The 57,671-nt window shown below is 70.6% G+C and carries 45 protein-coding genes and 6 pseudogenes (1 of these 51 running past the window's edge); 35 read left to right on the forward strand and 16 right to left on the reverse strand.

Features of this window, described 5'->3' with window-relative positions:
* Positions 1 to 145, reverse strand: a pseudogene (locus CTZ28_RS31235) (xylose isomerase); the annotation flags it as partial.
* 279 nt (positions 146 to 424) lie between these two features.
* Here CTZ28_RS31235 and yicI point away from each other — a divergent pair.
* From yicI to CTZ28_RS31275, 8 genes are all read left to right on the forward strand, one after another.
* Complete coding sequence (yicI, locus tag CTZ28_RS31240) at positions 425 to 2,695, forward strand: alpha-xylosidase (protein WP_121893082.1); 2,271 nt, start codon at positions 425 to 427, stop codon at positions 2,693 to 2,695.
* 60 nt (positions 2,696 to 2,755) lie between these two features.
* Entirely contained in the window at positions 2,756 to 3,613 is an 858-nt protein-coding gene (locus CTZ28_RS31245; protein WP_121893083.1) for a DMT family transporter, read from the forward strand.
* 196 nt (positions 3,614 to 3,809) lie between these two features.
* Positions 3,810 to 4,550: a DUF1684 domain-containing protein gene (locus CTZ28_RS31250; RefSeq protein WP_121893084.1), complete on the forward strand. Its 741-nt coding sequence runs from the start codon at positions 3,810 to 3,812 to the stop codon at positions 4,548 to 4,550.
* 44 nt (positions 4,551 to 4,594) lie between these two features.
* On the forward strand, positions 4,595 to 6,115 hold the full coding sequence (locus tag CTZ28_RS31255; RefSeq protein WP_121893085.1) for an ABC transporter substrate-binding protein: 1,521 nt from the start codon (positions 4,595 to 4,597) through the stop codon (positions 6,113 to 6,115).
* Entirely contained in the window at positions 6,115 to 7,080 is a 966-nt protein-coding gene (locus CTZ28_RS31260) for an ABC transporter permease (protein ID WP_121893086.1), read from the forward strand. Before CTZ28_RS31255 ends, CTZ28_RS31260 begins: the two co-directional genes overlap by 1 nt.
* Positions 7,077 to 7,955 carry an ABC transporter permease gene (locus CTZ28_RS31265; protein ID WP_121893087.1) on the forward strand — a complete coding sequence of 293 codons (879 nt, stop codon included), beginning with the start codon at positions 7,077 to 7,079 and terminating at the stop codon, positions 7,953 to 7,955. The genes CTZ28_RS31260 and CTZ28_RS31265 overlap by 4 nt, the downstream gene beginning before the upstream one ends.
* Complete coding sequence (locus tag CTZ28_RS31270) at positions 7,952 to 8,752, forward strand: ATP-binding cassette domain-containing protein (RefSeq protein WP_121893088.1); 801 nt, start codon at positions 7,952 to 7,954, stop codon at positions 8,750 to 8,752. Before CTZ28_RS31265 ends, CTZ28_RS31270 begins: the two co-directional genes overlap by 4 nt.
* Positions 8,749 to 9,513, forward strand: coding sequence for an ABC transporter ATP-binding protein (locus CTZ28_RS31275; protein ID WP_121893089.1), 765 nt, complete (start codon positions 8,749 to 8,751; stop codon positions 9,511 to 9,513). The genes CTZ28_RS31270 and CTZ28_RS31275 overlap by 4 nt, the downstream gene beginning before the upstream one ends.
* Positions 9,514 to 9,560: 47 nt before the next feature.
* On the opposite strand, the gene CTZ28_RS31280 is transcribed toward CTZ28_RS31275, so the two are convergent.
* The 4 genes from CTZ28_RS31280 to CTZ28_RS31295 all read right to left on the reverse strand — a co-directional run bounded on the left by CTZ28_RS31280 (position 9,561) and on the right by CTZ28_RS31295 (position 14,304).
* On the reverse strand, positions 9,561 to 10,772 hold the full coding sequence (locus tag CTZ28_RS31280; protein WP_121893090.1) for a PucR-like N-terminal domain-containing protein: 1,212 nt from the start codon (positions 10,770 to 10,772) through the stop codon (positions 9,561 to 9,563).
* A 221-nt stretch (positions 10,773 to 10,993) separates the two neighbouring features.
* On the reverse strand, positions 10,994 to 11,941 hold the full coding sequence (locus tag CTZ28_RS31285) for a hypothetical protein (RefSeq protein WP_121893091.1): 948 nt from the start codon (positions 11,939 to 11,941) through the stop codon (positions 10,994 to 10,996).
* A 41-nt stretch (positions 11,942 to 11,982) separates the two neighbouring features.
* Complete coding sequence (locus CTZ28_RS31290; protein ID WP_121893092.1) at positions 11,983 to 13,548, reverse strand: DUF6801 domain-containing protein; 1,566 nt, start codon at positions 13,546 to 13,548, stop codon at positions 11,983 to 11,985.
* A gap of 129 nt (positions 13,549 to 13,677) precedes the next feature.
* Positions 13,678 to 14,304 (reverse strand): hypothetical protein, encoded by a 627-nt coding sequence (locus CTZ28_RS31295; RefSeq protein ID WP_121893093.1) that lies wholly within the window; start codon positions 14,302 to 14,304, stop codon positions 13,678 to 13,680.
* A 532-nt stretch (positions 14,305 to 14,836) separates the two neighbouring features.
* Between CTZ28_RS31295 and CTZ28_RS31300 the strand changes: the two genes are divergently transcribed.
* The 14 genes from CTZ28_RS31300 (at position 14,837) to CTZ28_RS31365 (ending at position 28,269) form a co-directional block, all read left to right on the forward strand.
* The gene (locus CTZ28_RS31300; protein WP_121893094.1) at positions 14,837 to 15,841 is read left to right on the forward strand and encodes an ABC transporter ATP-binding protein; all 1,005 of its coding nucleotides are present in this window, start codon (positions 14,837 to 14,839) and stop codon (positions 15,839 to 15,841) included.
* On the forward strand, positions 15,838 to 16,602 hold the full coding sequence (locus CTZ28_RS31305; protein WP_121893095.1) for an MlaE family ABC transporter permease: 765 nt from the start codon (positions 15,838 to 15,840) through the stop codon (positions 16,600 to 16,602). Before CTZ28_RS31300 ends, CTZ28_RS31305 begins: the two co-directional genes overlap by 4 nt.
* Positions 16,603 to 16,607: 5 nt before the next feature.
* Positions 16,608 to 17,414, forward strand: a complete 807-nt coding sequence (locus tag CTZ28_RS31310) for an MlaE family ABC transporter permease (RefSeq protein ID WP_121893096.1) — start codon at positions 16,608 to 16,610, stop codon at positions 17,412 to 17,414.
* A 1-nt stretch (position 17,415) separates the two neighbouring features.
* Positions 17,416 to 18,672 carry an MCE family protein gene (locus tag CTZ28_RS31315; protein ID WP_121893097.1) on the forward strand — a complete coding sequence of 419 codons (1,257 nt, stop codon included), beginning with the start codon at positions 17,416 to 17,418 and terminating at the stop codon, positions 18,670 to 18,672.
* A complete protein-coding gene (locus tag CTZ28_RS31320; RefSeq protein ID WP_121893098.1) occupies positions 18,669 to 19,727 on the forward strand; it encodes an MCE family protein in 1,059 nt (352 codons plus the stop codon). Before CTZ28_RS31315 ends, CTZ28_RS31320 begins: the two co-directional genes overlap by 4 nt.
* Positions 19,724 to 20,848 (forward strand): MCE family protein, encoded by a 1,125-nt coding sequence (locus CTZ28_RS31325; protein WP_121893180.1) that lies wholly within the window; start codon positions 19,724 to 19,726, stop codon positions 20,846 to 20,848. The genes CTZ28_RS31320 and CTZ28_RS31325 overlap by 4 nt, the downstream gene beginning before the upstream one ends.
* The gene (locus CTZ28_RS31330; RefSeq protein WP_121893099.1) at positions 20,845 to 21,882 is read left to right on the forward strand and encodes an MCE family protein; all 1,038 of its coding nucleotides are present in this window, start codon (positions 20,845 to 20,847) and stop codon (positions 21,880 to 21,882) included. The genes CTZ28_RS31325 and CTZ28_RS31330 overlap by 4 nt, the downstream gene beginning before the upstream one ends.
* A 71-nt stretch (positions 21,883 to 21,953) precedes the next feature.
* A complete protein-coding gene (locus tag CTZ28_RS31335; protein ID WP_121893100.1) occupies positions 21,954 to 23,150 on the forward strand; it encodes an MCE family protein in 1,197 nt (398 codons plus the stop codon).
* Positions 23,147 to 24,421: an MCE family protein gene (locus tag CTZ28_RS31340; RefSeq protein WP_121893101.1), complete on the forward strand. Its 1,275-nt coding sequence runs from the start codon at positions 23,147 to 23,149 to the stop codon at positions 24,419 to 24,421. Before CTZ28_RS31335 ends, CTZ28_RS31340 begins: the two co-directional genes overlap by 4 nt.
* Complete coding sequence (locus CTZ28_RS31345; RefSeq protein ID WP_121893102.1) at positions 24,418 to 24,936, forward strand: hypothetical protein; 519 nt, start codon at positions 24,418 to 24,420, stop codon at positions 24,934 to 24,936. The genes CTZ28_RS31340 and CTZ28_RS31345 overlap by 4 nt, the downstream gene beginning before the upstream one ends.
* Entirely contained in the window at positions 24,933 to 25,601 is a 669-nt protein-coding gene (locus tag CTZ28_RS31350) for a hypothetical protein (RefSeq protein ID WP_183154678.1), read from the forward strand. Before CTZ28_RS31345 ends, CTZ28_RS31350 begins: the two co-directional genes overlap by 4 nt.
* A gap of 26 nt (positions 25,602 to 25,627) precedes the next feature.
* On the forward strand, positions 25,628 to 26,170 hold the full coding sequence (locus CTZ28_RS31355; protein WP_121893103.1) for a nuclear transport factor 2 family protein: 543 nt from the start codon (positions 25,628 to 25,630) through the stop codon (positions 26,168 to 26,170).
* A 49-nt stretch (positions 26,171 to 26,219) separates the two neighbouring features.
* On the forward strand, positions 26,220 to 27,053 hold the full coding sequence (locus CTZ28_RS31360) for a hypothetical protein (RefSeq protein WP_121893104.1): 834 nt from the start codon (positions 26,220 to 26,222) through the stop codon (positions 27,051 to 27,053).
* Between the two features lie 43 nt (positions 27,054 to 27,096).
* Positions 27,097 to 28,269, forward strand: a complete 1,173-nt coding sequence (locus CTZ28_RS31365; protein WP_121893105.1) for a lytic transglycosylase domain-containing protein — start codon at positions 27,097 to 27,099, stop codon at positions 28,267 to 28,269.
* A 17-nt stretch (positions 28,270 to 28,286) separates the two neighbouring features.
* Here CTZ28_RS31365 and CTZ28_RS31370 read toward each other — a convergent pair whose 3' ends face one another.
* Entirely contained in the window at positions 28,287 to 28,637 is a 351-nt protein-coding gene (locus CTZ28_RS31370; protein WP_147481221.1) for a hypothetical protein, read from the reverse strand.
* Between the two features lie 95 nt (positions 28,638 to 28,732).
* Here CTZ28_RS31370 and CTZ28_RS48775 point away from each other — a divergent pair.
* Positions 28,733 to 28,932, forward strand: a pseudogene (locus CTZ28_RS48775) (alpha/beta fold hydrolase); the annotation flags it as partial.
* 346 nt (positions 28,933 to 29,278) lie between these two features.
* Here the strand turns inward: CTZ28_RS48775 and CTZ28_RS31380 are convergent.
* Positions 29,279 to 30,463: an MFS transporter gene (locus CTZ28_RS31380; protein WP_147481222.1), complete on the reverse strand. Its 1,185-nt coding sequence runs from the start codon at positions 30,461 to 30,463 to the stop codon at positions 29,279 to 29,281.
* Between the two features lie 57 nt (positions 30,464 to 30,520).
* Between CTZ28_RS31380 and CTZ28_RS31385 the strand changes: the two genes are divergently transcribed.
* Positions 30,521 to 30,874 (forward strand): MerR family transcriptional regulator, encoded by a 354-nt coding sequence (locus tag CTZ28_RS31385; protein ID WP_121893108.1) that lies wholly within the window; start codon positions 30,521 to 30,523, stop codon positions 30,872 to 30,874.
* A gap of 263 nt (positions 30,875 to 31,137) precedes the next feature.
* On the opposite strand, the pseudogene CTZ28_RS31390 reads toward CTZ28_RS31385, so the two are convergent.
* From CTZ28_RS31390 to CTZ28_RS31405, 3 genes and pseudogenes are all read right to left on the reverse strand, one after another.
* Positions 31,138 to 31,841 (reverse strand): annotated as a pseudogene (locus tag CTZ28_RS31390) (ADP-ribosylglycohydrolase family protein).
* Between the two features lie 35 nt (positions 31,842 to 31,876).
* Positions 31,877 to 33,544, reverse strand: a complete 1,668-nt coding sequence (locus CTZ28_RS31395) for an adenosine deaminase family protein (protein WP_259471903.1) — start codon at positions 33,542 to 33,544, stop codon at positions 31,877 to 31,879.
* A gap of 411 nt (positions 33,545 to 33,955) precedes the next feature.
* Positions 33,956 to 34,387, reverse strand: coding sequence for a MarR family winged helix-turn-helix transcriptional regulator (locus CTZ28_RS31405; RefSeq protein WP_121893110.1), 432 nt, complete (start codon positions 34,385 to 34,387; stop codon positions 33,956 to 33,958).
* Positions 34,388 to 34,527: 140 nt separating this feature from the next.
* Here CTZ28_RS31405 and CTZ28_RS31410 point away from each other — a divergent pair, with 140 nt between their 5' ends.
* The 3 genes from CTZ28_RS31410 (at position 34,528) to CTZ28_RS31420 (ending at position 38,633) form a co-directional block, all read left to right on the forward strand.
* On the forward strand, positions 34,528 to 35,934 hold the full coding sequence (locus CTZ28_RS31410) for a DHA2 family efflux MFS transporter permease subunit (protein ID WP_121893182.1): 1,407 nt from the start codon (positions 34,528 to 34,530) through the stop codon (positions 35,932 to 35,934).
* A 126-nt stretch (positions 35,935 to 36,060) separates the two neighbouring features.
* Positions 36,061 to 38,076, forward strand: coding sequence for a laminin G domain-containing metallophosphoesterase family protein (locus CTZ28_RS31415; RefSeq protein ID WP_121893111.1), 2,016 nt, complete (start codon positions 36,061 to 36,063; stop codon positions 38,074 to 38,076).
* A 125-nt stretch (positions 38,077 to 38,201) separates the two neighbouring features.
* Complete coding sequence (locus CTZ28_RS31420; RefSeq protein ID WP_121893112.1) at positions 38,202 to 38,633, forward strand: MarR family transcriptional regulator; 432 nt, start codon at positions 38,202 to 38,204, stop codon at positions 38,631 to 38,633.
* A 162-nt stretch (positions 38,634 to 38,795) separates the two neighbouring features.
* Here CTZ28_RS31420 and CTZ28_RS31425 read toward each other — a convergent pair.
* The 3 genes and pseudogenes from CTZ28_RS31425 to CTZ28_RS31435 all read right to left on the reverse strand — a co-directional run.
* Positions 38,796 to 39,023: pseudogene (locus CTZ28_RS31425) on the reverse strand (ankyrin repeat domain-containing protein); the annotation flags it as partial.
* A gap of 130 nt (positions 39,024 to 39,153) precedes the next feature.
* Entirely contained in the window at positions 39,154 to 40,047 is an 894-nt protein-coding gene (locus CTZ28_RS31430) for a Vgb family protein (RefSeq protein WP_121893114.1), read from the reverse strand.
* A 218-nt stretch (positions 40,048 to 40,265) separates the two neighbouring features.
* Positions 40,266 to 40,808, reverse strand: coding sequence for a DapH/DapD/GlmU-related protein (locus CTZ28_RS31435; RefSeq protein WP_121893115.1), 543 nt, complete (start codon positions 40,806 to 40,808; stop codon positions 40,266 to 40,268).
* Between the two features lie 104 nt (positions 40,809 to 40,912).
* Between CTZ28_RS31435 and CTZ28_RS50005 the strand changes: the two are divergent.
* A pseudogene (locus CTZ28_RS50005) lies at positions 40,913 to 41,542 on the forward strand (transposase); the annotation flags it as partial.
* Positions 41,543 to 41,584: 42 nt separating this feature from the next.
* Here the strand turns inward: CTZ28_RS50005 and CTZ28_RS47310 are convergent.
* Positions 41,585 to 41,791, reverse strand: a complete 207-nt coding sequence (locus CTZ28_RS47310; RefSeq protein ID WP_183154679.1) for a hypothetical protein — start codon at positions 41,789 to 41,791, stop codon at positions 41,585 to 41,587.
* Between the two features lie 1,120 nt (positions 41,792 to 42,911).
* Between CTZ28_RS47310 and CTZ28_RS31450 the strand changes: the two genes are divergently transcribed.
* Together CTZ28_RS31450 and CTZ28_RS31455 are read left to right on the forward strand one after the other, a co-directional pair.
* Complete coding sequence (locus CTZ28_RS31450; RefSeq protein WP_121893116.1) at positions 42,912 to 48,143, forward strand: caspase family protein; 5,232 nt, start codon at positions 42,912 to 42,914, stop codon at positions 48,141 to 48,143.
* Positions 48,140 to 49,009, forward strand: coding sequence for a hypothetical protein (locus CTZ28_RS31455; protein WP_121893117.1), 870 nt, complete (start codon positions 48,140 to 48,142; stop codon positions 49,007 to 49,009). Before CTZ28_RS31450 ends, CTZ28_RS31455 begins: the two co-directional genes overlap by 4 nt.
* A 492-nt stretch (positions 49,010 to 49,501) precedes the next feature.
* Here CTZ28_RS31455 and CTZ28_RS31460 read toward each other — a convergent pair whose 3' ends face one another.
* Complete coding sequence (locus CTZ28_RS31460; RefSeq protein ID WP_121893118.1) at positions 49,502 to 50,140, reverse strand: hypothetical protein; 639 nt, start codon at positions 50,138 to 50,140, stop codon at positions 49,502 to 49,504.
* Positions 50,141 to 50,332: 192 nt separating this feature from the next.
* Between CTZ28_RS31460 and CTZ28_RS48785 the strand changes: the two genes are divergently transcribed.
* Entirely contained in the window at positions 50,333 to 50,503 is a 171-nt protein-coding gene (locus tag CTZ28_RS48785) for a hypothetical protein (protein WP_259471905.1), read from the forward strand.
* A 155-nt stretch (positions 50,504 to 50,658) separates the two neighbouring features.
* Here CTZ28_RS48785 and CTZ28_RS31470 read toward each other — a convergent pair whose 3' ends face one another.
* Positions 50,659 to 51,189 carry a hypothetical protein gene (locus CTZ28_RS31470; protein ID WP_259471906.1) on the reverse strand — a complete coding sequence of 177 codons (531 nt, stop codon included), beginning with the start codon at positions 51,187 to 51,189 and terminating at the stop codon, positions 50,659 to 50,661.
* A 169-nt stretch (positions 51,190 to 51,358) separates the two neighbouring features.
* On the opposite strand from CTZ28_RS31470, the pseudogene CTZ28_RS31475 reads away from it, so the two are divergent.
* From CTZ28_RS31475 to CTZ28_RS31490, 4 genes and pseudogenes are all read left to right on the forward strand, one after another.
* Positions 51,359 to 52,309: pseudogene (locus CTZ28_RS31475) on the forward strand (IS701 family transposase); the annotation flags it as partial.
* A gap of 256 nt (positions 52,310 to 52,565) precedes the next feature.
* Positions 52,566 to 53,330 (forward strand): class I SAM-dependent methyltransferase, encoded by a 765-nt coding sequence (locus CTZ28_RS31480; protein ID WP_121893119.1) that lies wholly within the window; start codon positions 52,566 to 52,568, stop codon positions 53,328 to 53,330.
* Between the two features lie 708 nt (positions 53,331 to 54,038).
* Positions 54,039 to 57,044, forward strand: coding sequence for a glycosyl hydrolase (locus CTZ28_RS31485; protein WP_121893120.1), 3,006 nt, complete (start codon positions 54,039 to 54,041; stop codon positions 57,042 to 57,044).
* Positions 57,045 to 57,382: 338 nt separating this feature from the next.
* Positions 57,383 to 57,671 carry the beginning of a glycoside hydrolase family 127 protein gene (locus CTZ28_RS31490; protein ID WP_121893121.1) on the forward strand. The gene runs 2,288 nt beyond the window's last position, so the window shows 289 of its 2,577 coding nt (coding positions 1-289); its start codon is at positions 57,383 to 57,385; its stop codon lies off the right edge, out of view.

Consider the following 57,671-nt stretch of genomic DNA (forward strand, 5'->3'; position numbering starts at 1 on the left):
CGAGTTCCGCCAGGCGCCGGACCGACTCGGCCGGGTCCAGGGCCCGGCGGGTGGCGTCCCCGAACGGGTCCCTGCCCTGCCAGCCGACGGTCCACAGGCCGAACGTGAACCGGTCCTCAGGGGTGGGGTTGAAGCGCTTCGACATCTGCGGCCCTTGCAGTCGTGCGATCCGGCAGCGGCGCCGGACGGGTTTGTTTGATGTGATGACTAATACGTCAAGTCGGTGTCACCGCGCTAGCCCCCGGTGGCCCGTATCTCTTCATGGCTCGATGTGAAGGGATCTACTGTCTCTGTAATCATGCCTGTTCAGCGGGTTGCCAACAAGGTTCAGGGCTCGTCGGCTGCATTTGTTTTGTGTACGATCAAATCCTGTGTGACGCTCCCGCATACCATCCGAAGGTCGCTGCTCCCCCCGAGGAAGATCATGAAGTTCACCGATGGCTTCTGGCGCATTCGCGAAGGCGTACAGATCTCGTACGCCACCGAAGTGCGCGACGTACGCGCCGAAGCGAAGCGCTTCACCACCTATGCGGCGGTGAAGAAGGTGACGCGGCGGGGGGACACGCTGAACGCGCCTCTCATCACGGCCGAGTGCTTCTCGCCCGCCGAGGGCGTGATCGGCGTCCGCATCACCCATCACTCCGGCACCCGGCGGCCGGGCCCCGACTTCGCCCTCGCCGGCGCGGCGGACGGCGTCGGTGCCGTGCGCCGGGACGGCACCGTCACGGAACTGGCCAGCGGCCCGCTGACTCTGCGCCTGGACAGCTCCGGCCCCTGGACGCTGGCCTTCCATGACGCCGACGGCCGCGAACTGACCCGCGCGAACGCCAAGAGCACCGCGTTCGCCACCACCGCCGAGGGCGCCCACCACATGATCGGGCGGCTCGCGCTCGGGGTCGGCGAGCAGGTCTACGGCCTCGGTGAGCGCTTCACCCCGTTCGTCAAGAACGGCCAGGTCGTCGACGTCTGGCAGGCGGACGGCGGCACCAGCAGCGAGCAGGCGTACAAGAACGTCCCCTTCTACCTCTCCTCACGCGGCTACGGCGTCTTCGTCAACCACCCCGGGAAGGTCTCCTTCGAGGTGGGCTCCGAGGCGGTCGGGCAGGTTCAGTTCAGCGTCGCGGACCAGACGCTGGAGTACTACGTCGTCGCCGGGCCCACCCCCAAGGACGTCCTCGCCCGCTACACGGCCCTCACCGGCCGCCCCGCGCTCCCGCCGGCCTGGTCCTTCGGCCTCTGGCTCACCACCTCGTTCACCACGTCCTACGACGAGGGGACGGTCATGTCGTTCGTCGACGGCATGGCCGAGCGCGGCATCCCGCTGTCCGTGTTCCACTTCGACTGCTTCTGGATGCGCGAGTACCAGTGGTGCGACTTCGCCTGGGACCCGGACGTCTTCCCCGATCCGGCGGGGATGCTCGCCCGGCTGAAGGCCAAGGGCCTGCGGATCAGCCTCTGGATCAACCCCTACATCGCCCAGAAGTCCCCGCTCTTCGACGAGGCCGCCCGGCTCGGGCACCTGGTGCACCGGCCGGACGGCGACGTGTGGCAGTGGGACCTGTGGCAGGCCGGCATGGGGCTGGTCGACTTCACGAGCCCCGACGCCCGCGCCTGGTTCCAGTCGAAGCTCAAGCCGCTGCTCGACCAGGGCGTCGACTCCTTCAAGACGGACTTCGGCGAGCGCATCCCGACCGATGTGGTCTGGCACGACGGCTCCGACCCGGAGCGGATGCACAACTACTACACACATCTGTACAACCGGACCGTGTTCGAACTCCTCGAGAAGGAGCGCGGGCAGGGCGAGGCCGTGCTGTTCGCCCGGTCCGCGACCGCGGGCGGCCAGCAGTACCCCGTGCACTGGGGCGGCGACTGCTGGTCCTCCTTCGAGGCCATGGCCGAGTCCCTCAGGGGCGGCCTGTCGCTGTCCCTGAGCGGGTTCGGCTTCTGGAGCCATGACATCGGCGGCTTCGAGGGCACGCCCGACCCGGCCGTGTTCAAGCGCTGGCTGGCCTTCGGACTGCTGTCCTCGCACAGCCGGCTGCACGGCTCGTCGTCGTACCGGGTGCCGTGGGAGTTCGGCGACGAGGCGGTGGAGGTCGCCCGCCGGTTCACCCGGCTCAAGCACCGCCTCATGCCCTACCTGTACGGGGCGGCCGTGACGGCCCACCGCACCGGCGTCCCGATGATGCGCCCCATGGTCCTCGAATTCCCGCACGACCCGGCGTGCCGCCCGCTGGACCGCCAGTATCTGCTCGGCGCCGACCTGCTGGTCGCGCCGGTGTTCGCCGAGGACGGCGAGGTGGAGGTCTACCTGCCCGAGGGCACCTGGACGCACCTGCTCACCGGCGAGCGGGTCACCGGCCCGGTGTGGCGCACCGAACGCCACGGCTACGACAGCCTGCCCCTGTACGTCCGTGAAGGCGCCGTCCTGCCGCTGGCCGGCGACGACAGCCGTCCGGACGGCGACTGGCTGGCGGAGCCGACCCTGCTCGTCCACCCCTCGGCCGCGCCCGCGTACACCCGGACGGTCACCGTGCCCGGTCTGACCGGCGCGCCGGCGGCCGTGTTCCGGCTCCGGCGCGAGGGCGACCTGCTGCGGGTCACCGCGGAAGGCACCGACGCGCGGTTCACGGTGCGTGTCGCGGGCGGAGCGAGCGCCACGGGGGCGGGCGAGGTGACCGTACCCCTGGCCTGACCCCCGGATCGGGGCGGGTCCCTGTCGAGATCGGGCGGGACGGCGAGGCATGGTGGAGATGTGATCGCGCTCGCCGTCGTCTGTGCCGTCGCGGGGGCCGCCAGCAATGCCGTGGGGACGGCTTTCCAGCGCAAGGCCGCCTCCACGGTGTCCCGGGGCGGCGGCCTCGGCCTGATGATCGCCCTCGTGCGGCGGCCCGCCTGGTCGATCGGCATCGCCGGGGTGGTGGGCGCCGCGGTCTTCCAGGCCCTGGCCCTGGTCAACGGGCCGATGGCGCTGGTCCAGCCGCTGTTCGTGCTGGAACTGCCGTTCGCCCTGCTGGTCGTCGCACCGCTGATGCACCGCAGGCTGCCCGCCGCCGGCTGGCGGGCCGTCGCCGGGCTGGTCGGCGGGCTCGCCCTGGTCCTGGCCGCGGCGGCGCCCTCGGGCACCCGCAACGAGGCGGCCATGGTGCGCTGGCTGCCGGTGCTGGCCCTGACCCTGGGCGCGATGGTCCTCGCCGTCCTCCTGGCCCGTCCGGCGCGCTCCTCCCTGTTCCGCGCGGCGGCCCTGGCCACGGCCGCCGCGATCGGCAACGCCCTGACGGCCGCGCTGATGAAGTCGGCCACGGGCGTGCTCGCCGACTCGGGGTTCACCGCCTTCCTGCGCACCTGGCAGACCTACGGCTTCGCGCTGGCCGGCGTCGGCGCGCTGCTGCTGCTGGAGAACTCCCTCCAGGCCGGCGCGCTGGTCGCCTCGCAGCCCGCGCTGACCCTCGGCGACGCGACGGTGAGCCTGCTGCTGGGCGTGGCGCTGTTCGGCGAGCATGTCCGCACCGGCTGGTGGCTGCTGCCGGAGCTGGCGGGCGTCCTGCTGATCCTGTGGGGCGTCCTGCGGCTGACCCGGGTGGTGCCGCACCTGATCGACCCGCACCGCTGAGACTCGACGGTGCCGCCCCTGCCCGGGCGGCGGCCCGGCGCCGGGCGGGCGCCGCCCGGTGAGCGCGCCGGTCGTCTCACCATGCGTCGGTGGCATTTGACATTAGATCCTCTTATGGCAGATAAAGAGCATGCTTTGGTCACTCAGTCGCGCAGCCCGATGTCCGCGGTGTGAGGCCGCCGTCCCTGCTACGCGAATGAGTCCGACCGTGTCCCGTGCCCTCACCGACCAGCCCGCCACCGATGCCGTCGCGCGCTGGCACGCCTGGCGCGCCGAGCGCCTGCGGGCCCTCACCGCGCCGACCGGGAACCTCGCGCTCGTCGAGACCCGCTGGCTCCCGGCCGGCGAGCGTCCGGACACGGAGCGGGCCGGCGCCGGCCGGCCGGACACCGTGACCGTCACCACACTCCGGCGGACCGACCTCGTCACCGGCGAGCCCGAGCATGGCCTGCGCCTCTGGGACGCCGACTCGCCGGCCATCCGCCGCTTCGACCGGGTCGACACCTTCCCGTACGACCCCGCCTGGGTGCTGCACGCCACCTACACGCCCGTGCCCGGGGCCCGCCGGGTGCCCTTCGAACACATCCGGGACAACGGCGGCACCCGTGACCTCGTCGTCCCCGGTGACATCACGCTCACCGTCGACGGCCGCGACCACACCCTCAGCGCCTTCGACGACGACGGCACCCTGCTGCTCGTCTTCGGCGACCCCACCAACGGGGACACGACCTACGGCGCCGGCCGATTCCTCTTCGTGCAGCGCACCGCGGACGAGGACCGCGTCCTGCTCGACTTCAACCGTGCCTTCGTGCCGCCCTGCGGGTTCTCCGATCAGTACAACTGTCCGATGCCGCCCCGGCAGAACCGCTTCCACCTGCCCGTCGAGGCCGGTGAGAAGCGCCCCGTCTTCCGCGGCGGCGTCCCCGCGCAGCACTGATCCCGCAGCCCCCTCCGCACCGCAGCACGAAAGCGCACATCACCGTGAACATCAAGAAGACCTCCCTGTACGCCACCGCCTCCGCGGCCGCCCTCGCCCTCACCCTGACCGCGTGCTCCGGCTCCGGCTCCGGCGGCAGCGCCTCCGGCGGCTCGTGGGACAAGAACGCCACCGTCAACATCGGCTCGCTCTACGAGCCGCAGAACCTCGACAACACCGCGGGCGGCGGCCAGGGCGTCACCGAGGCCCTCAACGGCAACGTCTACGAAGGGCTGTTCAAGCTCACCGACGACGGCAAGGTGGACAAGCTCCTCGCCACGGACCACAAGGTCAGCGCCGACGGGCTCACCTACACCTTCACCCTGCGCGACGGCGTCAAGTTCCACAGCGGCAAGCAGCTGACCAGCGACGACGTCAAGTACAGCCTGGAGAAGGTGATCGCGGACGACTCCCAGTCCGCCCGCAAGAGCAACCTCGAGGTCATCAAGGACATCGCCACCCCCGACGCGCACACCGTCAAGGTCACGCTGTCGCAGCGGTCGATCTCCTTCGTCTACAACCTCTCCTACGTCTGGATCATCAACTCCCAGGCGCAGAACCTGAAGACGACCGAGGACGGCACCGGCCCCTACCGGCTGGACAAGTGGACCCGGGGCTCCGCCCTGAGCCTGAACCGGTTCGCCGGCTACTGGGGCGACGCCGCCCGCAACCAGAAGGCCGTCTTCCACTACTACAAGGACGCCACGGCGCTCAACAACGCCCTGCTGACCAACGCCGTCGACGTGGTCACCAGCGAGCAGTCCCCGGACTCCCTCGACCAGTTCAAGAACAACCAGAACTACAAGGTCAACGACGGCAACTCCACCACCAAGCTGCTGCTCGCCTTCAACGACAAGGCCAAGCCCTTCACCGACGTCAGGGTCCGCCAGGCGGTCTCCGCGGCCATCGACGACAAGAAGCTCCTGGAGTCGGTCTGGGGCGGCTACGGCAAGCTCATCGGCTCGATGGTGCCGCCCACCGACCCCTGGTACGAGGACCTCACCGAGGTCAACGCCCATGACCCGGCCCGCGCCAAGAAGCTGCTCGCCGAGGCCGGCTACGCCAAGGGCTTCGACTTCACTCTCGACACCCCGAACTACGACCCGCACCCGACCGCCGCGACCTTCATCAAGTCCGAACTCGCCAAGGTCGGCATCACGGTCACGATCAACACGATCACGCCGGACGAGTGGTACACGAAGGTCTACAAGAACCACGACTTCACGGCCACGCTCCAGGAACACGTCAACGACCGCGACCTCGTCTGGTACGGCAACCCCGACTTCTACTGGGGCTACGACAACAAGCAGGTCACGCAGTGGGTGCGGCAGGCCGAGGAGGCCGGGAGCGCCGCCGAGCAGACCGAACTGCTGAAGAAGGTCAACCGCAAGACCGCCGAGGACGCGGCCAGCGACTGGCTGTACCTGTACCCGCAGATCGTCGTCGCCGACAGCAAGCTGTCCGGCTACCCGCTCAACGGCCTCAACTCGCAGTTCTACGCCTACGACATCAAGAAGAAGGGCTGATGGCGCGCTACCTCCTGCGCCGGCTGGTCTTCCTCGTGGTGTCGCTGGCCCTGGCGAGCGTGGTGCTGTTCGTGCTGCTGCGCCTGCTGCCCGGTGATCCGGCCAACGCGCTCACCTCGGTGGGCGCGAGCCCCGAGCAGATCGCCGCGGCCCGGCACGCCATCGGCTCCGACAAGCCGCTGCCCGAGCAGTTCACCCACTGGCTCGGGCAGTTGGCGAGCGGCGACCTCGGCACCTCCTTCGTCAGCTCGCTGCCCGTCGGACCCGAGGTCTCCGCCCGGCTCGACGTCACCGTGCCGCTGACCCTCGCGGCCTTCGTCCTGGCCGTCCTCATCGCCGTACCCGCCGGGTTCGTCGCCGCCCACAAGCGGCACACCTGGTACGGCGCCCTGCTCAGCGGCGTCTCCCAACTCGGCATCGCCATCCCGGTGTTCTGGCTCGGCATGATCTTCATCGCCGTGTTCGCGCTGAACGCGGGCTGGCTGCCCGCCGGCGGCTTCCCGCAGGACGGCTGGTCCGCCCCCGCGGACGCGATCCGCTCGCTGGTGCTGCCGGTCGTCACCATCGCGCTGGTGATGAGCGCGTCCCTGATCCGGTACGTCCGCTCCGCCACCCTCGACGTGCTGGGCAGCGACTATCTGCGCACCGCCCGCGCCCTGGGCTCCTCCTTCGGAGGGGCCATGTGGCGGCACGGACTGCGCAACGCCTCCGTACCGGTGATCTCCGTGCTCGGCATCGAACTCGCCTCGACCCTGCTGGGCGCGGTCGTCGTGGAGTCCGTGTACGCGCTGCCCGGCCTGGGCTCGATGCTCGCCACCGGCATCGCCCAGCACGACTACCCGGTCATCCAGGGCGTGCTGTTCGTCTCCACCCTCGCCGTGCTGCTCATCGGCTTCGCCGCCGACCTGGTCCAGCGGATCATCGACCCGCGGCTGCGCGGCCGACTGTCGGGAGGTGCCCGATGACCGGGACCGACGCGCTCGAACCGGCGCGGCCCAAGAACGCGGCACGCGCCGGGCGGCGGGTCCGCGGCACCGCCACGCTCGTCGTCGGCTGCGTCCTGGCGGGCGCCATCGCCCTGCTCGCCCTGGTCTCGTTGTTCTGGCTGCCGTTCCCGGCCGACGACACCTCCGGCGGGCGGCTCACCGGTCCCGGCGAGGGACATCTGCTCGGCACCGACAAGCTCGGCCGTGACCTGTTCACCCAGGTGATGACCGGCTCCCGGATCGCCGTCGAGGCGGGCCTGGGCTCCGTGCTCATCGCCGCCGTGATCGGCGTCACCCTCGGCGTGCTCGCCGCGTTCGCGCAGGGCTGGCTCGACGACACGCTCTCCGCGTTCCTCGACATCCTGATCGCGTTCCCGACCCTGCTGCTCGCGATGCTCATCGTGGCCGCACGCTCGGCGACCCTCGGCTCCGCGGTCCTCGCGATCGGACTGGCGCAGAGCGCCGTCGTCGCCCGGTTGGCGCGCATCCTCGTCAAGCGGGTCCTGGCGCAGGACTACATCACCGCCGCCCGCACCTCCGGCACGTCCTGGCCGCGCACCGTGCTCGGCCATGTCCTGCCCAACATCTGGCCCACCCTCGTCGTCAACCTGGCCCTGCAGTTCGGGCTCGCCGTGCTCGCCGAGGCCGGACTGTCGTACCTGGGACTCGGCGCGCCGCCGCCCAACGCCTCATGGGGCCGGATGCTCCAGGAGGCGCAGGCCACCTTCACCACCGCCCCCGCCGGCGCCCTGGCCCCCGGCATCCTGCTCGTCCTGCTCGTGATCGGCGTCAACCTCATCGCCGACGGGCTGCGCGACACCCTCGACCCGGCGACCCGCCGGAGGCGCACATGACCCTCCTCGACGTCCGTGGCCTGACCGTCCGCACCGGCGACGGCCGGACACTGGTCGACGACCTGTCCTTCAGCGTGGCGAGCGGCGAACGGCTGGGCCTCATCGGCGAGTCCGGCTCCGGCAAGTCGCTCACGACGCTCGCGGTGCTCGGCCTGCTGCCCGACGGCATGTCCGCCACCGGCAGCGTGGAACTGGCCGGCACCCAGATCGTCGGCGCGCGCGAGAAGCAGCTGACCGCCGTGCGCGGCCGGGACGCCGCCGTCGTCTTCCAGGAGCCGCTGACCGCGCTCGACCCGCTGATGCGGGTGGGCCGCCAGGTCGCCGAACCCCTGGGCAGGCGCACCGGTCTGAAGGGCGCCGCCCTGCGGGAGGCCGTGGGCGAGGCATTGGCACAGGTGCGCCTGCCCGAGCCGGAGCGCATCGCGCGCGCCTACCCGCACGAGATCTCCGGCGGCCAGCGGCAGCGCGTCGCCCTCGCGCTGGCCCTGGCCTGCGCGCCCCGGCTGCTGATCGCCGACGAGCCGACCACCGCCCTGGACGTGTCCGTGCAGGCGGAGATGCTGGACCTGATCGACGCCCTGGTCCGGGAACGGGAGATGGCGGTGCTCTTCGTCAGCCACGACCTCGCCGTCGTCGCCCGGGTGACCGACCGCGCCCTGGTGCTGAAGGACGGCCGGGCCGTCGAGGAGGGCACGGTCCACGACCTCGTCCGCGCCCCGCGCGCGCCCTACACCAGGGACCTCGTGGCCAGCGCCCGGACACTGGAGTCCGCCCTGGACCTGAGGAGCCCGCGGTGACGCCCGTACTGGAACTGAAGGACGTGGCACTGCGCCACCGGGGGAGCGCCGCCAACACCGTGGAGGACGTCTCCCTCGCCGTCGAGGCCGGGCACAGCCTCGCCCTGGTGGGCGAGTCCGGGGCGGGCAAGACGACCCTGCTGCGGCTGCTGCTCGGCCTGTCCCGGCCGACCGCCGGCGCCGTACGCTTCGACGGCGCCGAGCTGTCCCCGGGCGACCGGGCGCAGATGCGCCGCTTCAGGCGCAGTGTGCAGTGCGTCTTCCAGGACCCCTACTCCTCCCTGGACCCGCGCCGGCGTGTCGCCGCCGTCGTGGCCGAGCCGCTGCGCTCCCTGGGCATCGACACCCGGGCCGGTGCGGCGCCGAAGGTGGCCGCGGCCCTGGAACGCGTGGGCCTGCCGGCCGACGCGGCGGACCGCTATCCGCACGAGTTCTCCGGCGGACAGCGCCAGCGCATCGCCATCGCCCGGGCCACGGTGTGCGGGCCGCGCGTGCTGCTCGCCGACGAACCCGTCAGCGCGCTCGACGTCACCACCCGGGTCAAGGTCGTCGACCTGCTCGCCGAGTTGCAGCGGGAACAGGGCCTGACGCTGGTGATGGTCTCCCACGATCTGTCGGTCGTCGCCTCCCTGTGCGAGCGCACCGCCGTACTGGAACGCGGCCGCATCGTCGAACAGGGCGACACCGCCCAGGTGCTGGGCGAGCCGGCGCATCCGTACACCCGCAGGCTGATCGAGAGCGTGCCCCGCCTGCCGGTCTGACCGGGACCCGCGGTCGCCGGCCACCCGCCGCAAGGCCCGTCCGCGGTTCACTCGGTGTGGTCGCCGTCCCGCAGATGCAGCGAACGCAGCGCCGCCTCCAGAGCGAAGCGGTGCTCGGGGTCGGTGAGGCGGTCGCCGAGATGGGCGTCGAGGTTCCGCAGGCGGTAGCGCACCGTCTGGGCGTGCACGCCCAGCATCTCGCCGACCTGCTCCGCGGGCGCCCGGGTGGAGATGTGCACGCGCAGGGTCTCCATGAGCCGGCTGCGCCTGCTGCTCGGCAGCCCGTCGAGCGGCGCCAGTTCGCGGGCCGCCAGATGGGACACGAGCGGCGGGTCCGACAACAGCCACAGCGTCACCAGATGGTCCTCGCAGCGGGTCAGCGGCGCGTCGGCCACGACCCCCTCGTCGATCAGCTGGAGCACGCGGCGCGCCCAGCGGATGGAGTCGGCGGCCTGGGCGAGCGGCACCGTCAGGCCCGCGACGGCGCGCGTACCCGCCAGCGCCGTGTCCAGCATCGCGAGCCGGTCCGGGGTCAGGGCCCCTGGGACGAGCAGATGGGGCTGCGGAATGTCCAGGTCCGCCAGGACGTCACCGGCCAGTCCCGCCTCCAGATGGTCGGGCGCGGGCGAACGCAGCGCGACGAGCGTGACCTCCGCGGGCAGCGGCCAGGCGGCGGCCTCGCACAGCCCGGACACGGTCGCCTGGGGCAGCGGCGGCGCGGCGAGGATCAGATGCAGCAACTGTCTTCGTACCGCCGAGACCTCGGACGAGGCCCGCGACTGCACCTCCACATAGCCCTCGCGGGAGAGCGCCTCCAACTCCTCGACATAGGCGAACAGGGCGTCGGCGAAGGCGAGGATGACGGTGGGCGACAGGCTGTACTGACGGCCCACGGCCTTGGCGCGGCGCAGGGCGATGCGCGCGCCCAGCCGGTAGGCCCCCTGGAGGGTGTCCAGCTCCCGGCCCTCATAGGCCTCCACGCGCCCGAACTTGCGTAACAGTTCGTCGCGCAGCGCCGAGTTCTTGTCCGGTTCCGCGACGCGGTCCACGAAGGCGGCCAGGGCCTCCTCGACACCCTGCCGGATGGCGTCGGCGTTGGGGCCGTTGAGCAGCCGGCCGTAGACGGGATAGGCGCGGGTGACCTCGATGCGTATTTCCTTCATGAGACCGGGCAACTCCGGTCGCATGAAGGCCGCGAACTCCCTGGGCAGGGGTTCGAGCGGTTCTCCGACCTGCGGCGACCGTACGGTTGAAGGCATGACTGGTCGTCCCTCGCTCTCCGGCGCGCCCGATGGGGGGAGACCGGCCGGGTGCCCCCTGCTGGGCCGAGGGGGACGCCCGGCCGGTCGTCAGGTGCCTGCCTGTCTGGGCTGCTGAAGCTAAATCATGTTTCACGCGCCGTACACAGGTCGTGCACGGTTTCCTGCAGCGAGACGGGATCGGACTGCCGGGACGGCTGATAATCGCCTTTGTACGGCGCTCACTTGACGGCGGAGTTCCAGTTCCGCGCGAGGATCTTGCCGGCGTCGGGGGCGACGGTGCCGGGTGCCGTCAGACCGGTGAGATAGGTCCGGGTGTCGTTGAGGGTGAGGCTGTTCCTCCCGGCGGCGGACGGCAGCCCGGTCTTGAGATTGACCGCCGCGTCGATCAGGCCGACGCCGAGCCCGCAGCCGGCGGCGCCGGGCACCGCGAAGTCGCTGTCGTTCTGGGCCGCCCCGGTGAGGCTGATCCGGCTCATCTCGCCGTCGTCGGCGAGGGTGCCGTCGCCCTTGAAGAACGACAGCCCGAACTCGGGATAGGTGAGGTTCTTCGGCCGCAGCACGATCGGGTCGGTCCTCGTGCCGATGTAGCAGTTGGCCCCGAGGAACGGGTTCTCCAGGTGGATGCGGACCGGCAGGGCGACGATCGGCAGGCCGGTGACGACGCCCGCGCTCTGGTCGAAGTCGGAGGGCGTGCCGACGGACTCCACGGTCGCCGTGATCTTGTTGAGCGTGCTGTTGGTGAGCTGCTCGCAGATGGCCGTGATCGCGGGGATGCCGCTCGGGCACATCAGGCCCAGCAGCCCGCCGGGCACGGACGCGGAGTCCGCGATGATCGCGCCGGCGGGCGGGGCCACGACGGTGCTGGTGCCGTCGGAGTTCTGCACGATCCCCAGCTGGAGGTCGGTCCGGCCCGTCACCACGGTGGTGTTGCCCAGCGTGATGGAGCCGTTCGGCGAGCTGGAGACCACGCACTGCGGCGTCCTGGCCAGGCCGTCCGCGCCGAGCATCAGCGGCGCGTCCACCGGGCAGCGGGTGAACGGCGCCCATTCGCCGCTCAGTTGGGCCGTGGCGGCGGTCGCCGTGCCCATCGAGGCGAAGGCGCCGAGCGCGGTGCCGAGCGCGGTGACGGTGGTGGCGAGTCTGGCACGGAGCGGGAACCGGTTCATGAGGTGGCCTTCCGTGAGGGGTCCTGGCGGAGGGGAGGGACTCAGCGTTCGGGAACGGGAATCCTGAGGGGCTGCAGATCCGTGGTGCACTCGTCCGGGTTCGGCACATCGGCGGCCACGTAGCAGGTCTGGCCCTGCGTCTGTTTGACGTAGTTGCCGGGGCCGGAGACCGAGGCGGTCAGCAGGCGGTCGAGGTTCTCGCCACCGGCCCCGCAGCCGGTGAAGGCGGGGATGCTCACCTCGCCGGTCAACGGGCCGCCGGACAGCAGCAGATAGCCGGTGGCCGGCTCGCCCGTGACCTGCTCTCCCCGGCCGTGCAGCACCAGATGGTCGCCGGGGTGGTGCGCGGGATCCGGTTCGGGGGAGGCGAGGGGCTTCTCGGTCCGGCAGCTCGGCCCCACGTCCAGCGGCGTCCCGTTGACCGTGAGCGAGGTGACCCGGAGCACCAGCGGCACCCGGACATAGGTGTCCGTGCTGGTGAACACGTAGTCGGTGGCGCCGAGCGAGTCGATCGTCAGCGGGCCGGTCTGCTCCAGCACCATGGTGGCCGTGGTCGGGGTGAAGCCGAACGTCAGGAACGTGGCCTCGAACGGCGGCGACCAGGTGCGGCCCCCGTTGTACAGGTCGCCCGTGGACCGCTGTGTGATGGTGCCGCCGCTGAAGTCCGGGTAGAACTCGAACTCCGGTTCACCCTGCTCGATCAGGGTGCAGGTCAGCGGGATCAGTGCGGCGCCCTTCAGCTTCCGGACGTTCGCGTATCCGGTGATGTACGCGTTGAGCGACATCGGGCCCGCCGGGTACCGGGCGTCGTACCGGCACGGCGGCGCGTCGGGCCGTGCCGCCGTCCCGCCCGGTGCGTCCCCGCCGACCCTGGGGGCCCGCTCCCGCTGCCGGTCCGCCGGTTCGCCGCCGTCCTGCCGTTCCGGCGCGTCGGAGGGCGAGGGCGACGCGGACGGCGAGCCGTCCGTCCCGCCCGGGTCCGGGCCGACCGGCACGGCGGCCAGCAGGCCGTGGTCCGCCGCGTCCTCGGCGAGCGCGCAGGTGACGGTGCGCGCGGCGGGATCGGCGGCGCTGCCGTCCGCCGTGTCCAGCGCCAGGTCCACGGCCAGGTCCGCGGCGGAGAGCGTCAGTTCGCCGGCGCTCCGGCCGGTCACCGTCGGCACGTCGCCCGTCGCGGTGAGCGTCAGCGGCCCGGACGGCGCAAGGGCCACCGGCTGCGCGGTGCCGCGCCAGGTCGCCTCGGCGGTGGCGTCGTGCTGCGCGACGGCCACGGTGAGACGGGTCCCGGCCCGCACCTCCGCCGCTCCGGTCGCGGCGAGGTCGGCCACCGCCTCCGCCGGGAACGTGACGGTCGTGGTGACGTCGGCGGGCCGGATCGGCTCGCCCGCCGCCACCCGGTCGGGAAAGGCCGCCGAGATCCGCACCGTCGCGGGCCGCTGCCCGGACGGGAACGCGCAGACATAGGGGAGTTCGGTGTCGACCTCCCGGGTGCCCGCGGCGCCGGCCGCGGCCGGGACCGTGGCGGCCAGCACGGCGAACGCGGCGATCGTCGCGCCGCGCGCGCGGGCACGGGACGGCCGCCGGACGGCGGTGCGGGAACCTCTCATCGGCTGCTCCGCTCGGATCGTTCGGTGGTCCGGGGACGGCGGTGGCGGCCGGCGGGCGCCGGCCGAGTGCGAACAGCCCGCGGGCGCCCGGCCGGAGCACCGGCCGGGCGGGCGCGAGCGGGACGTGCCTTACGGGTTGGAGCCGACGATGGTCGGAATGGTGCTGGTGCCGCTCACCTTGACGGCGTAATTGCCCTTGAAGGTGGGCTTCGTGGACGTCGTGACCACGGTGCCGCAGCCGCTCGCCGAGGCGACGGCCAGATCACCGGAGACGCTGTTGACCGCGAGGATCCCGGTGGAGTTGGTGTACGTGGCGCTCGCCTTGCCCGTCACCGTGAACACACAGGCGCCCGCGGTCACCTTGGCGTTGACGTTGCCGACGTAGCCCGTGGTGACGCCCGCGGCGTAGTCCTCGCCGACGACCGTCCAGGGCGGGGTCGCCACGGTCGTGACATTGCCCAGGACGCTGGTGCACGGCGCGGCGCTGCTGCCGAAGGTGACGGCGTCGATGGAGGCGACGGTCGCCGGGTTGCCGGTGGCGCTCTGCATGGTGCCCGACGCGGCCGATGTCGTGCACGTCATCGGGATGTTCGCGGTCAGCACGATGTTGCCGCTGTTGGCCGCCGTGTAGGCGGCCGGTGACGGGGTCACGGTCCACACCGTGGAGGGCACCGCGGAGGCGGGGGCGACGGCGATGCCGAACGCGGCCGCGGCCGCGCCCAGGACGACGGCGGTCCTTCTGCTGGGTTTCTTCATGGCTCTGGGACTCTCCTTGTGGATTGACCGGCAGAGGTGGGCCGCCACGGAACGGACGGAGAACGGGAACGGGCGGCCCGCGGCTTTGAGAACATCGACCGCGGGCACCGACGTTACGGGCCGGAAACTTGGCCGAACAATGCCATCGCCCATGATTCTTTGAGGAACGGAATTATCTGTCCGCCCGGTGAGCACTCCATGTCGCCGCTTAGTCAGCGGATGCTAAGGACGCCGCCGCGGTACGCCCGTGCGGGGCCGCCTCCCTGATACTCACCGAATGACAAGAACGGGGCGCATTTTTGTCGCCGCGCTGACAGATTCCGGGCGGTCGGCCGGAAACTCGCACAAAACTCGGAACCCGCTCTTGCCCGCCGAGGTTACCCGGTCGTAACGTGCCGGTACCGCGCCGCTCTCCAGGTGGGTGGCGCCATGCCGGCCGACGGCGCGGTGGACGGTGTCGTACGGAACCGGTCTTTGTCTGCGCGGTGACAAAGACCGGGGGAGCCACGGAACCGTTCCTGGCGGAGGTGATATGGGAATCGAAGTGGTCGTCGAGGGCCTGACCAAGTCCTTCGGCAGACAGAACATCTGGCAGGATGTCACCCTCACCCTGCCGGCCGGAGAAGTCAGTGTCATGCTCGGCCCGTCCGGCACCGGAAAGACCGTCTTCCTGAAGTCGCTCATCGGTCTGCTCAAACCGGAAGAAGGCCGTGTCCTCATCAATGGGGTGGACATGGTGAACAGCCCGGAGCGCGACATATTCGAGACCCGGAAACTCTTCGGGCTCATGTTCCAGGACGGCGCCCTTTTCGGCTCGATGTCCCTCTTCGACAACATCGCCTTTCCGCTGCGTGAACACACCCGCAAGAAAGAGTCCGAGATCCGCCGCATCGTCATGGAGCGGATCGAGGTCGTCGGCCTGCTCGGCGCCGAGGGCAAGCTGCCCGGCGAGATCAGCGGCGGCATGCGCAAACGGGCCGGCCTCGCCCGCGCCCTCGTGCTCGACCCGCAGATCATCCTGTGCGACGAACCCGACTCCGGACTCGACCCCGTACGCACCGCCTACATATCCCAGCTGCTGATCGACCTGAACGCGCAGCTCGACGCGACGATGCTGATCGTCACCCACAACCTCGACATCGCCGCCACGGTCCCCGACAACATGGGCATGCTCTTCCTGCGCCGACTGGTCACCTTCGGCCCCCGCGAGGTGCTGCTCACCAGCGAGGAACCCGCCGTCGCCCAGTTCCTCGGCGGCCGGCGCGAGGGCCCCATCGGGATGTCCGAGGAGAAGGACGCCGCCGCCCTCGCCGCGGAGGCCACCGGCACCCGCACGGCACGGCCGGCCGGGCCCCGGGAGATCGTCCCGCAACTGGAACCGTCCCCCGGACTCCCGCCCCGCCGCGCCGTCACCCGCCGCCGGGAGCGGGTCCTCGGCCTGCTCGACCGGCTGCCGCCCGCCGCCCGCGCGGCCATCGAGCGCACCTACGCCACCGGCGGCGCCGCGCCCGCCCCCGCCGCCGGGAGCGGCGCATGATCCTCGGCGCGCTGCGGCAGACCGGACGGCTCTTCGCGCTCGCCGTGGAGGTCGGCCGGGCGATCTTCAAACGGCCTTTCCAGTTCCGGGAGTTCATCGAGCAGTTCTGGTTCATCGCGAGCGTCACCATCCTGCCCGGCGCTCTGGTCTCCATCCCCTTCGGCGCCGTGATCGCCCTTCAGGTCGGCTCGCTCACCCAGCAGTTGGGCGCCCAGTCGTTCACCGGCGGGGCCAGCGTGCTCGCCGTGGTGCAGCAGGCGAGCCCGCTCATCGTCGCCCTGCTGATCGCCGGTGCCGGCGGCTCCGCCATCTGCGCCGACCTCGGCTCCCGCGCGATCCGTGAGGAACTGGACGCGATGCGGGTCATGGGCGTCTCCCCGGTGCAGCGCCTGGTCGTGCCCCGGGTGCTGGCCGCGATGGGAGTGGCCGTCCTGCTCAACGGCCTGGTCTCGGTGGTCGGCATCCTCGGTGGCTACTTCTTCAACGTCTTCCTGCAGGACGGCACCCCCGGCGCCTACCTGTCCAGCTTCTCCGCCCTCGCCCAGCTGCCCGACCTCTACATCAGCGAACTCAAGGCCCTCGTCTTCGGGTTCATCGCGGGCATCGTGGCCGCGTACCGCGGGCTGAACCCGCGCGGCGGCCCGAAGGGCGTCGGCGACGCCGTCAACCAGTCCGTCGTCATCACCTTCCTCCTGCTGTTCTTCGTCAACATGGTGATGACCGGCGGCTACCTCCAACTCGTCCCGCCGAAGGGAGGCTGAGGCCGGTGGCCGCCCCGCTCGGCTGGCTCGACCGCTCCGGTGACCAACTGCTCTTCTACGTCCGCTCCCTGCTCTGGGCCCCGCGCACCCTGCGCCGCTATCTCAAGGAGGTGCAGCGGCTGCTCGCCGAGGTCGTCTTCGGCTCCGGCGGCCTCGGCGTGATCGGCGGCACCATCGGCGTGATGATCGCGATGACCCTGTTCACCGGGACCGTCGTGGGACTCCAGGGCTACGCGGCCCTGGACCAGATCGGCACCGCCGCGTTCACCGGGTTCGTCTCCGCGTACTTCAACACCCGTGAGATCGCCCCGCTCGTCGCCGGACTCGCCCTGTCCGCGACCGTCGGTGCCGGCTTCACCGCCCAGCTCGGGGCCATGCGCATCAACGAGGAGGTCGACGCGCTGGAGGGCATGGGCATCCGCTCCCTGCCCTATCTGGTCACCACCCGCATCATCGCCGGGGTCGTCGCGATCGTCCCGCTGTACGCGGTCGGGCTGCTCTCCTCCTACCTGGCGTCCCGCTCCGTCACCGTGCTGTTCAACGGCCAGTCCCGCGGCACCTACGACCACTACTTCAACCTGTTCCTGTCACCCACGGACGTCCTGCTCTCCGTACTGAAGGTGCTCATCTTCAGCGTGATGGTGATCGTCGCCCACTGCTACTACGGCTACCGGGCCTCCGGCGGCCCGGCCGGCGTCGGCGTCGCCGTGGGCCGCTCGGTGCGCAACGCCATCGTGCTGATCAGCCTCACCGACTTCTTCCTGTCGCTCGCCCTGTGGGGCGCCACCACGACCGTGAAGGTGGCGGGGTGAGATGAGCGGCCCACGGGGTCAGACGCTGCGCCGCCGGCTCGCCGGAGTGGTGTTCCTGGTGGTACCCGTCCTGCTGATCTGGCTGGCCGTCGCCGTCTACGACAAGAGGTTCACCGACTCCGACCCGGTGATCGTGGAGACCGGCAGCGTCGGCAACGAGATGCACCTGGGCGCCGAGGTCAAGCTGCGCGGCGTCGTCGTCGGCGAGGTCCGCGCCATCGAGTCCACCGGTGCCGGCGCCCGGCTCACCCTCGCCCTGCGGCCCGGCGCCCGCGCCCACATCCCCTCCGACGCCCGCGCGCAGATGCTCCCGACGACCCTGTTCGGCGAGCGGTTCGTGGCCCTCGTCCCGCCCGCGCACCCCTCCGGCCGGCCGCTCGCCGCCGGAGCCGTCATCCCGCAGGACCGCTCCGCGAACGCCGTCGAGCTGCAGCGGGTCCTCGACGACGTGCTGCCGATGCTCACCGCCGTCCAGCCGCAGAAGCTCTCCGCCACCCTGTCCGCCGTCTCCCGGGCCCTGGAGGGCCGCGGTGACCGACTCGGCACGACCCTCAGCCGACTCGACTCGCATCTGCGCAGGTTCAACCCCGAACTGCCCACCCTCAACCGCGACCTGAAAGAACTCGTGAAGGTCAGCAACGTCTACGCCGACGCCGCCCCCGACATCATCACGGCCCTCACCGACTTCACCACCACCACCAGCGGCACCCTGGCCGAGAAGTCCGGCGACCTGGCCGCCACCCTCGGCGCCACCACCGGCGCGGCGGAGGACCTGACCGCCTTCCTGCGCCGCAACAAGGACACCGTCATCCGGCTCAGCGCCGAGTCCCGGCCCACCCTGGAACTGCTCGCCGAGTACTCCTCGTCCTTCCCGTGCACCCTGCGCACCCTCGCCGACTTCGTCCCGGAGATGGACAGGGCGCTCGGCAAGGGCACCGGCCGGCCCGGCCTGCGGGTCGACCTCACCACCGTGCCGTCCCGCGGCGCCTACGTCCCCGGCCGGGACACCCCCGCCTACGACGCAGGCGGCGGCCCCCGCTGCTACCCCGTGCCCTACCTCGGCGTGCCCACGAAACCGGCCGCGCAGGTGTCCGCCGCGGCCGACCAGGACCTCGGGCTCGCCAACTCCCCGCAGGAGAACGCCCTCGTCAACGAGTTGCTCGCGCCCGCCACCGGCACACAGCCGGCCGACCTGCCGGACTGGAGCAGCCTGCTCGCCGGACCGGCCCTGCGCGGCACGGAGGTGACCCTGCGATGACCGAGCCGCATCCCGCGCACACCCGGCGCCGCCCGCTGACCGGCCCCGTGCTGAAGTCCCTCGTCTTCCTGGTGGTGACCGCGCTGGCCACGACCGTGCTCGGGCTGAGCGTCGCCAACACCGGCGTGGGCTCCGGCACCCGCTCCTACAAGGCACTGTTCACCGATGTCACCGGGCTCGTCGACGGCGACAGCGTGCGCATCTCCGGGGTGCAGGTCGGCGAGGTCACCGGCGTACGCGTCGTCGACCGGCGCAGCGCGCAGGTCAGCTTCACCGTCCGCGACGACCGCACCCTGCCCCGCTCGACGACCGCCGCCGTCAAATACCTCAACATGGTGGGACAGCGCTACGTCGCCCTCGACCGCGGCAGCGGGGACCTCACCGGCACCCTGGAGGGCGGCGACACGATCCCGCTCGACCACACCGCGCCCGCCCTGGATCTGACCCTGCTCTTCAACGGCTTCAAGCCGCTGTTCGAAGGGCTGTCGCCGAAGGACGTCAACGAACTCGCCGGGTCCATCGTGCAGGTCCTGCAGGGCGAGGGCGGCACCGTCGACAGCCTCATCCGGCACATCGGCTCGCTCAGCCGGACGGTCGCCGCGAAGGACGACGTCATCGGCGCGGTCGTGAAGAACCTCAACACGGTCCTGACCACCCTCAACGACCGCGAAGCCGCGTTCGACGACCTCGTCGACACCCTGCGCCGGCTCGTCACCGGCTTCGACGACGACCGCAAACCCCTGGGGCGGGCCGTCGCCGCCATGGGCGACCTGACCACGGTGACCGCGGACCTCCTCCAGGACGGGCGCGCACCCCTGAAACAGGACATCCGCGAACTCGGCCGGCTCTCCGCGAACCTCGGCGCCGCCGCCCCCCGGATCGAGAACTTCCTGGCGACGACGCCCGCCAAGATGACCGCCCTGGCCCGGCTGTCGTCCTACGGATCGTGGTTCAACCTCTACCTCTGCGAGGCACGCGTGAGCGGAGTGACCACCTCCGACGGCTCCCGGGCCCCCACCGGGATCGCCGTGACCGAACCGAGGTGCGGCGCATGAGCCCGCTGACCCGGGCCCGCCGCCGCGCGGGCCACGGCACCACCGACGCCGCCGCGGACAGCACCCCCCGCACCGGCCGCCGCCGCGGGCCATGGCCGAAGCCCGTCCAGGACCGCAACCCGGTCACCGTCGCCCTCGCCGGCCTGCTTCTGCTGGCCCTGCTCACCGTCTTCGCGTACAACGCCGACCGGCTGCCGCTGATCGGCGGCGGCACCGCCTACAGCGCCGACTTCAGCGAGTCGGCCGGCCTCGACGAGGGCGACGAGGTGCGCATCGCCGGCGTCAAGGTCGGCCGTGTCACCGCGGTCTCCCTCGACGGCCCCAAGGTGAAGGTCGGCTTCGAGGTCGACGACGCCTGGATCGGCGACCGGACCACCGCCGCCATCGCCATCAAGACGCTGCTCGGTGAGAAGTACCTGGCCCTGGACCCGCTGGGCGGCGCGCGCCAGGACCCCGGCCGGCGCATCCCGCTGGCCCGCACCACCGCGCCGTACGACGTCACCCAGGCGTTCCAGGATCTCAGCGGCACCGTCGACGCCATCGACACCGGGCAGCTCGCCAAGAGCTTCGAGACGATCTCCGAGACCTTCCAGGACTCACCGCCCCATGTCCGCAAGGCCGCCACCGGCCTGTCCGCGCTGTCCAGGTCCGTCTCCGGGCGGGACACGGAACTCTCCGAACTCCTCAAGGGCAGCGCCCGGTTCAGCAAGACCCTCAAGGACAAGAAGTCCAGCTTCGAGACCCTCATCGAGGACGGCGGTTCCCTGCTCGGTGAGTTGCAGGACCGCCGCACCGCGATCCGCGCCCTGCTCAAGGGCAGCAGGGCACTGTCCACGGAGCTGAGCGGCCTCGTCGCCGACAACGACAGACAACTCGGCCCCACCTTGGAGGCGCTCGGCCGGGTCACCACGATCCTGGAGAAGAACCGCACCCAGCTCGACCGCACGCTGGCGCTCGTCGGCCCCTACTACCGGCTCGTCGGCAACACCCTCGGCAACGGCCGCTGGTTCGACAGCTATCTGTGCGGCGTGGTGCCCCGGGACTACCTGCCCGACCCGTCCCTGGCCGAGCCGTGCAGGCCGCCGAAGCAGTCGGCGCAGGCCCAGGGGAGCGCGCGATGACCGGACGCAGCAGACTCCTCGCGGCCGCGCTCGCCCTGGTCGTGGTCGCCGCCGGACTGGCCGTCGCCCGGGCCCTCGACCCCACCGGCACCCGGCTGACCGCCTACTTCGACCGCGCCGTCGGCATCTACTCCGGATCCGACCTGCGCATCCTGGGGGTGCGGGTCGGCGAAGTGGCGTCGGTACGGCCGCAGGGCACCCGGGTGCGGGTGGAGCTGAACCTCGACGAGGGCGTACGGGTCCCCGAGGGCGCCCGAGCCGTGATCGTGGCGCCGAGCGTGGTCGCCGACCGCTATGTGCAGCTCACCCCCGCCTACCGCCACGGGCCGGCCCTGGCCGACGGCGCCGTACTGCCCGCGTCCCGCAACCGCACCCCCGTCGAGATCGACCAGCTCTACGCCTCCCTCACCGATCTCAGCAAGGCGCTCGGCCCCGACGGAGCCAACGCATCGGGCGCCCTGTCCGACCTGCTGACGACCGGCGCGGCCAACCTCGACGGCAACGGCGCGGCGATCGGCGACACCATCGAGCAGTTCGGCAAGGCGGCCAAGACCCTCAACGGCAGCAGCGACGACCTGTTCGCCACGCTCGGCCGGCTCCAGTCCTTCACCAGCATGCTCAAGGAGAAGGACACCGATGTGCGCACCGCCCAGGAACGCCTGGACACGGTCGTCGGCTTCTTCGCCGACAACAAGGACGACCTCGCCGGCGCGCTCGACGAACTCGGCAAGGCCCTCGGACAGGTCAAGCGGTTCATCGAGGACAACCGCGGCGAGCTGAAGAAGAACGTCGACCGGCTGGTGCCGGTCACCCGCACCCTCGTCGCACAACGGGCCTCCCTGGCCGAGGCACTGGACGTGGCGCCGCTGGCCGCCGACAACCTGGTGTCGGCCTACGACACCGACACCCGCACCCTCGACGGCCGCGCGAACCTCAACGAGATCAGCATGGGCGGACCACTGCTGCCGCTCCCGGCGACGGGCGGCGCGGTGTCCTCGGTGTCCTCGGGGGCCTCGGGGGAGGGAGCGCGGTGAGGCACGGCATACGACGACGCAACGCGGCCGGTGGGACGGTCCGGCGGGGTGCACTCGCCGGCGGGACGGCCGTGGCAGCCGGCGCGGGCGGACTGCTCGCCCTGGCCCTGGGCTTCACGCTGGCGGTCGGCGCGTTCACCGTCCCGCTGCCGCGCTTCGACGGGATCGAGAGCCTGCCGCTGCCCGGCGGCGCCGACCTCGGCTCCCACCCCTACACCGTCACCGCCGAACTCGACGACGTACTCAGCCTCGTCCCGCAGGCCGCGGTCAAGGTCAACGACGTCGCCGTCGGCAGGGTCACCGCCATCGACCTCGACCATGACGGCTGGGCCGCCCGCGTCACCATGAAGATCAACGGCGATGTGCGGCTGCCCGCCGACGCCGGCGCCCGGCTGGAACAGTCCAGTCTGCTCGGCGAGAAGTACCTCCAACTCGTCGCGCCCGACGCCCCGGACACCGCCGGCCGGCTCGGCGACGGCAGCGTCATCCCGCTGTCCCGCACCGGCCGCACCACCGAGGTCGAGGAGGTGTTCGGCGCGCTGTCCCTGCTGCTCAACGGCGGCGGCGTCAACCAGCTCAGGACCATCACCAGGGAACTCGACGCCGCCCTCGGCGGACGCGAGCCCGAGGTCCGCTCGATGCTCCGACGGGTCGACACGCTGGTGACCGACCTCGACGGACATCGCGGCGACATCACCGACGCCCTCGACGCCGTCAACCGGCTCGCCGCCACCCTCGCCGGCCGCAAGGACGACGTACGGACGGTCCTCTCCGACCTGTCGCCCGGCCTGAAGACCCTGGACGAACAGCGCGGCTCGCTGCTGACCATGCTGCGCTCCCTGGACACGCTGTCCGGTGTCGCCGTCTCCACCGTCCACGCGAGCAAGGACGACATGGTCGCCGATCTCAAAGCCCTCGCACCCAGCCTGCGGGCCCTCGCGGACGCGGGTACCGACCTGCCCGACTCGCTCCAGGTGCTGCTCACCTACCCGTTCACCGACGAGGTGCTGCGGGGCGTCAAGGGCGACTACCTCAACGTGTATCTGAGCATGGTCGCCGCCCCCGGAACACAGATCGTCCCGCCGCTGGTGCCGCAGCCCACGCCCTCCGCCTCCGCCTCCGTGCAGGGCGCACCCCGCACGGCCCGCGGGAACAGCACCGCCAAGGGGTCCGGCGGGGCCGCCCCCGCCACCCGGGTCCCGGCATCGGCACCACTGCCGCTGCCCTCCGTCACCACGCCCGCCCAGGACGGAGGCGCCACGCCGTGATCACCCTCGCCGTACGCCTGAAGAACCTCGCCTTCCTGGTCGTCGCCGTCCTCGTGCTCGGCTTCGTCGGCATCCGCTACGCCGACCTCGGCCGCTTCATCGGCGTCGCCGACCACTACACCGTGGACGTCCATCTCCCGCGCACCGGCGGCCTGTTCACCCACTCCGACGTCACCTACCGCGGGGTGTCGGTGGGCCGGGTCGGCCCGATCGGGCTCACCGCGGACGGGGTCGTCGCGGAACTCCGCATCAAGAAGTCCGCGCCGCGCATCCCCGCCGACACCCGCGCCGTGGTGGCCGGTCTTTCCGCGGTCGGCGAGCAGTACATCGACCTGCGGCCCGCGAGCGACGGCGGGCCCTATCTCGCCGACGGCGCCCGGCTCGAACAGGCCGACACCGAGGTGCCCGCGCCCGTCACCGACGTCCTCGCCGGCGTCGACGCCCTCGCCCGGTCCGTACCGCTGGACGATCTGCGCACGGTCGTCGACGAGTTCGGCACGGCGTTCGAGGGCCGCGGCGACGACCTCCAGGTGCTCCTGGACAACGGCAGTGCCTTCGTCGAGGCCGCCGACCGCGCCCTGCCGTCCACCAGGCGGCTCCTCCACGACGGCGAGACCGTGCTGCGCACCCAGGCCGAAGAGGCACGGGCCGTCCGCGACTTCGCCACCGGGGCCGAGCAACTCGCCCGCGCCCTCAAGGGATCCGACACCGACCTGCGCCGCCTGCTCACCGTCGCCCCCGATGCCGCCGGCCAGGTGAGCGGTGTCCTGCGGGACCTCGACCCCAGCCTGGGCGTGGTCCTCGCCAATCTGCTGACCACCTCCGAGGTCGCCGTCACCCGGCAGCGCGGCATCGAGGAACTGCTCGTGACGTACCCGGCGGCCGTGGCCGCCGGCGCCACCGCCGTCGACGGAGGAAAAGTGAACTTCGGCATGGCCGTCACCTTCTTCAAACCCCTGCCCTGCACCGCCGGTTACGGTGGCACCCGCTACCGCGACGGACTCGACCTGGGCACCGCGCCCCCGCTCAACACCGGCGCCGCGTGCACCGCACCGGCCGCGAGCGGCAGCAACGTACGCGGCTCGGCGAACGCGCCCCGCGGCGGCCCGGTGCCCGACCCGGTGAAGCCGCCCTCCCTGCCCTCGGGCAGCGCCGTACCGACCGCGGGCGCCGTGCCGCTGCCGGGTGCGCTCGCCCTGCCGGACCTGGGCGACGGCGCCCCGACGGACCTCGCGGCCCTCCTCGCTCCGACCGCGGACGCCGCCCGATGAGGCCCGCCCGGATCATCGCCGCCGCGGGGCTCGCCCTGGCGCTGGGGTTCTGCGGCACCGGCGCGTGGACGTACGCGCAGGCCCGCGGCGACGACGGGCTCGCCTATGGCCGGGAGCGCGACGCGGCGCTCGCCGACGGCCGCCGGGCCCTCGCCGTGCTCAACACGCTCGACGCCTCCTCCCGTGAGCGGGCGCGGGCGGGCATCCGGGCCTGGCGCGCGGCGTCGACCGGTCCGCTCCGGGACGAACTGGGCCGCACCGAGCCCCGCACCGGCGCGTCGGCGCGCGGCACGGTCACCGAGGCCGCCGTCACCGCCCTGGACCCGCGGGCCGGCACGGCCAAGCTCATCGCGGCCGTACGGGTGGAGGTCACGCAGGCCGGGTCGAAGACGCCCACCACGGACCGCAAGCGCCTGGAAGCGGTGCTCGCCCGTACGGCTCCGGGGGAGTGGAAGGTGCAGGCACTGAGCGCGGTACCGGTCGCGCGGACGGCGGGGGAGGGGGACGACCGATGACCTGGCTGCTGCGCGACGAGAGCACGCGGAAGCCCGCCGCGGTGGCGGACGGGACGCCAGGGCCGGAGCCCGGGACCGCGCCCGCGGACGACACGGCGGTGGACGCGGTGGACGTTTCCGAGGCGGAGTCGGACGGGGACCAGGCACCCTCCCGGGGCCGCTTGAGCGTCCGGCTGCGACGCATCGCGGTCGCCGTGCTCGCCGTGGCCCTCGTCCTCGCCGGGTGCGGGTTCTTCTACGGCGCCCACCAGGTGCGGTCCACCGCGTCGGCGCGGAACCGTGCGCTGACCGACACCGAGGCCACCACCCGCGTCGCGGGAGACGTCGGGAACGCCCTCGCCCGCGTCTTCTCGTACACCCCGGACGGCCTCGACGCCGCCGAGCGCTCCGCACGCTCCGTCCTCGACGGCCGGGCCGCCCGCCAGTACGCCGAACTCCTCGGCCGGATCCGCGCCGAGCTCACCGAGCAGCGCGTCACCCTGAGCACCCAGGCCGTACGCGTCGGAGTGCTCGAACTCGACGGCGACAGCGCCCGGTTGCTGGTCTTCCTCGACCAGGTCGCGCGCAGAGACCGGGCCGCGGCCACCTCGGCGGCGGCCCAACTCACCGTCACCGCACGGTGGGAGCACGACCGGTGGCGGATCGTCGACATCAGGACCCGCTGAACGTGCGCGGGAGACGGGAGCACCTCATGAAGCGCGTGGCCCGCGCCCTCGCCGCAGCCCGGTCGCTGCCGGCCCTGGCCCTGGCACTCGCCCTGATCGCGGGCGGGTTCGCGGTGTGGACGGGCTGGGACTGGTACGCCGCGGCGCACGACGACTCGGCCGAGTACGCCGCGCAGCGCGACGTGGCACTAGCCGCCGGTGAACAGGCCGTGCAGAACCTGAACACGCTCGACCACCGTGACGTGGAGCGCGGCCTCGACCTCTGGGAGTCCGCCACGACCGGCGATCTCCACGACCAACTCGCGTCCGGGCGCGAGGAGTTCGCCGCGCAGGTGCAGACGGCGAAGACGGTCACCACGGCCCGGGTGCTGTCCGGCGCCGTCACCGAACTCGACGACCGCGCCGGCCGGGCCCGGGTCCTCGTCGCCCTGCGCGTGACCGTGAAGGCGTCCGACGGGCAGCGCACCGACAAGGACAGCCGCATGCTCGGCGAACTCACCCGGACCGGCGGCCGATGGAAGCTCAGCGCCCTGGGCCAGGCACCCGTGGGCGGCACGTCAGCCGGCTGACCCGGACCCGCGCCGCGGGAGCCGGCCGCACGAGAGGACGACCCATCCGATGTCGACGACCCGTCACCACATCAACCGCCAGCGCCGGCGCCAGGCCCGCGAGACCCGGCCCGCGGCGCCCGGGTCCGGGTCCGGTTCCGCAGGTCCGGGCGGTCCCGTTGCTCCCGGCGGTCCGGCCGTCGAGGCCGCATCCGCCGAGGCCACGCCCGGCCGCTCCCGCTCGGGGTCTGCGACGGACGGGGCTGGTGGGGCGGACCGGGCGTCCTTGGCGTCCCAGGTGTCCCAGGTGTCCCGGGCGGACGCGACGGGCGGCCGGAAGCGGATCCGCCGTCCGTCCCGTGCCGTCGGCCTGTCCCTGCTGTGCCTGCTGACCCTCGTCCTCGGCGGCTTCGCCGGCTGGGCGCACGCCCGCGCCGAGACCCTCCGCGACGACCCGGCGTCGAGCAACACCGCGCTGACCGACCCCGCCCGCACCAGTGAGATCAAGGGGCAGACGGCGAAGGCGGTCGCCGCGCTGTTCTCGTACGACCACGCCGATCCCGCCGCCTTCGAGAAGGCCACGAAGGACCTCCTCACCGGGAAGGCCGTCGCCCAGCACGAGGCCCTGCTCGCCGACGTCCGGGCCCGCGCCGACCAGCAGAAGGCGGTGATCACCACCACCGTCACCGACAGCGCGGTCGAACGCATCGACGGCGACCGGGCCCGCGTCCTGGTCTACGCCGACCAGAGCAGCGTCAGCACCGCCGGGGACAACAGCGCGGCGGACGCAGCGGACAAGCGGGCCGCGGACGGCGGCACCTACGCCGGAGCCATGCTCGCGGTCGACGTGGTACGCCGCGACGGGCGCTGGCTCGTCTCCGGCATCGACACCTTCGGCCGCTGAGGTTCCGGCGCCACCGACACCCATCGACAAGGGAGCGACCGCCATGCCCGCACGCCGCGTACGCCGCCCGCAGCCCCGGACCCTGCGGGGCCTGCGCGCCACCGCCGTCGCCGTCGCTGCCGTGGCGGTCCTCACCGCCTCACAGGCGCCCGGTCTCGTGCCGAGCGCCGACGGCGGCCCCGGCCGGCGGGCCGCCGACGACAGCCCGCCCCCGCCGGCCACCGGCACCCCCTACGCCGATCTCGCCCCGCCCGACGACGGCTCGTACCACACCGAACTGCCACCCCTGACACGTACTCAGATCCCGCGCAGTGCCGGGGAGATCATCAGGATCGGAGGGGAGTCCGGCATCCCGGCGACCGTGCTGCGCGCCTATCGCGCGGCCGAGGCGGCCGTCGGCCGTACGGACCCGGGCTGCCGGCTTCCCTGGGAACTGCTCGCCGCGATCGGCAAGGTGGAGTCGGGCCATGCGCGCGGCGGCGCCGTCGACCGTGAGGGTACGACCCTCGGCCGGATCACCGGCCCGGCGCTGGACGGACGGGGCTTCGCCCTGATCCGGGACACCGACGGCGGCGTCCACGACGGCGACCCGGTGTACGACCGGGCGGTCGGGCCGATGCAGTTCCTGCCCTCGACCTGGGCCCGGTGGGGCGTGGACGGCAACGGTGACGGCCGCGCCGACCCCGACAACGTCTTCGACGCGGCCCTGGCGGCCGGCCACTACCTGTGCGCGGGGGACCGGGACCTGGGCCGGGCCGCTGACCTGGACCGGGCGATCCTCAGCTACAACTATTCGCGCACCTATCTGAACCTGGTCCGGCAGTGGCTGGACTTCTACCGGCGGGGCGTGCACAGCGTGCCCGACGGCCAGGGCGTCGTCCCACGGTCCCCGGGCGCCGGCAGCGACACCCGGGCGACCGAGCCCGTGGCCGACGAGGACGGCGGGATCATCATCGGCCCCGACCCCAGCAGCCCCGCCCCCTCCCCTTCGCACACGCCGTCCCCCTCCGCGACGGCCACGACCGAGGCGCCGCCCACGCCCGACCCGTCCGAAGAGCCCTCGACCACACCGGACCCCACCGACTCCGCGTCGCCGTCCCCGGACCCCGGCGACCCGCCCCCCGAGCCGACCTGCCCCACCCCGACCCCGACCCCGACCGCCCCCGACACCACGGAGAACACCCCGACCTGCCCCCCGACCCCATCGCCGACGTGAGCCCACGGCCCGGCGGCTCACCCGGGAAGCGAGCCGTGCAACGCCGCGCCCACGGCAGCGAAGACGGGCCCCGCCCACGTCGGCCGGACGCGCACGCACCGCGTCAGGACGTGGGTCAGCGCCATGGCCGCCATGGCGGGCCACAGGACGCCGAAGGCCGCGGCACCGATGGAAAAGCGCCCCACGGCGACGGCACCGACCGCATATCCACCGACCGCCGCCACGGCGGCCAGGGGGAAACCCACGCCGAACGGGTGCCAGGGCGCAGCCGCCCGCACGGAGAACACGACCGAGCCGATCAGCGCGAGCCCGGCCACCACGGTCCATACGACCGCGGGCACGACCAGGAGAGGCGCGGGGGAACTCATGGCAACCCTTGGAGGATCGGCGGCGGCTGAGATGCCGCACCTACCCTACGGCCAGACCCACCCGGACAACGACGAGGCCACCGACCACACGGCCCCCGGCCGACGCCGGCACGCAACTCGGCAACGTCCGCTGCCCGGTCCTGGTCGTGATGGGCACGCTCGACCCCGGTTGGACCGACCCGCATGCCGAGGGTTCGGCGATCGACGTGCCCTGCCGTCCGGCCTCGGTCACCTTGAGACGATCGTCGGCGCCGGGCACTACACACACGACCAGTTCCCCTCCGGCGCGCGTTGAGCGTCCGCGGTCCCCGGTTCGACTGCCCGTTCGGGTCGATGAACTGGCATCGCCATGGCGACCTCGGCCTCCTCTACCGTTCGTCGACACCACGCCGTCAGGCCACCACCATCAACGCCACGGTCGTGGCCAAGATCGAGGACCTTCGGCGCACCCACACGTGGCCTGCCTCCCGGGTCGCCTTCGAACTCCAAGCTGACGGCGGGCTGTCGGTCGGGTACGGCAACGCTCCACGAGTCGACGGCGTCCTTCTGGAGCCAGCGGGGCAGTGGCGTGGGTCATCGTCGGGGTGCCCTTTCTCCTCGGTGTGACGGAGGAAGGCTCACACGATCACCGGAGTCTGGCGTCATGAGACCCGGTTGGCCCGCGCTGGGTTCGCGGACGACCGACTCGACCGAAGTAGTGCGAGCGGGGCGAGCGCGAGGGTGGCAACTGCCGCGGCGATGAGGGGCAGGAGGGCAAGAGAATCGAGGGTGGAGACGAAACTTCCGAGACCAGCGCCAACGCCGATACCCAGATTGAGGACCGTGACGAGGATGCTGCCTGCGGTGTTGCGGAATTGCTCGGAGGCCACCCGCATCACGTGGGCTTGGAGCACGACGGGCAGAACCCCGATCAGCGCACCCCACAACGTCACCAGTGCGACGTAGACAACAGGACCGTTGGACAGGCCCATTCCGGCAAGGGACGCGGCCAGCGCGAGCGCGGTGACAGGCAACGCGGAGATGGTCCAGTGATCGCTGATCCGACCTGCCACGAGGACCCCGGCGAAGCCACCGATGCCACTTGTGAGCAGCACCCCTGACATCGAGTCCGCTCCGATCCCGGCAATAACGTCGCTGATAGGCACCACAAACGTGAACACGGCGTAGTAGCCGACCAGGGAGAAGAAGCCACCACCAGCCACCAAGAGCACCGACCGGGCCGATCGGTCCCATCGCTCAGCCCCTGGCTGGGCCGACCCGCGGCCAATTCCCGGTACCACGACCGCGATCGCAGCCATGCAGGCGAGACACGCGACAGCAAGTGCAGCGAAGGTCACCCGCCAGCCGACTCGGTGTGCCACCTCGGTTCCGACGGGCAAGCCGACAAGGCCCGCGAGAGTGGGTCCGGCCAGGACGATCGACAGAGCACGCCCGACCCGCTCGGGAGTGACCAATGAGGCGGCGTAGGAGACCACCACGGCCCAGAACAGGCCGTGGGCGGACGCCGCAGCCATCCTCGCGGCCAGTGCAGCTCCGTACGTCGGCGCCAGCGCTGTCGCAAGGTTCGCGGCCGCCATGACGAAAAGACTGGCGAGAACCACTGACTTGCGCGCCCAACGCATAGTCACGCGCACCAGCGGGATGCTCGTCAGGGCGATCGTGCCTGCCCACCCGGTCACCAACAGCCCAGCAGCCGCCCCGGTAACCGAGAGAGAAGAGCTGAGGGAATCCAGGACGCCTGCCGGCATCATCTCTGCGCTCACCGTCGTAAAGGTCGCGGCACTCAGGGCCAGCAGTGGTACGAGGAAGTTGTTTGATCTGGTCACGCCCGAGAACCTAAACTTTGACGTCAACGTCAATGTCAAGCCCAATGAGAGTCGGCCATGAAGATCGGTGAGCTGGCGAAACGCGCCGGGACCTCTACGCGGATGCTGCGCTACTACGAGGCGCAGGGCCTTCTGCACTCCGAGCGAGGCCCGAACGGCTACCGCTACTTCCAGGACAGCGACATCGAACGAGCCCGGACCATCGCGAGTCTGATCCAGTCAGGACTGCCGACCAAGCTGATCCACGTCCTTCTCACCGCCCAGGACCGGCCAGACGACTGGACCGACGCGTGCGATCATGAGTTCGCTGCGCTCCTGCGAGCCGAATTGAACGCCCTGGACGACAAGATCTCCTGCCTGACCCGAAGCCGAACCGCCGTGAACGCCTACCTCGAACGCGCCGCCCGCTAGCAGCCGAGGCGAGTCGTACCGCCGTCATCAACGCCCTGACCCGCAACGCCTAGTTCGCCGTGACCAGCGAGGCCGGCGCCGACAGGGCGTCGGCCGAGTGAGTACCAGATGCGGCGTGCAGAAGCGGTGCTTCCAGCCCGTCGGCACCGACTACCGCTCGCATCATCGGCTGCGTGGCGCAGCAGCCCGCCCCGCTGAGGCTGGTGCTGGGCAGCTACTCGTACCAGACGGTCACCACCGCCACCGCCGCTGCGACCGGCGCCTCAGTCGAGGGCGATTTCCGAGTCGAGGTGGTGGGCGAGATCGACCAGATCGGTGCGGTGCAGCACTCGTCCGTCGAAGCTCGGCAGGGGAACGTGCAGTGGTTCGGTCCAACGGGTGAGGATCGCCCCCATGCCGTGGTACGCACCCGCGAGGCCTCCGGTGACTGCGGCGACGGTGTCCGTGTCACCGCCGACGTCGATCGCCGCGCGCATCGCGTCCTAACTCGGTCGCCTGGTCGGGTGCCAGTCGGTGGCGAGGACCGTGGCGTATCGCCGGCGGTGGTCGGGGTGGACGAGATCCAGCACGTCGGGCAGCGCATCGAGGGGGTCCGCGCCCGCCAGCGCGACGCGGATGAGTTCGTGGAAGACGGCGGTACCTTCCCAGGCGGCGCGGTCGCCATGGGTGAGGGCAGCGATGCGCCGGGCGGCGTCCATCGTGGCCGACCGGCCGGCACGTGCGAAGTGGACCGCGGATGTCGCTGCTCTCATCAAAGAGCCGTTGCCGGCCGCTCGCTGGTTGATCTGGAAGTGGACCGTGGCGGCCAGATCCGAGGGCATGCCGTTGGTGAGAACGTCTTCGGTTCGCCACCGGCCCCTGGGCCGGGGAAGCGGGCAGAGAACGCACCCTGGGGTCCGAACTCGAAAGGGGCGCCCAGCGCGTCACCCACCGCTGAGCCCACGACAGCACCGACGGCCCGCTCAATACCCCGCGGGATCCGTGACGCGCCGAGCGATGTGTTCAGTTGCGGCGGCCGGTGTGCTCGAAGGTCGTGAAGGCGGCCTCCTGGTGCCACTGCACCCGTGCCTTGGGGCTGGTGGTGAGCAGGTGGCGGCAGCGTGGGGCGGGGGAGGTGTCGCCGAGGGTTTCGTTGCGGCATGCGGGGGTGGGGCGGTAGCCGGTGGTGGTCGGGTTGCCCTGCCAGATGCTCCTGCCGGGGAGGAAGGCGTACTGCAGGGAGGCCCGCGCGAGATCCTTCAACTCCGGGTACGACAGGCCGTAGGTGACGGCCGCGTACTGGTACTCGTGGCTGATGTCGATGCGGGACACACCGGGGTCGTCGGTGGCCAGGACGGTCGGCACGCCGTAGGCGCGGTAGGTCTCGAAGGGGTGTGCCCGGCCGCGGACCCCCAGGATCTGGGCGTTGCTGGTGAACGGCACCTCGACGGCGATCTGTTGGGCGGCCATGGTGCGGGCCAGGTCCCGCCGGTCGTGCTCGAAGGCGAAGTCGACTCCGTGGCCGATGCGCTCGGCGCCGGCGACGCGCACCGCCTCGCCGATGTGGAAGGTCAGGTCCTCGGGTTTGACCAGCCCGGTCCACAGCTCGCCGGCGTGCAGGGTGACATGGGCGTGCGGGTACCGGGTGCGCAGGAAGGCCAGCATGCGCATCTCCAGACGGTAGTTGCGCAGCGATGCGGGCAAGTCCTCGGGCTGGACCAGGTTGACGGCGAGGAAGCGGGGGTCGCGTTCGGCCAGCCGCATGCCGAGGGCGAGCTGGGTGAAGACACGCTCGCGCGAACCGGCCCGCAGGGCCTGGTAGATGAGGCGGACGGTCGGCCGGCAGGCGGGCCGGGGCCGGCCGGTGTCGCAGCGGGCGGCGGCGCGGAACTCGGCGTCGACGCCGTCGGTCTCCTCGCGCGCGGCGGCGACCAACCGGTCCAGCCGGCCGCCGGCGAGGAGCTTGCGGTGCAGGCGGGCGAGGTCGCCGTCCCAGCCGACCTCGTCGGCGAGCCGGTCGGTCGCGTCGGCGGCGGGCTGGACCATGGTCTCCAGGTACACCTGGTTGTTCTCGGCGACGTCGTCGGCGACCTCGGCGAGCACCTTGCCCTGATGGCGCCCGGCGACCAGGGCGAACTTGTCGAAAGTGGCGAAGAAGTGGTCGTGGCCGAGGCGGTGCGGCGGGAAGTCCTGCATCGACCACGCTCTGCGGATCGCCGCGCGGAAGGCCCGGTCGGTGCGGGCGTCGGCGGCGGGCCGCCGGGTGCGGGTGTCGCAGGGCGGTACGACGGCGGTCATCGTGCCGGTGTCGATGCACAGGCCGTCGTCGGCGGCGAGCTTGATGAGGTACTCGGTCCGGACCGCGCCGAAGAGATGGTTGTGCAGGTCACCGCCCTTGGGCAGGTCCCGGAAGAAGCCGCGCAGCCGGGCGGGGCTGTGGCGGAGGGAGCGCAGGAGCGTGTCCGTGCGGGCTTCCGCGGGGGTGACCGGTCGGGGCACGCCCGCGTGGGGCGCTGGGCCGGGTGCCGCGCGGGTGCCCGTGGGATGGGCCGCGGCCGATGTCGCGGACCCGGGTGTCAGCGGTGCGAGCAGGGCGAACGCGCCGAGCCCGACGGTGAGTACGACGCGCCGTCGGCCCGCGGTGAGCAACGCGCGGTGCCGGCCGGTGGGGTGGGGGAGCGGAATGGTCACCGCCGCATGATTGCCGCAGAGACCGGCCAACGACGGGGCGCTGCGCGGTGTGTGGCCGACGCTCACCCGGGAGAGGGAACCCCTACGGGCACCCCGGTCCACCGGCCCGTAGCCGTCGGCGACCAGCCGCATCCGCCGGGCCGCACGTGTTCTTGGGCGAGAGATCGTTGTGGCACACCACTTCCCGGTCACCGGCCGCGGCGGTGCCGGCCGTCAGGTCGTGGAACTCGCGCACGAGCCGCGGCACCGCGGAGCAGGCGTACGACGGCGTTGACGAACCCTCCGGGCAGCGCGGACTCGGACATCCCTCCACCGTGCCGCATCGCCATCTCCGTGCCCGGCCCGGGCCATTGGGCTCGCCCGTCGAACCGGTCACGGCCCCGGCGACCAACGAACCCAGGAACGCACCCGTCACGCTGTCGCCTTGCGGATGTGGGCGAGGAGGGTGCGCAGTTGGGCGCGGTCGGCCGTGTCGAGCGTGGCCGTCGCCTCGGCGAGCGCCAGCCGGTCCACCTCTTCCGCCTCGCGATGGCAGCGCAGCCCCTCGTCGGTGAGGCGCAGCAGGAACGCCCGGCGGTCGTGCGGATGCCGTACCCGCTCCACCAGGCCGTCGCGTTCCATGCTGTCGACGATGCTGGTCGTGGTCCGCGCCGCCACCCCCGTCAGCTCGCTCAGATCCCGCATGCGCAGCGGCCGTTCGGCCCGGGCGAGCATCCGCAGGGCACGCAGCCGGGCCACCGAGGCGCCGTTGGCCCGCAGCCGGATCTCCACGAACTGCCGCAGCTGGTGGGTGGTCTCGTACAGCTCGTCGATCAGGATGTCACTGCTGTCGTGCACTGCCATGTCGCTCCCCCGCTTCGTCCGATATCCCATTCTATGAGTACGCTCATAATGAGTATCCTCAGCATGTGCTGTCGTCCCGACGCCGTCGCGTCCTGTCCGTCCCCTCCCTCCGTCTCAGCCAGCGCCTGGTCGTCCCCGTCATGTGCGTCTCCGTGACGTTCCTCGCGATCGTCGACGGGGCGATCACCACCGTGGCGCTGCCCTCGATCGCCCGCCAGTTCGGGCTGACCACCGCCGCCCTGGACGGGGTGGTCGTGGTCTATCCGGTCTGCCTGGCCATGGCCATACCCGCCTCGGCCTGGCTGGTCGAGCGGCTCGGCGGCAAGCGTGTGCTGCTCACCGCGCTCGTCGGCTTCCTCGGTTCCTCGGTGCTGTGCGGCGCCGCCGCCGATCTCGGCCAACTCGTCGTCTGCCGCGCCGTGCAGGGCCTGTCCGCCGGGGTGCTGTTCCCGGCCGCGGCGGCCCTGCTGTTCGTCACCTTCACGTCCTCGGAGCAGGTGCGCATATCCCGGTACATGATCATCCCGCAGCAGATCGCGCCGGCCGCCGCGCCGGTCCTCGGCGGCCTGCTGGTGGACGAGCTGTCCTGGCGCTGGGTGTTCTACGTCAATCTGCCCCTCGGCCTGCCGGTCGTGCTGTTCGGCCTGCTGTTCCTGGACCGGCACCGCGGCCACCGGCCGGGCCGCTTCGACCTGCCCGGTCTGCTGCTGAGCGCGGCGGCCATGGGCGGTCTGATGTTCGGGGTCTGCGAAGGCCCCAACCGTGGCTGGTCCTCGGTGCCCGTGATCACCGCCCTGGCGCTCGGCGCGGTGCTGCTCGCCGCGGCCGTCGCCTTCGAACTGCGCGTCACCGAGCCGCTGCTGAAGCTCCGCCTCTTCGCCGACCGGCTCTTCCGGGACACCAACCTGATCAGCCTGGTGGGCCTGGTGCCCATCATGGGCGCCATGTATCTCGGCCCGCTCTTCCTCCAGCAGGGGCAGGGCCGCACCGCACTGGAGTCGGGCACCAGCACCTTTCCCGAGGCCTTCGGCGTCCTGCTGACCGTTCAGATCATCGGCGTCTGGTACGCGCGCGTCGGCCCGCGGATCATCATCGGCTGCGGAATGGCCGGGGTCAGCGCGGTCCTGCTGCTCTTCGCCACCTGCGACCAGGACACCGGCCTGTGGACCTTCCGCGGCTATATGTTCCTGCTCGGCGTCGCCATGGGCGGGGTCTTCATGCCGACGACGGTGGCCTCGCTCGCGACCCTCGACCGGCGGGACCTGGCCCAGGCGTCCACGCTGAACACCGTCGTACGCCAGACCGGAGGAGCCCTCGCGCCGGCCGTGGTGACCACCGCCCTGGTGCTCGGTACCCCCGCGGCCGCCGCGACCCACCCGCCCGTCTCCGCCTACCAGCACGCCTATCTGGCCCTTGCCGTGATCGCCGCGGTGACCGCGGTCTTCGCCTTCACCCTCCCCGACGGCCCGGCCCGCGCCGCGGCAGGCGGCACCACCGCGTCGAGCGGTTCCACCGCGTCGCCGCGCCGCCGGGAGGGCGCCCACTGAGCGCTCCGCGGCCTTCGGGCGGGGTGTTGGGGGAGCGTTCGATATCCGGTACCCGGTGGGCAATCCTGCCGTATTCCGGTGATCTGTAACGTGCCGCCGTTCCAACAGTGAGCAAAGGAGCGGAACATGGACAGATCCCCCGCGACTGGTGCCGGGCACGACGAGCACGCGGCCGGCTGCGCGTGCCCGCGCACCGCGGACCTCGACGGCGACGGCATCGCCGCGTCGAGCCGTCGTACGTTCCTCCAGCGGGCGAGCGCGCTCGGCGCGGGCGCCGCCGGGGCCACGGGTCTGCTGGGCGCGGCACCCGCGTACGCCTCCGACGGAAACGGGAACGCGGCCGCCGCGGGCGCGGACGACGACCCGTACGGCCGGACCACGACGGAGCCCGCCGCGCGCGGCAAGTGGAGCCCGGATCCGGACAACCCCCGGTTCACCGTGGTGGTGATGCCCGACACGCAGTACATGTTCGACCAGGACCGCATCCACCCGGTCCCGGTGGAGGCGTCGTTCCGCTATGTCCTGGACCCCAAGGGCCGTGCCGGCGGCAACGACCCGAACATCGTCTTCCTGGCGCACCTGGGTGACGTGACCAACAACGGTCTCGCCGAGGAGTTCACCGCGGCCACCAAGGCGTTCGGCATGCTGGACCGCGCGGGCGCCTCCTACGCCGTGCTGGCCGGCAACCACGACGTCCACGGCGACGACCAGCGGGGCGACACCCCGTACCTGGACACCTTCAGCGTCGCCCGGGCCAGGAAGCGGCCCAGTCACCACGCGTCCAGCCCCGACGGCTACAACACCGCCCACATCTTCCGGGCAGGCGGCCGCAAGTGGATGCTGCTCGCCCTCGACTGGCGGCTGTCGGACGCGGGCTTCGCCTGGGCCAACGCCGTCATAGCGGACAACCCGACCCTGCCGGTGATCGTCACCACCCACGAGATCGTCGGCTCGTACGACGACGGCACGGCGGGGCTGTCCGGCTACGGCCAGCAGATGTGGGACAGGCTGATCAAGGACAACGACCAGATCTTCCTCACCCTCAACGGGCACTACTGGCCGCCCGGCAGCACCGTCATGAAGAACAGCGCCGGGCACGACGTGCACCTGCACATCACCAACTACCAGGACCGGTACTACGGCGGCGCCGGCATGATCCGCTCGTACCGCTTCGACCTCGACCGCGGCAGGATCGACGTCGCCACCTTCTCGCCGTGGATCCGTGAACTCGCGGCGAAGAAGCAGATGAACGCGCTTGCCTCGCAGGAGCTCGAACTCACGTCGTCCGTCGACTACTTCTCGATGGAGATCGACTTCGACGAGCGGTTCTCCGGCTTCGCGCCGATTCCGCCCCGCAAGCCCCGGCCCGCCCGCCGGATGCTGCTGCCCGGCACCCTCGCCTACTGGCGGTTCGACGAGGGCGGGTCCGGCACCGACGTGGCCGACGGCACGGTGGTCAAGGACCAGACGGGCAACGGCAACGACCTCGTCCTGCGCACCGTGCCGGGCACGTCCGCGCATGCGCTCGTGCGCACCGACGACCACCACCCCGACCAGCCCGGTCACGGCAGCCTGGTCTTCGCGGGCCAGGGCAACCCGGTCAGCGGCAGCTATCTGCAGACCGTCGACCGGGCCCCGATCAACCGCGAGACCTTCGCCCGCGGTTACACCTTCGAGGCGTTCTTCAAGGTGCCCGCCGACTGGGACGGCGGCCGCAACGGCTGGTCGTCGATGCTCAGCCGCGTGGGCACGGCGGCCCAGGCCGGCAAGAACGGGCCCGGCTCCACCGCGGAGGAGCCCATCCTCACCCTCGGCCTGTCCAGCTCCATCGAGCTGCAGTGGAACGCCTACCCGCTCAACCAGGACGGCGCGACGACCGCCTGGAGCCATCTGCTCCAGAAGGAGGAGTGGTGGCATGTGGCCGTCGTCAACGACGGCCGGATCAGCAAGCTCTACGTCAACGGCTGTGAAGAGGGCCGCAATCCCACCAGCACCGCCATCGGCCTGACCGCCCTCGACATGCCGTTCCTGCTCGGCGGCTACCAGTGGAACGGCAAGATCGACCAGGTCTTCCACGGCTCCATCGGCGACGTACGGATCACCAACCGGGCACTGTCGCCTGCCCAGTTCATGAACGCATAGGCCCGGCAGGGCAGTTGGCCCGACCGCGGGCGCCCGGCGCCCGTGGCCGGGCCGGCTCGGTAAAGGCAGGTAAAACTGTACAGGGGAAACTGTACAGGTAAGCCTGTGGAAATTACCGTCGAGGCATGAGCGACGACCGCGATCAGCCGCCGGAGTCGGCCGTGCGCGCCGCGCAGGACGTCCGAGTGGTGGTGGGACGCCTGCGCCGCCGGCTGCGCAGTGTCTCCGACGCCGACGACATCACCCTCTCCCAGGCGTCCGTGCTCGCCCGGCTCGTCAAGGACGGTCTCGCCGCCACGAGCGTCCTCGCCACCGCCGAGGGCGTCCGCCATCAGTCCATGGCGGCCACCGTCGAGGCGCTGGAGCGGCTCGGACTCGTAGCACGCCGGCCCGACCCCACGGACCGCAGGCGCCGGCTCGTCGCGCTCACCGCCGCCGGCCGCGCCCGTGCCGAGGGCGACCGGCAGGCCCGTCAGGAATGGCTGGCCGCGGCCTTGGGCGAGCGGTGCATCTGGCCTGGTTCATGCTCGGCGCCGGTGTGGTGTTCCTGCTCCTGACCTTGTTCGACCGCGGACTGCGGCGCGCCGCGGCCGATGCCGCCTCTGAAGGGTAGGGCCCTGTCTCACGCCCGCGTCGGCGGCTGTTCCCGGAGCAAGACACTCACTGAGTGAATTCGGTTGCGGCGGGCCCGATGAGAGTGGGCGTTGACGCGCTGCCGGCTACGGAGCTGGGTGAGCTGTCGGTGTTGGCCGCGCTCCTGCTGCCCTGAGGATTTCGGCAGTGTCGGGGTGGGGGCCATTGTCCGCCCAGTCCAGTGGCGACCTGCCCGCGCCGTGGTCTTCGCGCAGGTTGGGATCGGCGCCATGCGCCAACAGTTCCCGGACCGTTTCGGTATGCCCCCAGCAAGCGGCTGCGCACAATGGTGTGCCCTCCGAGCCGGGGCCGCTGCCGCTGCTTCATGGCCGGTGAGGCTAGCGATCATGGGCGTGCCGGAGCCACTGATATCTATTCGTTGACCGTGGTGACCAGCACATTGGCCTTGTAGCGAAGCGGCGTGTGCCCAAGCGGGCCGTGGGGCTACGGTGCCACCCGCGCAACCCCTCCCGTCTCAAGGGCCGCCCAGAGAGCCCCGTCGGGACCAAGGGCGATGCCGTGCGGTTCGGATGACGGTGACGGCAGATCGTACTCGGCGATCTCGCCGCTCGCGGTGATGCGGCCAATGCGGTTGGCTCCCCATTCGGTGAACCAACAATCCCCGGTGGAGGCCGCGACGATGGCGTGGGGTCTGGCCGTGCGGTCGGGGAGCGGGAACTCCTTGATCCCGCCGTCCACCGCGATCCTGCCGATCTGGCCCGCTGCGATCTCGACGAACCACAAGGCGGCGCCGTCACTGGAGATGCCCACAGGGGCGGCACCCGGGGTGGGAAGCGGGTACATGACGGTGTCGCCGTCGGCGGTGATACGGCCGATCGCGTTCGCCTGGTTGAGGGTGAACCACAGCGCACCATCGGGACCTGTGGTGATCGCCGAGGGAAAGGCCCCCTCAACGGGAAGGGCGAACTCGGTGATCTCTCCGGTGCCGGTGATGCGGCCGATACGGTCGGTGTTCAGCTGTGTGAACCACACCGCATCATCCGGGCCCGCGGTGATACCAAAGGGTCCGCTATCGGGGGTCGGCACAGGAAAGGATTGCGCTTCACCGCGGGTGGTGATGCGGCCGATCCGATGGTCCTGGGACCGGGTGAACCACAATGCGCCGTCGGGCCCGACGGTAATGACCGCAGGACGACACACGCGTGAGTCCAGGGGATATTCCGCGAGTTCGCCGTCGAGGGTGAGACGCGCGATGCGACCACTGTGTGTGAAGGTGAGCCACAGGGCACCGTCGGGTCCGGCCACGATGCCGTAAGGCCCAGCCTCCTTGTCCGCCACGGAGATCTCCCTGATGGCCGGCTCATCGGAACGGTGCACAGCAACTCCTTGCCTGGGATGCGGATCGATCAGCGTTCCCGGCCGACGCCTCGGCCAGATGATCAATTCCAAGGGGTCAGTGACCGTACGGGGCGAGCGAGCGGAGGGTGCCTTGCCCTCTGGACTGGATCCAGTTGCCTCGGGGAGGGGCGCCAGGCTTCCAAAGAGGTTGATGACTGCCCCGTGGTCGGGAGCTCGGCGTGACCCCGGAGAGGCCGTCACCACCGTCGGTGCACGCTTGCCTTACTACCGGTCACCAGGCTTGCCGGCGGAACGTCATCGGCCACGACCGCGCCAGCGGCGACCACGGCATCACGGCCGATACTGACGCCGGGCAGGATCGTGGCACCGGCACCGATCCACACGTTCTCCGCCACGTCGATGGGCGCGCCGGTGAGGTACAGCCGCCGCTCCTCGGGATCGACCGGGTGGCCGCTGGTGATGAACGTGACCTTCGGGCCGACCATCACGCGTTCGCCGAGCCGGATGCCGGCATAGTCCAGGAACGTGCAGTTCTGGTTGATGAACACGCGCTCGGCGAGGTCGAGGTGGAGGCCGTGGTCCGTGTAGAAGGGCGGATAGATCGTGACTCTCGACGGCAGTGGCTTGCCGAGGATCTGTTCGAGCAGTTCCGCCTTGCCCGCTTCGTCCTCGAAAGGCAGGACGTTCAGGCGGGAGGTGAGCTCGGTGACCCGCAGGACCCTCTCGGCCATGGCCTGGAACTCGGCGCTATGGATGGGCATGAGACGGTCGCTGGACATGCCACGATCCTTTCTGGTGTACCGGTGACTGGACAAGACTCACCAGATGGTCAATTTCAAGGGGCGCCGGCGGAGACGGGAACGAGGGCATCCAAGATCGTTTTGTGACGAACAACCCGGACGCCCTCGCGACGGCACTCTATGCGACGACTGACGACCTGTTGCGGGAGTCTCCGGATCCGGCGCCGTGGCGGCCGGCCGTGGGGATCGCGCCGCAGCTCACCGATGTCGAGCCGGTCACCGTGGCGATGATGCGCCGAGTACGGGTACTGCGCCGGCCACAGCCGATTTTTCTGGGGCCTGCGCCTGCACCTGGTGTGCACCCTCCAGGGTCTGCCCAGCGCCTTCGCCCTGACCGGGGCCGAAGCCGACGAACGCGAAACCCTGCTCGACCTGCTCGCGACCGAACCGCACCTCGTCGCCCCCGGCCCGGCCAGACACTGATCGGCGACAAAGACAACTTCGGCCGCGACTTCGAACACGAACTTGCCCAGCAGGGCATCCAGTTGCGGCGACCGACCCGCAAGGGCGAACCACAGCGGCCCGGCGGATCTCTGTTCAAGCCGTTGCGGCAGGCCATCGAGTCGGTCGACGAGACAGTCAAGGGACAACTCGACCTCGAACAGCATCGAGGGCGCACACCCCGCGGCGTCGTCGCCCGCGTCATGCAGCGAATACTCGCGCTGACCGGCGCGATCCGGCACACGGAACGGAGACCCAGGTCCGCCGCCCGCCCGCCCGAACGGCACGGCTGGCGAGAGCACAAGCGCCGCCGGTCATCCCGGCGCATCCGCGTCGAACACGCCAATGCCGAACGCCTCCAGCGGCGCCCGCTCCACCGGTACGTACAACGCCGCGAGCCCTGTGGCGAAAACCACCATGCCATCGTTGCCCTGGCCTCCGACCGCGCCGCCGAACCCAGGGCCGGCACGCCCCAGCTTCACCCTGTGCGAGCCGGCCGATGAGGGCAACGAGACCGCCATGGACCGGCTGGCCGACGCAGCCGGCGATCTCGAAGAGCTGAGCGGGCTGTTGGACGAGGGATCCGTGCGCGCCGGGTTCCCGCTCACACGCCGCGCGACCACGACCGACGATCTGCGCGAGCTGCAATGGATCTCCGACGCCGGACGCGACGAGGCCGGGACCGAGCGGAGGGCCCGGACTGGGCTGCTGCCTGCACAGGGCCCGGCGGTGGCATGCGTCAGGTCCCGCGGCCGACCTGGGAACGGGTGTGGCGGGGCGGCGGAGATGAACTGCTGCCGCGACCGGAGTCGTTTTCTCTTCCGGCTTCAGACGGCGGACGTACGGCTGGCAGAGTCCCTCCCTCAGGAGGGGGTGAACTCGGGGAAGACACAGCGACGGCGCTTGCGGAGCCGGATAGCTTCTGAGGTGGGCAAATACGTGCTCTGGTGCGGCACGCCGTCGGGTTGGAGGTGTGGAGGACACATCTTGGTGGCTGAAGAGCGGCCGAGCCCTGGAAGCGATCGTTTGCCGCGAGGCCGCCGTCGCGGGAGCGCATAGAGGAGGGATCAGCGGCCACCGAACAACTCGTGGCGGAGCTGGCTCGGAGCGGCTGCCGCGATGGGGGCTTGCTCGGGATGGTCACCGCGGTCCGTGCGAGTCCGTGCTGATTCGGTCATGGCAACTGAGACCACGCAACGACCAAGGTCTCGGCCGTTGTACGGTCGGGACCTTCGTTTCGGCTGGTCAACCGTGGCGGAGGAGACGAGATTCGAACTCGTGAAGGGTTGCCCCCAACACGCATTCCAACTGTCGCTCCGGTGTACGGGGTGGGCTGGCGGCGTTCTCACCTGTGGTGCGAGGGTCGGTGGACCGGCATTCGGACGGCGTTGAACGCTGACGAATAAGAGTAGGACTGAAACCACGAAGTGAGCCAGCCAGACGGCGCGGTCGGAGTCAACCGTTGGCGATCGACCCTTCGGATGCGGCCTTCGGATCTGTATGACTGGTTGAGGGCTTCCGTGGGCGTCGAGACGATTCAAACGCCAAAGAGAGTGGCCAGTCTGGTATTTGGCGAGTGCAGAGTGCGAGCTCATCGCTACAGTTTTCGTAAGCTCGTGAACTTCGCGGTGGGGCGGTGTAGTGGGTCGGCGATTCTTCGTAGCTTTGGGGAGCGGTCGGTACCGCCACCTTACCGAGGACGAGCAGTTACGCTCTGTGCCATCGGACGTTCGCGCGACGAGAGAGCTCTTCGCCGGTTTCGGGTATGAGCCCGTACTGCCTGGGCTCGGCGAATACGACGGATCCGAGCAAATCCGGCAGAAGTTGTCGCACTGGTCGGAAGACACGGTTCTCACCACTGACGACGTGGTGGTCGTGTACTTCGCGGGCCACGGTTCGGTGGAGGAGCGCGACCGGCACTATCTACTCTGCTGGGACTCACGTGACGGAGACCTCGCGACCACGGCGCTGGCCACCGAGGATCTGGTGCGCATCTTGTGCCGGGGCAACCTTCGCCACCTCCTGCTGATTCTCGACACCTGTGCCGGCAGTGCCGGGGGTGCGGAAGCCTCGGCGGTCGCGTTGCGGACAATCGCTTATCGGAATGCGGACGCTGACTCGACGGGCCTGTGGTTTCTTGCATCCGCCCGCAGGAAAGATGTTGCCGAGGACGGAGCGTTCGTAGCCGCGCTGACCGAGGCCGTGGAGACGACCACGGGGCGCACTGGCCAGCGGCAGCAGTATCTCGACCTCACGGAACTGGTCAAGGCTGTCAACGAGCGGTTCGAGGCTGATGGGCTCGGCCAGCGCGCGGAGTTGGCCTGCGGTCTCGTGACTGGCTTGGCGCCGTTCCTGCCGAACAGTGGGTACACGGATGAACTGCCGCCGATCGGAACTGACCTGGAGGTGCAGCGCCGGGTCGCCTTACGAGACCTCACGGAGCACTTTGGGCCGCGCTCGCGCGGTGTGGAGTTCGAGTCGGAACAGGGCCTGTACTTCAGCGGGCGGGTCCGGGTGCTGTCCGAACTGGTGGCCTGGTTGACCGCTGACGATGGCGATGGCAGGGGGAGAGTCGTCACTGGCAGTCCCGGCTGCGGGAAGTCCGCGGTCCTGGGAAGGATCGTTGCGCTGTCGGACAGCCGGTACCGGGATCGCCTCGACCTTGCTGGCGTCGACCCCGCAACTGTGGTGCCTGCCGGGTGTGTCACGGCTGCCGTGCACGCCCGGCACAAGCGGCTCGAAGAGGTGGTGGAACGGCTCGCCACCGGCCTTGAGGTGGAAGCCGACGGTGCTGCTGCACTACTCCAGGAGCTGACCAGGAAGGGGCGCCAGGGGGCGCCGCTCGTCATCGTCGTGGACGCGGTGGACGAAGCAGGTTCGGACACCGCCGCGGACGCCGGCGGTCACGGCGAGCCCCGGCGGATTACCCGGGAACTCCTCCGCCCCATGTCGGAGATCCAGGGCGTACGGCTTCTGGTCGGGACTCGCCATGAACTGGTCGGCCCCCTGGGGCCCACCTTTGTCTGCATGGACCTGGACCAGCCCCAGTACCGCGCGAGTGTGGACGACGTGGCGGGGTATGTCACACGGGTTCTTCTGGCGAGCGAGGAGACCGAGGTACGTACTCCATACCGTGGCCTGCGAGATCTCGCACGGGCGGTCGCCCGCGGAGTCGCAGAGAAGGCGGCCGGCGTGTACCTCTATGCCAGGACGACGGCGCGGACCCTGCGGTCGGACGTGACGCCGGTGGACATCAGCCAACCTCGTTGGGCGGACAAACTCCCGAGCGAGGTCGGCGAGGCATTCGACGACTATCTCGCCCGTTTCGGACCGGACGAGCCACGGGTCCGCCGCATGCTGATCGCCCTCGCCTTTTCGGAGGGCAAGGGACTGCCCCGGGGCCGGACGTGGACGGCGATGAGTATGGTGATCTCCGGCGTGCTCTGCACGGAGGAAGACGTCTCCTGGGTCTTGGACGTAGCGGAAGCGTACATCGCCGAAGTCGTTGATGACGATCGGCGTTCGGTCTACCGGCTCTACCACAAGGCACTGGCTGAGCACCTGCGCGCGACGGCGGACCGGCCCCCCGAGGAGCTCCAGCGGTCGGTTGTCGAGGCACTGATCTCTCTCGTCCCCGTCGCTTCCGGGAAGCAGCCGGATTGGTTCGCCGCTGTTCCGTACGTACGTCAGCACCTGTCCACGCATGCAGCAGCGGCAGGAGTGCTTGCCACCCTCATCAAGGACCCCGGATTCCTGCTCGCCAGTGAGTCGCTGGCTCTTCTAAGGGCGTTAGCCTCGATTGAAGGCGAAGGCCCCAGACGGATCCGCAGCTCCTACGAGCAGGTCGCCCACCGTCTTACGAGTGACCATGCCGTCGGGGGCCGGGCCGCCGACCTGCAACTGTCGGCTCGCCGCTGTGAGGCCAACGAACTCGCCGACCGGATCGACGGAGTCGGGGTCGAACTTCCTTGGTCTGCTCGGTGGGCATGGTGGTCAACCAGCGGAGTGCACCGGTTGCTCCATGGTCACACGAAAACGGTCGGATGCGTCGCAGTCGGGGAACTCGACGGCCGTCCCATCGCGGTGACCGGAAGCGCGGACGAAACGGCCCGGGTATGGGACCTCACCTCACAGCGCCAGATCGGCGAACCGCTACCCGTCGGCACATCGGTGAGCGCCGTCTCCATTGGCGAACTGGGCGACTACACAGTCGTCCTCACCGGTGCGGCCGACGGCACGGTGAAAGTCTGGGACCTTTCAGCAGGTCAAGAGTACGGGGAGGCTCTCACTGGTCACACCAATCGGGTTGAGAGCATCACCATCGGAGCCTTCAATGGGCGCACTGTCGTGTTGACCGCCAGCGCAGATGGCACAGCGCGTATCTGGGACCTCATCGAACGGCAGCAGCTTGGTGCGGAGTTGGCTGCTCACAAACGTACGGTACGCGACGCCGACCTAGGACAGCTTGACGGGCGCCCTGTCGCGATCACCGGAGGCGACGACAAGGCCGTCCACGTCTGGGACCTGACCGACGTATTCGATGGCGGAGATGCTCGACTCGACGGCAGCCCGCTGATTGGTCCGGCCCGCGCCGTCACCGCAGTGTGCACGGCCGAACTCGACGGGCGGAGTGTTGCCCTGGTTGGGGATGCGGCAGGCATGCTCAGCCGATGGGACCTCACTGACCGTCGGCAGATCGGCGAACCAGTTATGGGACACGTCTACTGGAGCGGTAGCGGCGTCCGCTCTGCTGTCACGGGTCGGCTTAAGGGTCGCCTGGTGGCGTTGACCTGTGGACGCGGTGAAGCCCGGCTGTGGGATTTACGCACCCTGCAGCAAGTCGCGCCTCCACTGCGTGGCCACGTTGAAGACATCCAGGCGGCGACGCTCACCGGCGGTGACAGCTCTCTCGGGGTCACCGTCAGTCGTGACCGCACCGCCCGCATCTGGGATCTGACCGCCGAACAGCCCGATGAGGGTCATAGCCAGCCGGTGGGCTGCACGGCCCTTTGCCAGGATCGTGGCCGTACGCTGCTGGTCACAGGGGGACAGGATGCGACTGCCCGGCTGTGGGATGTGCGAACTCGTGTGCAAATCGGTAAACCGATGAAGTGCCATTCCGGTGTGATCTCCGCCGTGGCCATAGCGGTTCTGGACGGACAGACAGTTGTTGCGACCGGCGGGTCCGACACAGAGGTAAGGCTCTGGGATCCGTTCACGGGCTCGCCGTTGAAGCCGCCTTTCCTGGGACATACCAATGCCGTGCGATGCGCGGTCTTCTGCGCGCTCGGAGGCGTGTCGGTCCTGGTCACTGGTGGCGAAGACGGGACTGTCCGGGTCTGGGATGTCGCCAGGGGAGAGGCGGCCGGTCCACCTCTCGTCGGCCATATCGGTGGTGTTGAGCACCTTGCCGTAAGGTCTTTGGGACGCGGGATGGAAATCATCCTTGCTACCTCGCTCGACCATGCGTACGTGTGGCAGGTGGGCCTGGGTTCGGGGAGTCACTGGCCAAGTGGGCCCCGCGCCCACTTCGACGCAGCGGAGCTTACGCCGTCCGCGCGGACGGTCGGCGTGGCCTTCCACGGCGGACGGGCGGTGGCGGTGGTCACGTTCAAGGGCAATGAAGTCTACGTCCACGACGTGCTCAGCGCCTCAATGGTCGGGGGCCCGTACCCCGGCCATACGGATCTGGCGATAGCGGGTGCGCTCGGCCGAATCGGGGCAGCGACGGTTGTAGTGACCGCTTCCTTGGACAACACCGTTCGAATCTGGGACTTGGAGACAGCGGTGCCCATGGGGCCACCGCTGGAGGGATACAACCGGCCTTGGGCCGACCTGAGATGTGCTGCTCCGGTGTTGACACACATCGATGGTGTCGCCCTGGCAGTGGTCGCTACTTGGCGTGATGTGCGGGTATGGGACGTTGCTTCCATGCGGCCAATTGGGGAGCCGCTGGGCGACTCGGAACGCGGATTAGTCTCTGCCGACATCCTGCGCCCAGCCGGCGGTAAGGCCGTTGTCGTTACGGGCACCACTGACGGTGTGGTACGGACACACGATCTAGACAGTGGTCAGCAAGTTGCGGCCCATCTGACCTCCACCGGACAGGTGACATTCGGGGTCGCTGCGGCCCAGATGGACGGGGACAGCTTGGTGGTTCGTAGCAGTTGGCCAGACACTCAGGCATGGAGCCTGTCGTCTCGAAAGCAGCTAGGCAAGCGTGCCGGTATTTCCCAGCGGTCGTGTTTTTTGACGACAAACAGCGGTGAAGTGGCGGTCGTGTCGATCGGACCGGACTACACGCTCGATGCCTGGGGCCTGCACAGCCAGGCGCCCATCTGCCCACCGATGTCCGGTCACACGGCCGAGGTGACGGCGCTGTGTGCTGGAACGGTCGGCCGCATCCGAGCAGTGGCGAGTGCCTCACTGGACGGCACGGTGCGGCTGTGGGACCCGTGTCAGGGTGATCAGTTGGGCGAACCGCTCGGCGGCCACGGCGAGGGGGCGTGCGCCGTGGAAATTGCGCATTGGACCGGCCGTAGTTTGGTGATCACGGGGGCGGGTGATGGAAGGCTCCGAGTCTGGGACATGGAGAGTGGCCAGGACGCCAGTGTTGATCTCGAACCGTTTCCCTCGGCTGTGCGGGCGATCCGTGCTGCCGCGATTGACGGTGTGCCTCTTCTACTGGCAGCCGACCGGTACGGGCTGATGCGGGTCTGGGCGGTGGACGCCCCATTGCGGACCGCTGAACTCGACATCGGCAGCGGTATCAATGGAATCGCGATCGATACGGGCGGGCAGGTTTGCGTGGCAACCGACATGGGAGTGATCGCGCTGCGTCTCAATCTCGCTGCCCATTGGAGCGGCTCGTGACTCGCGTCGTTCTCGTCCACGGCATCGCCCAGCAGAACAAAGGTCCGGGAACATTGCTCGCAGACTGGTACCCGGCGTTGAACGACGGTCTGGTGCTGGCGACCGGTACGGACCTGGTCCGGGACGAAGTCTCCATGGCTTTCTACGGGGATCTGTTCCGCCCCACTGGACACCGTGGTCTCGGCGAGCCCGAACTTGACGCCTCCGACGTACAGGAAGTCATTGAGCGCGATCTGCTCCTCCAATGGTGGACGTCTGCGGCCGAGCAGGAGACGCGGGTTGCCGGTCCCGGTGCCGCGACTCGACTGCGCACCCCCCTCCTGGTCCAGCGGGCCTTGGACGCGCTCAGCCACTCCGTGTTCTTCTCCGGCCTCAGTGAACGCGCCATGATCGGCAGCGCCCGCCAGGTACAGCGCTATTTCACGGAGCCGGAAGTACGTGCCGCCGTACAGGACCGGGTGGCTCGTATCGTCACCAGGGACGCGGAGGTGATCGTCGCGCACTCCCTGGGCACGGTCGTCGCTTACGAGACGTTGTGTGCCCACCCTGAGTGGCCCGATCTCACGCTGATCACTCTCGGGTCCCCGCTGGCCGTTCGTAACCTCGTCTTCGATCGGCTCACGCCCCCGCCAGTCGGTGGTTACGCGAGATGGCCGGCGCCAGTGAAGCGCTGGACCAACATCGCCGACGCAGGTGATGTCGTAGCCCTGGCCAAGGAACTTGCGCCGGTGTTTGGAGACCGCATCCGTGACCATCTGGTCCACAACGGCGCCAAAGCGCACGACATACGTCCGTATCTCACCGCCCGAGAGACAGGCAAGGCTGTGGCCGAAGCGCTGCGCGACGGCAGCTCCGGGGTCTTGTGAGGTGTCACGCTGCGAATGCGGACCAATCCCCGTACCACAGCACCGTGTCAGCTGACGGTATGGGGCTGACTCCTGTCTTCAGCCCTCGGAGTTTCCGAATTCACCTGAAATAAGTGAGACGGAACCCAGACCATGGTGTGTTTGCCCTCGTGGGCGGGCGCGGGGGATACGTGATTCGCACTCGTGAGGGGTTGTCTCGGGGCGTACGGCCCGAGGCGGTCCGGAGAGTTTACCGGCCTCTGTCGCCGGGACGTCGACCCCGGCAACCCCGTGATCCATGTCCACGTCGCTGAGCCTGAGCGGACCAGTGGCAAGCGGGCCCCTGCGAGACGAAATCCAACGCGGGCGTACGTGCCGTAGACCTCCCAACGATTCTCCACACGCGTCGGCCTCCTCGGCTCTGGCTTGCCGGCGTCGTCGTCGCTGCATGCGGTGAGTGCGGCAAGGCGCAGGTCAGCCGTGACCGCGGTCGCGTGAACGCGCATGAATTGCTTACGGGCAGGTCTCGCCGAACTTCACCGCGGTGACCGACACCGGCTGCCCGTTCAGGTCGGTGCCGGTCGCCGGGGACTGGGTGCACACCTCCCAGTTGGACTCCACCAGCACCCAACGGTCGTCCGGGGACGCGTCCTTCACGGTGAACGACGTGCTCGCGTCGAGCGCCGCGCAGGCCGCCTTCACCGACTTGCCCTTGAAGTCCGGCATCTTTCCGCCCTTCGCTGACGGCGCCGTCTCGTCCTTCGCCGGGCAGGACTCGTCCAGCTTCACCGCACCAAAGTCCAGAGTGGTGTCAGTCGGCACGGTCTTGCCCGCAGCCACGTTCTGGGAGCACACCTGCCAGTTCCGGTCGAACGCCTGCATCCGTTCCCGGCCCAGAGCGTCATGTGACTTCAGGGAGTAGAAGCCGTCCTCCTGGGCGGCGTCCTGCGCGGACTGGAGGCCCATGCCGACGAAGTTGCGTACCGGCTTCGATGTGGCTTTGGCTTCCTTCCCCGGACTGCTGGTCGCCGTTCCCGGCTCGACCGTAGTCGCGTTGCTCTCGCCTGCTTTGCTGTCGTCGACCGGCTCACAGGCGGTGACGCCGATGGCTGCCGCACAGAGTAAGACGGCACTGATCATGTGGATACGCATGAATTCCCCCCAAGTGGTACCTGGTCAGGCAGACACCGTAGACCAGACGTAAAGGAAACGTGAGCCGTGTCACCAGGTCGTGACACGACTCCGTCCCACCTCCCGCCAATGCGGAAGGGGTGGACGGGGGCGACCGAACGGGCGTCCGTACCGGAGAGTTGGGGCGCATAGCGATGGCCGGGCGCCCGGGTCGTGTCGCTGTGCGTCCTGCCACCGCCGTACGAAGCCGCGGTCGAGCGGTACTTCACCGGCGCGGGCACCGCGAAGTCCTCCGCGCGGATCTACCGGGCCTCGCCCACCACCTGGGGCTGGAAGCCGCCCGGTGATCCCGTGCCGGTGCCAGGCCCGATCCCTTCGGCCTGACCGCCGTCGACACCCCCGCACTGCCGCCGGGGCTCGCCGAACTCGCCCCTAGTAATGCAGTTGTAGATCGTGGTCCTGCGTCTTGTGGCGGTGAGGGTTGAGCGCGTGTCTCCCGGCAACGGGAGTGCCTCGGCTTGGCCGAGGGTGCCGTGGCATTACATGTTCTGGCAGGCCCTGGTCTTGAACTCCGCCATGGAGACGGTGATTGCGGACTCGTCGCCGTTGTCTGAGACGCTGTCGTAGCGGACCTTTCCGGGGGTGAGCCGGTCCCGGTCGGTCAGGGTGAAGGAGACGCTGCTCGATGACCACGAGTTGTCCTTGGTCCAGCCGTAGAACGCGTAGGTGGTCCTGGCGGTGAGCGGAGCGAGAGACCTGGTCGCGGCCCAGCCGGCAGCAGGAGAATCGAGGGTCCAGGTGACGAGACCGGTCGTGAGCGGGCGGTCGGCGGTCCAGGAACCGACCGTCACCGTCTTGTCGACGTCGGCGCTGTCCACGTAGAGGGTCGCGCCATCGATCTGATGTCCGCAGACCATCATGACACCGAGCAGATGGCCGTCGCCGGTCACGGAGATGCCGGCAACGGCATCGATGGGGACCGTGCAGCCTGAGGTCGCGGCCAAGGCCACGCCGACCACGACGGCGCCGACGAAGCGCCGGAACACCGGTCGTGAAGTGGTCGACCACATGATTAGCCCCCTGCCCGGCGCGTGTGGGCCCTCTGCCCCGGGATGGCAGGGGTCGAGCGGCGCGAGTGCGGCCACTGTTGATCATCGGTGTGTGAAGACAGAAGATCAGGCGGCGGCCGCAGGCCCCAGCCTAGATCCCGCCCACTGGCAGGACATGTTCGAGGCCCTGATGGGCCGCATCGCGGGACGGTTCACCCGAGTGGAACCACGGCGGTGGACACGGAAGTTCGTGCTCGGGCTCTTGTCGGACCTGCCACGCAAGAATTGCTGGACGCTGGCCGAGCATGCCGGCGATGCCACCCCGTACGGCCTGCAGCATCTGCTGTCGAGGGCGAAGTGGGATGCCGATGCGGTCCGGGACGACCTGCGCAGCTTCGTCGTCGAGCAACTGCATGACGAGGACGCGGTGTTGGTGGTCGATGAGACCGGCGACCTGAAGAAGGGCACCGCCACGGTAGGCGTGCAGCGCCAGTACACCGGCACCGCCGGGCGCATCGAGAACAGCCAGGTCGCCGTCTACCTCGCCTACCCCAGCCGACGCGGACACGCGGCAATCGACCGGGAACTGTATGTGCCGCGCTCGTGGATCACGGATGCGGCCCGCTGCCGGTTGGCCGGCATTCCCGAGGAGGTCGGCTTCACCAGCAAGCCCGCGCTCGCCGTCCGCATGATCGACCGGACCCTGGACGCCGGGGTCAGTGCATCCTGGGTAGCCTCAGACGAGGTCTACGGAGGCAATCCGCAACTGCGGGACGCGCTGCAAGAGCGCCAGGTCGGCTACGTCCTCGCGGTCGCCTGTGATCACCAGATCGCCACCCGAGCGGGCAAGGTGCGGGCCGACGCACTGGCCAAAAAGCTGCCGAAACGGGCCTGGCAGAAGCTGTCCGCAGGCGCCGGCGCCAAAGGGCACCGCTTCTACGAGTGGGCCCTGGCCGACGTTGCCGACGGCCAACCCGGTCACCGCCATCTGCTCGTTCGCCGCAACCGCAGCAGCGGCGAACTCGCCTTTTACCGCAGCTACTCGCCCATCCCAGTGCCGCTGGCCACGCTCGTGCGGGTGGCCGGGCGCAGGTGGACCGTCGAGGAGACGTTCCAGGCAGCCAAGGGCCTGGCAGGGCTGTTGAACCGCCGCAAACAATGGCGTGGCATCGCGACCCGCTACGACAAGACCGCCGAGTCCTGCCAAGCGGCCGTCACCCTCGCCCCGCCCCCGATGTGGGCGTGACACTGAGCGGCGCCTGGCCGAGGTTCGCTGTGGTGCGGGCGGGTCCGAATAGGGGTGCCGGGATCGGCGGCGCGCTTCGGCGGGCCCGCTTGGCGCCGTACCCCGGAAAAGCAGTGGCCGCGCGGGCCCGGGGCCACGTACGTTCGCCTCCATGGTTGACGCCGCTTTCGGGCATCCGCGCCTCGCCGCCATCTACGACGTACTCGATCCGGACCGCAGCGATCTCGACGCGTATCTCGCGATGGCGGAGGAGTTCGGGGCGCGGTCCGTGCTGGACATCGGGTGCGGTACGGGCGTGTTCGCGCTGCTGCTCGCCGAGCGTGGGATCACGGTCACCGGGATCGATCCCGCGCGGGCGTCCGTCGACGTCGCGCGTGGCAAGCCGGGCGCGGAGCGGGTGCGCTGGCTCGACGGCGACGCGGGGGACCTGCCGCCCATGCGGATCGACCTGGTGACGATGACCGGGAACGTCGCCCAGGCGATCGCCGATCCGCGGGCGTGGCGTACGACGCTGCGCGGCGCGTACGAGGCGCTGCGGCCCGGCGGGCGGCTCGTCTTCGAGACGCGCGATCCGGCGCGGCGCGTGTGGGAGGAGTGGGCGGAGTGGACGCGCGAGACCACGTACCGCATGACGGACATCCCGGGCGTCGGCCACGTCGAGACCTGGGCCGAGCTGACGGACGTGAGCCTGCCGCTGGTGAGCTTCCGGGGTACGCACGTGTTCGCTGCGGACGGGGACGTACTGACCTCGGAATCGACCCTTCGCTTCCGTGAACGTACGGAGATCGAGCGGGACTTGCATCAGCACGGCTTCGTCGTCGAGGACGTACGCGACGCACCCGACCGGCCGGGCAGGGAGTTCGTGTTCGTGGCGCGGCGCGGTACCACGGAGCCCGTCCCTCTCGGAATGCCCTAGGGAGCGTGCGCACCACACAGCGCCGGGCAGACGGGACGCCGCATGGCGATCCGCCCGCGACCACCACCGACCTCGGGCGGCCCCCACGGAGTTGACCGCATCGACGATCGCCGACCGGCCCAGGACGAACACCCCATCGGCCACCACCTCGTCCACGACATGCGCCGTCAGACCCGTGGGCCGGCCACGAGCCACCCCCGCACGCCGCACCGCTGCCCCGACCGGGTCCACGGGCACAACCGGAGCCGGCGGCCTGTGCCCCAACGCCTCGGCGACCGCGCTCTTCCCCGTACCGGGCAACCCCGCGGTACCAGGCAGCCCCCCTGTATCGGGAAACCCCGCTGCTCCAGACAGCCTCGCTGTACCAGGCACCCCGCTGCTCCACGCACCCCCGCCGAACCGGACAGCCCCGTCATCGCGATCAACATGACGTCACCCTCGTACGCCCGTCGTCTCCACCACCATCAACGCCGGGAAGCGGCAGGCCAACCCTCCCCGACCACTCACGGAACGAGCCGTCAGGAAGAAAACACGTACCGAACGGCCCCCCGGTCGGAAAACGTGTTGCCGACATCTTGACCTTGTTCGAACCAGCGGCTTACCGTTCCGGCGTCCGCCGTCGTTGAAACGATTCAACCCGTATGGCCATCCGCATTGTCATCCGCATTGCCATCACCACCTGGATCCAACTCCCTTTGGGGCGCAGTCATGCATGAACACTTCTCGCAACGTGGCGGGATCTCACGCCGCTCGGTCCTGACCGCGGGACTGGCCGCCGGAACCGCGGCCGCCCTCTGGGCCGCGTCCCCCGGCGCGGTCGCGGCTCCCGCCACCGGGAGCGGCCCCGCCGGCGACTGGTTCGCCGACCCCGCACGGTCGGTGCGCCCCAGGTTCCGATGGTGGTGGCCCGACGGCCTGGTGGACCCCGACGAGATCGCCCGCGAGATCGACCAGATCGCCGACGCCGGCTTCGGCGGGGTCGAGATCGCCGCGGTCCACCACAGCATCAAGGACAAGTCGGTGCTGGACACCGCCGCCCACGGGTGGGGCAGCAGGCCGTGGCGGGACGGCGTCGAGGCCGCCCTGCGCCGCGCCGCGAGACGCGGCGTGACCGTCGACATCACCCTGGGCCCGAGCTGGCCCGTCGCCATCCCCGGCGTCACCCCCGACGACACGGCGGCGGCCAAGGAACTCGTCCACGGCCGGGTCGACCTGGCCGCGGGAGCCACCTACCAGGGCCCGGTGCCGCCGCCCCTGCGCGAAGCCGCCGCCGGTGTCACCCGGCAGCAACTCCTCGCCGTGCAGGCCGCCCGGGTGGCCCCGGCGAACTCCACGCGCAAGGAGACCGGGCTCGACCTCGCCGGCGTCCGCGACCTCACCGCCACCGTCACGGACGGCACGCTGACCTGGACGGCGCCCGAGGACGGCGACTGGGTGCTGCTCTCGTACTGGCAGCGGGGTTCGGGGCAGCAGCCCGAGTCCGGCCCGCACTCCGATCCGGCCGCGTTCGTCGTCGACCACCTGTCCGCGGACGGCACCGCCGCGGTCACCGAGTACTGGAACCGGCAGGTGCTGACCCCGTCCGTGCGCCGGCTGCTGAAGGCGGCGGGCGGAGCCTTCTTCGAGGACTCCGTGGAGCTGGAGACCGAGGGGCTGACCTGGACGCCGGGGCTGCCGGAGGCGTTCGAGAAGCACACCGGCCGCCCGCTGCTGCCGTATCTGCCGGCGCTCGTCCTCGACAAGAGCAACCAGGTCTTCGCCTTCGAGGCCCAGGTGACGCGGCAGATCAGGCACGACTTCTGGGAGACCGTCTCCGGTCTGTTCAACCGCCATCATCTGCGCGCCCTGCGGGACTGGGCGCACGCGCTCGGCATGCAGCTGCGCGCCCAGCCGTACGGTCTGCAGACCGACGCCATCGCGTCGGCGGCTGTCCTCGACATCGCCGAGGGCGAGTCGCTCGGCTTCAAGAACCTGGACGACTACCGCTGTCTGGCCGGCGGCCGGGACATGGCGGGGCACACGGTGCTGTCCTGCGAGGCGGGCGCCTACAACGGGTCGGCGTACAGCACGACGTGGGACAGGTTCCTGCGCACCATGGGCGGCGCCTACGCGGCCGGTGTCAACCAGACCGTCGTGCACGGCTTCTCCTACGCCACCGCACCGCAGGTGAGCTGGCCCGGCTTCGCCGCGTTCAGCCCGTACAACGGGACGTCCGGCTACGGCGAGTCCTGGGGGCCGCGGCAGCCCACCTGGCGGCACATCGAGGACGTCTCCGCGTATCTCGCCCGTGTGCACGGGGTCCTGCAGTCCGGCACCGCCCGGGCGGACGTCGCCGTCTTCCGGCAGACCGGCTACACCGCCACCGGCATCGGGGCCTCCTGGCTCACCTCGACCGGTGTCCCGCTCGGCTGGACCCACCAGTTCCTCAGCGGCCCGCTGCTCGACCTGCCCGCCGCCACCGTGTCCGGCGGTCGGCTCGCGCCGCACGGACCCGCCTACAAGGCGCTGTTCGTCGAGAGTGACTTCTTCTACGGCTCCACCCCCACGCTCGCCGAGCCGCACGCCCGCAAGCTGCTCGAACTGGCCCGGGCCGGCCTGCCGATCGTCCTGCTCGGGGCCTTCGACCAGGCGCTCACCCCCGGCGTGCCCGCCTCCGGCGAGACGGACCGGCTCCGCGAGATCATGGCCCGGCTGCTCGCCCTGCCCCGGGTGCTCCAGGTCAGCGACAAGACGGCGGTCGGCGACGCCCTCGCCCGGCTCGGCGTGACACCCGACGTGCGCTACGCCACCTCGTCCACGCTGCTCAACGCACACCGGGCCACCCCGGACGCGGACTACTACTACCTGTGCAACGGCAAGCACGCCGAGACCGTCAAGCCGCCCGTGGCGGCGATCGACCACGAGGTGACCCTGCGCGGCACGCGGCGCGGCGCCACCGTGCCGTATCTCCTCGACCCCTGGACCGGCGAAGGTGTGCGACTCGCCCGGTACACCCAGGACGGCGACGACTTCACCCTGCGGGTCACGCTCCAGCCGGGACAGACGATGATCGTGGCGCTCGGGCGGCCCGGCCTGTTCGGCGACCGCAACGGGGCCCGCCAGCACGCGCTGGCCACGGACGCCGACGCGGTGCTGTTCACCCGGCGCGGGCTGACGCTGCGGGCCGGCAGCGCGGGTACGTACACGACCCGCCTGTCCCGGGGGCGTACGGTCACCACGGTCATCCCCTCGGTGCCCGCGCCGATCACCCCGGCCCGCTGGCAGCTGGACGTCGAGGACTGGTATCCCGGAGCCGACGCGACACGGACGGAACGGGTCCGCCGCACGCTGACGCTGGACACCCTGCTGCCCTGGTCGCAGATCACCGAGCTGGCGGACTCCGCCGGAGTGGGCCGGTACCGCACCACGGTCGTGCTGCCGGACGACTGGGACGCCTCCCACGGTGCGCTGCTGGAACTCGGGCAGGTCAGCGACACGTTCCGGGTGACCGTCAACGGCACGCGGTCGGCGCCGGTCGACCGGCTGCACCCGGTCGCCGACGTCGGGGCCCTGCTGCGGCGCGGCGCGAACGTCATCGAGATCGAGGTGGCGACACCGCTCATCAACCGGCTGAGGGCCGTTCAGCCGGCCGTGTTCGGCGGTGTCTCCCGGCAGGCCCACGGCCTCGTGGGGCCTGTCCGCCTCGTGCCTCACGTCCAGGCCGTCGTGGGCTGAACCTCACGAGCGAGCGCATCCGATCGCACCCGGCGGCACCTGGTCGCGGCCGGGTGCGCTCGCGCCTTCCTGCGGGAGTTTCCCGTTGGTGTGCCCCAGCCGGATTGAACGATTCAACTCCCTTTGTAGCTCACACCTTTGATGGTTCGTCACTGTGCAAACGGTGCCGCCCCGAGCCTGGAGTGTCCGTTTCACCTGCCCATTTCGCTGCGCAATCGCCCACGAGAGCACGGCACTTCGACCCCTTCCTGTGAGAAGTCTTGACGCCGGCCGTGGCCACACCTAGCGTCTCCGGCTAATGAAATAGAACGATTCAAAACGCGAAGGGAACCCGGCACGTGCCCGCACCGCGCGACACCTCCAGCCCGTCCCGCCGTCAGATCCTGTTCGCCGCGTCGGCCGCGGCCGCCGCCACCGCCGTGTCGTCCACCGCCGTGTGGGCTCCCTCCGCGGCGGCCGCCACCCGGCCGCCGGCCCAGGCCGCCGGCGCCGGGCGGGTGCTCGCCCCCTTCGCGCTCGGCGCGGTCCGGCTGCTCGACAGCCCGTTCCTGGACAACATGCGCCGGACCTGCGCCTATCTGCTCTTCGTCGACATCGACCGGCTGCTGCACACGTTCCGGCTGAACG

It is taken from the genome of Streptomyces shenzhenensis, from assembly GCF_003688995.1.
Lineage (GTDB): Bacteria > Actinomycetota > Actinomycetes > Streptomycetales > Streptomycetaceae > Streptomyces > Streptomyces shenzhenensis_A.

Coding starts and splice junctions, on each gene's coding strand:
- CTZ28_RS31250 (WP_121893084.1), top strand. CDS start 3,810: ATGAGTCCGACCGTGTCCCGTGCCCTCACCGACCAGCCCGCCACCGAT.
- CTZ28_RS31330 (WP_121893099.1), top strand. CDS start 20,845: ATGACCGGACGCAGCAGACTCCTCGCGGCCGCGCTCGCCCTGGTCGTG.
- CTZ28_RS31410 (WP_121893182.1), top strand. CDS start 34,528: ATGTGCGTCTCCGTGACGTTCCTCGCGATCGTCGACGGGGCGATCACC.
- CTZ28_RS31350 (WP_183154678.1), top strand. CDS start 24,933: ATGACCTGGCTGCTGCGCGACGAGAGCACGCGGAAGCCCGCCGCGGTG.
- CTZ28_RS31480 (WP_121893119.1), top strand. CDS start 52,566: ATGGTTGACGCCGCTTTCGGGCATCCGCGCCTCGCCGCCATCTACGAC.
- CTZ28_RS31320 (WP_121893098.1), top strand. CDS start 18,669: ATGACCGAGCCGCATCCCGCGCACACCCGGCGCCGCCCGCTGACCGGC.
- CTZ28_RS31325 (WP_121893180.1), top strand. CDS start 19,724: ATGAGCCCGCTGACCCGGGCCCGCCGCCGCGCGGGCCACGGCACCACC.
- CTZ28_RS31280 (WP_121893090.1), bottom strand. CDS start 10,772: ATGCCTTCAACCGTACGGTCGCCGCAGGTCGGAGAACCGCTCGAACCC.
- CTZ28_RS31270 (WP_121893088.1), top strand. CDS start 7,952: ATGACCCTCCTCGACGTCCGTGGCCTGACCGTCCGCACCGGCGACGGC.
- CTZ28_RS31470 (WP_259471906.1), bottom strand. CDS start 51,189: ATGTGGTCGACCACTTCACGACCGGTGTTCCGGCGCTTCGTCGGCGCC.
- CTZ28_RS31345 (WP_121893102.1), top strand. CDS start 24,418: ATGAGGCCCGCCCGGATCATCGCCGCCGCGGGGCTCGCCCTGGCGCTG.
- CTZ28_RS31405 (WP_121893110.1), bottom strand. CDS start 34,387: ATGGCAGTGCACGACAGCAGTGACATCCTGATCGACGAGCTGTACGAG.
- CTZ28_RS47310 (WP_183154679.1), bottom strand. CDS start 41,791: ATGGCGGTCTCGTTGCCCTCATCGGCCGGCTCGCACAGGGTGAAGCTG.
- CTZ28_RS31300 (WP_121893094.1), top strand. CDS start 14,837: ATGGGAATCGAAGTGGTCGTCGAGGGCCTGACCAAGTCCTTCGGCAGA.
- CTZ28_RS31435 (WP_121893115.1), bottom strand. CDS start 40,808: ATGTCCAGCGACCGTCTCATGCCCATCCATAGCGCCGAGTTCCAGGCC.
- CTZ28_RS31460 (WP_121893118.1), bottom strand. CDS start 50,140: ATGCGTATCCACATGATCAGTGCCGTCTTACTCTGTGCGGCAGCCATC.
- CTZ28_RS31355 (WP_121893103.1), top strand. CDS start 25,628: ATGAAGCGCGTGGCCCGCGCCCTCGCCGCAGCCCGGTCGCTGCCGGCC.
- CTZ28_RS31420 (WP_121893112.1), top strand. CDS start 38,202: ATGAGCGACGACCGCGATCAGCCGCCGGAGTCGGCCGTGCGCGCCGCG.
- CTZ28_RS31360 (WP_121893104.1), top strand. CDS start 26,220: ATGTCGACGACCCGTCACCACATCAACCGCCAGCGCCGGCGCCAGGCC.
- CTZ28_RS31260 (WP_121893086.1), top strand. CDS start 6,115: ATGGCGCGCTACCTCCTGCGCCGGCTGGTCTTCCTCGTGGTGTCGCTG.
- CTZ28_RS31365 (WP_121893105.1), top strand. CDS start 27,097: ATGCCCGCACGCCGCGTACGCCGCCCGCAGCCCCGGACCCTGCGGGGC.
- CTZ28_RS31305 (WP_121893095.1), top strand. CDS start 15,838: ATGATCCTCGGCGCGCTGCGGCAGACCGGACGGCTCTTCGCGCTCGCC.
- CTZ28_RS31295 (WP_121893093.1), bottom strand. CDS start 14,304: ATGAAGAAACCCAGCAGAAGGACCGCCGTCGTCCTGGGCGCGGCCGCG.
- CTZ28_RS31285 (WP_121893091.1), bottom strand. CDS start 11,941: ATGAACCGGTTCCCGCTCCGTGCCAGACTCGCCACCACCGTCACCGCG.
- CTZ28_RS31415 (WP_121893111.1), top strand. CDS start 36,061: ATGGACAGATCCCCCGCGACTGGTGCCGGGCACGACGAGCACGCGGCC.
- yicI (WP_121893082.1), top strand. CDS start 425: ATGAAGTTCACCGATGGCTTCTGGCGCATTCGCGAAGGCGTACAGATC.
- CTZ28_RS31290 (WP_121893092.1), bottom strand. CDS start 13,548: ATGAGAGGTTCCCGCACCGCCGTCCGGCGGCCGTCCCGTGCCCGCGCG.
- CTZ28_RS31315 (WP_121893097.1), top strand. CDS start 17,416: ATGAGCGGCCCACGGGGTCAGACGCTGCGCCGCCGGCTCGCCGGAGTG.
- CTZ28_RS31385 (WP_121893108.1), top strand. CDS start 30,521: ATGAAGATCGGTGAGCTGGCGAAACGCGCCGGGACCTCTACGCGGATG.
- CTZ28_RS31370 (WP_147481221.1), bottom strand. CDS start 28,637: ATGAGTTCCCCCGCGCCTCTCCTGGTCGTGCCCGCGGTCGTATGGACC.
- CTZ28_RS31485 (WP_121893120.1), top strand. CDS start 54,039: ATGCATGAACACTTCTCGCAACGTGGCGGGATCTCACGCCGCTCGGTC.
- CTZ28_RS31265 (WP_121893087.1), top strand. CDS start 7,077: ATGACCGGGACCGACGCGCTCGAACCGGCGCGGCCCAAGAACGCGGCA.